This is a genomic window from Thauera aminoaromatica S2 (assembly GCF_000310185.1).
In the GTDB taxonomy this organism is placed as follows: Bacteria; Pseudomonadota; Gammaproteobacteria; order Burkholderiales; family Rhodocyclaceae; genus Thauera; species Thauera aminoaromatica.
The window spans coordinates 1-56,010 of the sequence record NZ_AMXD01000003.1; the positions used below are offsets into that span (position 1 = coordinate 1).

General features: G+C 66.4%; 55 protein-coding genes and 4 tRNA genes (1 of these 59 only partly in view). 51 read left to right on the top strand and 8 right to left on the bottom strand.

Annotation, left to right across the window (positions count from 1 at the left end):
- A partial coding sequence (locus C665_RS01370; RefSeq protein ID WP_004298366.1) for a PAS-domain containing protein occupies nt 1–1,677 on the bottom strand: 1,677 nt, incomplete at its 3' end.
- Between the two features lie 228 nt (nt 1,678–1,905).
- Here C665_RS01370 and C665_RS01375 point away from each other — a divergent pair.
- On the top strand, nt 1,906–2,235 hold the full coding sequence (locus C665_RS01375; RefSeq protein WP_004298368.1) for an antibiotic biosynthesis monooxygenase family protein: 330 nt from the start codon (nt 1,906–1,908) through the stop codon (nt 2,233–2,235).
- Nucleotides 2,236–5,214 carry an NB-ARC domain-containing protein gene (locus tag C665_RS01380; protein ID WP_004298369.1) on the top strand — a complete coding sequence of 993 codons (2,979 nt, stop codon included), beginning with the start codon at nt 2,236–2,238 and terminating at the stop codon, nt 5,212–5,214. It begins immediately after the preceding gene.
- Here the strand turns inward: C665_RS01380 and C665_RS01385 are convergent.
- Nucleotides 5,185–6,264, bottom strand: a complete 1,080-nt coding sequence (locus C665_RS01385; protein ID WP_004298370.1) for an AraC family transcriptional regulator — start codon at nt 6,262–6,264, stop codon at nt 5,185–5,187. The genes C665_RS01380 and C665_RS01385 overlap by 30 nt on opposite strands.
- A gap of 390 nt (nt 6,265–6,654) precedes the next feature.
- On the opposite strand from C665_RS01385, the gene icmF reads away from it, so the two are divergent.
- Both icmF and C665_RS01395 read left to right on the top strand, forming a co-directional pair.
- A complete protein-coding gene (icmF, locus tag C665_RS01390; protein ID WP_004298371.1) occupies nt 6,655–9,921 on the top strand; it encodes a fused isobutyryl-CoA mutase/GTPase IcmF in 3,267 nt (1,088 codons plus the stop codon).
- Between the two features lie 157 nt (nt 9,922–10,078).
- Complete coding sequence (locus C665_RS01395) at nt 10,079–10,489, top strand: DUF2721 domain-containing protein (RefSeq protein WP_004298372.1); 411 nt, start codon at nt 10,079–10,081, stop codon at nt 10,487–10,489.
- Nucleotides 10,490–10,528: 39 nt separating this feature from the next.
- Here the strand turns inward: C665_RS01395 and C665_RS01400 are convergent, their stop codons facing one another.
- Nucleotides 10,529–11,653: a peptidoglycan -binding protein gene (locus C665_RS01400; RefSeq protein ID WP_004298373.1), complete on the bottom strand. Its 1,125-nt coding sequence runs from the start codon at nt 11,651–11,653 to the stop codon at nt 10,529–10,531.
- A gap of 3 nt (nt 11,654–11,656) precedes the next feature.
- Nucleotides 11,657–12,736, bottom strand: a complete 1,080-nt coding sequence (locus C665_RS01405) for a hypothetical protein (RefSeq protein WP_004298374.1) — start codon at nt 12,734–12,736, stop codon at nt 11,657–11,659.
- Nucleotides 12,737–12,966: 230 nt separating this feature from the next.
- Between C665_RS01405 and C665_RS01410 the strand changes: the two genes are divergently transcribed.
- The 11 genes from C665_RS01410 (at nt 12,967) to C665_RS01455 (ending at nt 24,639) form a co-directional block, all read left to right on the top strand.
- Nucleotides 12,967–14,199 (top strand): signal protein, encoded by a 1,233-nt coding sequence (locus C665_RS01410; RefSeq protein WP_245537119.1) that lies wholly within the window; start codon nt 12,967–12,969, stop codon nt 14,197–14,199.
- Nucleotides 14,200–14,266: 67 nt separating this feature from the next.
- A complete protein-coding gene (locus C665_RS01415) occupies nt 14,267–14,632 on the top strand; it encodes a hypothetical protein (protein WP_245537120.1) in 366 nt (121 codons plus the stop codon).
- Nucleotides 14,622–14,765 carry a hypothetical protein gene (locus C665_RS20545; RefSeq protein ID WP_157276999.1) on the top strand — a complete coding sequence of 48 codons (144 nt, stop codon included), beginning with the start codon at nt 14,622–14,624 and terminating at the stop codon, nt 14,763–14,765. Before C665_RS01415 ends, C665_RS20545 begins: the two co-directional genes overlap by 11 nt.
- Before the next feature lie 192 nt (nt 14,766–14,957).
- A complete protein-coding gene (locus tag C665_RS01420; RefSeq protein ID WP_004298377.1) occupies nt 14,958–16,943 on the top strand; it encodes an AMP-dependent synthetase/ligase in 1,986 nt (661 codons plus the stop codon).
- Between the two features lie 11 nt (nt 16,944–16,954).
- Nucleotides 16,955–17,779, top strand: a complete 825-nt coding sequence (locus C665_RS01425; protein WP_211207571.1) for an ABC transporter ATP-binding protein — start codon at nt 16,955–16,957, stop codon at nt 17,777–17,779.
- A 12-nt stretch (nt 17,780–17,791) separates the two neighbouring features.
- Entirely contained in the window at nt 17,792–18,721 is a 930-nt protein-coding gene (locus tag C665_RS01430; protein ID WP_004298379.1) for a branched-chain amino acid ABC transporter permease, read from the top strand.
- 15 nt (nt 18,722–18,736) lie between these two features.
- The gene (locus C665_RS01435) at nt 18,737–19,813 is read left to right on the top strand and encodes a branched-chain amino acid ABC transporter permease (protein ID WP_004298380.1); all 1,077 of its coding nucleotides are present in this window, start codon (nt 18,737–18,739) and stop codon (nt 19,811–19,813) included.
- Between the two features lie 51 nt (nt 19,814–19,864).
- Complete coding sequence (locus C665_RS01440) at nt 19,865–21,196, top strand: ABC transporter substrate-binding protein (RefSeq protein WP_004298381.1); 1,332 nt, start codon at nt 19,865–19,867, stop codon at nt 21,194–21,196.
- Between the two features lie 65 nt (nt 21,197–21,261).
- Nucleotides 21,262–22,077, top strand: a complete 816-nt coding sequence (locus tag C665_RS01445; RefSeq protein ID WP_004298382.1) for an ABC transporter ATP-binding protein — start codon at nt 21,262–21,264, stop codon at nt 22,075–22,077.
- Nucleotides 22,078–22,130: 53 nt separating this feature from the next.
- The gene (locus tag C665_RS01450) at nt 22,131–23,366 is read left to right on the top strand and encodes a phenylacetate--CoA ligase family protein (RefSeq protein WP_004298384.1); all 1,236 of its coding nucleotides are present in this window, start codon (nt 22,131–22,133) and stop codon (nt 23,364–23,366) included.
- 82 nt (nt 23,367–23,448) lie between these two features.
- Nucleotides 23,449–24,639, top strand: a complete 1,191-nt coding sequence (locus C665_RS01455; protein WP_012585922.1) for a CaiB/BaiF CoA transferase family protein — start codon at nt 23,449–23,451, stop codon at nt 24,637–24,639.
- A 15-nt stretch (nt 24,640–24,654) separates the two neighbouring features.
- Here the strand turns inward: C665_RS01455 and C665_RS01460 are convergent, their stop codons facing one another.
- Nucleotides 24,655–25,086: a PhaM family polyhydroxyalkanoate granule multifunctional regulatory protein gene (locus C665_RS01460; RefSeq protein ID WP_004298388.1), complete on the bottom strand. Its 432-nt coding sequence runs from the start codon at nt 25,084–25,086 to the stop codon at nt 24,655–24,657.
- Nucleotides 25,087–25,126: 40 nt separating this feature from the next.
- Nucleotides 25,127–27,028: a hybrid sensor histidine kinase/response regulator gene (locus C665_RS01465; RefSeq protein ID WP_004298390.1), complete on the bottom strand. Its 1,902-nt coding sequence runs from the start codon at nt 27,026–27,028 to the stop codon at nt 25,127–25,129.
- A 259-nt stretch (nt 27,029–27,287) separates the two neighbouring features.
- On the opposite strand from C665_RS01465, the gene C665_RS01470 reads away from it, so the two are divergent.
- On the top strand, nt 27,288–27,914 hold the full coding sequence (locus tag C665_RS01470) for a response regulator transcription factor (RefSeq protein WP_004298392.1): 627 nt from the start codon (nt 27,288–27,290) through the stop codon (nt 27,912–27,914).
- Nucleotides 27,915–27,941: 27 nt separating this feature from the next.
- Here the strand turns inward: C665_RS01470 and C665_RS01475 are convergent, their stop codons facing one another.
- Nucleotides 27,942–28,649: a P-loop NTPase family protein gene (locus tag C665_RS01475; protein WP_004298394.1), complete on the bottom strand. Its 708-nt coding sequence runs from the start codon at nt 28,647–28,649 to the stop codon at nt 27,942–27,944.
- A gap of 99 nt (nt 28,650–28,748) precedes the next feature.
- The gene (locus tag C665_RS01480; protein WP_004298396.1) at nt 28,749–29,504 is read right to left on the bottom strand and encodes a class I SAM-dependent methyltransferase; all 756 of its coding nucleotides are present in this window, start codon (nt 29,502–29,504) and stop codon (nt 28,749–28,751) included.
- Between the two features lie 214 nt (nt 29,505–29,718).
- Between C665_RS01480 and C665_RS01485 the strand changes: the two genes are divergently transcribed.
- The 35 genes from C665_RS01485 to rplR all read left to right on the top strand — a co-directional run.
- Nucleotides 29,719–29,803 (top strand) — tRNA-Tyr (locus tag C665_RS01485).
- A 113-nt stretch (nt 29,804–29,916) separates the two neighbouring features.
- A tRNA-Gly gene (locus C665_RS01490) sits at nt 29,917–29,990 on the top strand.
- A gap of 30 nt (nt 29,991–30,020) precedes the next feature.
- Nucleotides 30,021–30,095, top strand: a tRNA-Thr gene (locus C665_RS01495).
- Between the two features lie 84 nt (nt 30,096–30,179).
- On the top strand, nt 30,180–31,370 hold the full coding sequence (tuf, locus tag C665_RS01500; RefSeq protein ID WP_004298398.1) for an elongation factor Tu: 1,191 nt from the start codon (nt 30,180–30,182) through the stop codon (nt 31,368–31,370).
- 59 nt (nt 31,371–31,429) lie between these two features.
- Nucleotides 31,430–31,505: transfer RNA gene (locus C665_RS01505), tRNA-Trp, on the top strand.
- Between the two features lie 24 nt (nt 31,506–31,529).
- Nucleotides 31,530–31,877 carry a preprotein translocase subunit SecE gene (gene secE, locus C665_RS01510; protein WP_004298399.1) on the top strand — a complete coding sequence of 116 codons (348 nt, stop codon included), beginning with the start codon at nt 31,530–31,532 and terminating at the stop codon, nt 31,875–31,877.
- Between the two features lies 1 nt (nt 31,878).
- Entirely contained in the window at nt 31,879–32,412 is a 534-nt protein-coding gene (nusG, locus tag C665_RS01515) for a transcription termination/antitermination protein NusG (RefSeq protein ID WP_004298401.1), read from the top strand.
- Between the two features lie 117 nt (nt 32,413–32,529).
- Nucleotides 32,530–32,961 carry a 50S ribosomal protein L11 gene (gene rplK / locus C665_RS01520; protein ID WP_004298403.1) on the top strand — a complete coding sequence of 144 codons (432 nt, stop codon included), beginning with the start codon at nt 32,530–32,532 and terminating at the stop codon, nt 32,959–32,961.
- 2 nt (nt 32,962–32,963) lie between these two features.
- A complete protein-coding gene (gene rplA, locus C665_RS01525) occupies nt 32,964–33,662 on the top strand; it encodes a 50S ribosomal protein L1 (protein WP_004298405.1) in 699 nt (232 codons plus the stop codon).
- Nucleotides 33,663–33,913: 251 nt separating this feature from the next.
- Nucleotides 33,914–34,417 (top strand): 50S ribosomal protein L10, encoded by a 504-nt coding sequence (gene rplJ / locus C665_RS01530; RefSeq protein ID WP_004298407.1) that lies wholly within the window; start codon nt 33,914–33,916, stop codon nt 34,415–34,417.
- 57 nt (nt 34,418–34,474) lie between these two features.
- Nucleotides 34,475–34,849 carry a 50S ribosomal protein L7/L12 gene (rplL, locus tag C665_RS01535; RefSeq protein WP_004298409.1) on the top strand — a complete coding sequence of 125 codons (375 nt, stop codon included), beginning with the start codon at nt 34,475–34,477 and terminating at the stop codon, nt 34,847–34,849.
- Nucleotides 34,850–35,059: 210 nt separating this feature from the next.
- Nucleotides 35,060–39,193, top strand: a complete 4,134-nt coding sequence (rpoB, locus tag C665_RS01540; RefSeq protein ID WP_004298411.1) for a DNA-directed RNA polymerase subunit beta — start codon at nt 35,060–35,062, stop codon at nt 39,191–39,193.
- A gap of 85 nt (nt 39,194–39,278) precedes the next feature.
- A complete protein-coding gene (rpoC, locus tag C665_RS01545) occupies nt 39,279–43,553 on the top strand; it encodes a DNA-directed RNA polymerase subunit beta' (protein ID WP_004298413.1) in 4,275 nt (1,424 codons plus the stop codon).
- Between the two features lie 134 nt (nt 43,554–43,687).
- Nucleotides 43,688–44,065: a 30S ribosomal protein S12 gene (gene rpsL, locus C665_RS01550; RefSeq protein ID WP_004298415.1), complete on the top strand. Its 378-nt coding sequence runs from the start codon at nt 43,688–43,690 to the stop codon at nt 44,063–44,065.
- Between the two features lie 33 nt (nt 44,066–44,098).
- Nucleotides 44,099–44,569 (top strand): 30S ribosomal protein S7, encoded by a 471-nt coding sequence (rpsG, locus tag C665_RS01555; RefSeq protein ID WP_004298416.1) that lies wholly within the window; start codon nt 44,099–44,101, stop codon nt 44,567–44,569.
- A gap of 107 nt (nt 44,570–44,676) precedes the next feature.
- The gene (fusA, locus tag C665_RS01560; protein WP_004298418.1) at nt 44,677–46,776 is read left to right on the top strand and encodes an elongation factor G; all 2,100 of its coding nucleotides are present in this window, start codon (nt 44,677–44,679) and stop codon (nt 46,774–46,776) included.
- 48 nt (nt 46,777–46,824) lie between these two features.
- Entirely contained in the window at nt 46,825–48,015 is a 1,191-nt protein-coding gene (tuf, locus tag C665_RS01565; protein WP_004298398.1) for an elongation factor Tu, read from the top strand.
- Nucleotides 48,016–48,102: 87 nt separating this feature from the next.
- Complete coding sequence (gene rpsJ / locus C665_RS01570; protein WP_002931577.1) at nt 48,103–48,414, top strand: 30S ribosomal protein S10; 312 nt, start codon at nt 48,103–48,105, stop codon at nt 48,412–48,414.
- Nucleotides 48,415–48,526: 112 nt separating this feature from the next.
- Complete coding sequence (rplC, locus tag C665_RS01575) at nt 48,527–49,165, top strand: 50S ribosomal protein L3 (RefSeq protein ID WP_004298420.1); 639 nt, start codon at nt 48,527–48,529, stop codon at nt 49,163–49,165.
- Nucleotides 49,166–49,175: 10 nt separating this feature from the next.
- The gene (gene rplD, locus C665_RS01580; RefSeq protein ID WP_004298421.1) at nt 49,176–49,796 is read left to right on the top strand and encodes a 50S ribosomal protein L4; all 621 of its coding nucleotides are present in this window, start codon (nt 49,176–49,178) and stop codon (nt 49,794–49,796) included.
- Complete coding sequence (gene rplW / locus C665_RS01585) at nt 49,793–50,098, top strand: 50S ribosomal protein L23 (RefSeq protein WP_004298423.1); 306 nt, start codon at nt 49,793–49,795, stop codon at nt 50,096–50,098. The genes rplD and rplW overlap by 4 nt, the downstream gene beginning before the upstream one ends.
- Nucleotides 50,099–50,104: 6 nt before the next feature.
- Nucleotides 50,105–50,932 carry a 50S ribosomal protein L2 gene (rplB, locus tag C665_RS01590; protein ID WP_004298425.1) on the top strand — a complete coding sequence of 276 codons (828 nt, stop codon included), beginning with the start codon at nt 50,105–50,107 and terminating at the stop codon, nt 50,930–50,932.
- Between the two features lie 10 nt (nt 50,933–50,942).
- Nucleotides 50,943–51,218 carry a 30S ribosomal protein S19 gene (gene rpsS / locus C665_RS01595; RefSeq protein WP_004258198.1) on the top strand — a complete coding sequence of 92 codons (276 nt, stop codon included), beginning with the start codon at nt 50,943–50,945 and terminating at the stop codon, nt 51,216–51,218.
- A 9-nt stretch (nt 51,219–51,227) separates the two neighbouring features.
- Entirely contained in the window at nt 51,228–51,557 is a 330-nt protein-coding gene (gene rplV, locus C665_RS01600; protein WP_002931589.1) for a 50S ribosomal protein L22, read from the top strand.
- A gap of 9 nt (nt 51,558–51,566) precedes the next feature.
- Nucleotides 51,567–52,337 (top strand): 30S ribosomal protein S3, encoded by a 771-nt coding sequence (gene rpsC / locus C665_RS01605; protein ID WP_004298428.1) that lies wholly within the window; start codon nt 51,567–51,569, stop codon nt 52,335–52,337.
- Nucleotides 52,337–52,753, top strand: coding sequence for a 50S ribosomal protein L16 (gene rplP, locus C665_RS01610; RefSeq protein WP_004298431.1), 417 nt, complete (start codon nt 52,337–52,339; stop codon nt 52,751–52,753). The genes rpsC and rplP overlap by 1 nt, the downstream gene beginning before the upstream one ends.
- Before the next feature lie 2 nt (nt 52,754–52,755).
- Nucleotides 52,756–52,950: a 50S ribosomal protein L29 gene (gene rpmC / locus C665_RS01615; RefSeq protein ID WP_004298433.1), complete on the top strand. Its 195-nt coding sequence runs from the start codon at nt 52,756–52,758 to the stop codon at nt 52,948–52,950.
- Nucleotides 52,947–53,216: a 30S ribosomal protein S17 gene (gene rpsQ, locus C665_RS01620; RefSeq protein ID WP_004298435.1), complete on the top strand. Its 270-nt coding sequence runs from the start codon at nt 52,947–52,949 to the stop codon at nt 53,214–53,216. Before rpmC ends, rpsQ begins: the two co-directional genes overlap by 4 nt.
- Before the next feature lie 156 nt (nt 53,217–53,372).
- Entirely contained in the window at nt 53,373–53,741 is a 369-nt protein-coding gene (gene rplN / locus C665_RS01625; protein WP_004298438.1) for a 50S ribosomal protein L14, read from the top strand.
- A gap of 11 nt (nt 53,742–53,752) precedes the next feature.
- Nucleotides 53,753–54,070 (top strand): 50S ribosomal protein L24, encoded by a 318-nt coding sequence (rplX, locus tag C665_RS01630; RefSeq protein WP_002931597.1) that lies wholly within the window; start codon nt 53,753–53,755, stop codon nt 54,068–54,070.
- 9 nt (nt 54,071–54,079) lie between these two features.
- Nucleotides 54,080–54,619: a 50S ribosomal protein L5 gene (gene rplE / locus C665_RS01635; RefSeq protein ID WP_004298440.1), complete on the top strand. Its 540-nt coding sequence runs from the start codon at nt 54,080–54,082 to the stop codon at nt 54,617–54,619.
- Between the two features lie 7 nt (nt 54,620–54,626).
- Complete coding sequence (gene rpsN, locus C665_RS01640; protein WP_004298442.1) at nt 54,627–54,932, top strand: 30S ribosomal protein S14; 306 nt, start codon at nt 54,627–54,629, stop codon at nt 54,930–54,932.
- 13 nt (nt 54,933–54,945) lie between these two features.
- Nucleotides 54,946–55,341, top strand: a complete 396-nt coding sequence (rpsH, locus tag C665_RS01645) for a 30S ribosomal protein S8 (RefSeq protein ID WP_004298444.1) — start codon at nt 54,946–54,948, stop codon at nt 55,339–55,341.
- A gap of 10 nt (nt 55,342–55,351) precedes the next feature.
- Nucleotides 55,352–55,885 carry a 50S ribosomal protein L6 gene (rplF, locus tag C665_RS01650; protein ID WP_004298446.1) on the top strand — a complete coding sequence of 178 codons (534 nt, stop codon included), beginning with the start codon at nt 55,352–55,354 and terminating at the stop codon, nt 55,883–55,885.
- A gap of 11 nt (nt 55,886–55,896) precedes the next feature.
- Nucleotides 55,897–56,010: the 5' end (the start) of a 50S ribosomal protein L18 gene (rplR, locus tag C665_RS01655; RefSeq protein ID WP_004298448.1), read on the top strand. The gene runs 240 nt beyond the window's last position; 114 of the gene's 354 nt are visible here — the first part of the coding sequence; it begins with the start codon at nt 55,897–55,899; the stop codon falls past the right edge of the window.

Consider the following 56,010-nt stretch of genomic DNA (forward strand, 5'->3'; position numbering starts at 1 on the left):
GTCGAGCGCGCGCGCGCGGGCCGTCGCGGGCGCTGCGCGCTCGGGGGCAGTCACGGCCGCCGCCGCCGTGGGCAGCACGAAGCGCACGTGCGTGCCGCGCCCCGGCGTGCTGAGGATGCGGATGTTGCCGCCCGACTGGCGTACGAAGCCATACACCATCGACAGGCCCAGCCCGCTGCCGCTGCCGAAGTCCTTGGTGGTGAAGAAGGGCTCGAACACGCGCTGCAGCACGGCCGGCTCGATGCCCTTGCCGGTATCGCCGACGTCGATCTGCACGTAGTCGCCGGCCGCCACCTCGACCACCCCTGCGAGGGCCTCGTCGAGCTGGCGGCGACTCACGCCGATGGTCAGCTCGCCGCCCACGGGCATGGCGTCGCGTGCGTTGATCGCGAGGTTGAGGATCGCGTTTTCGAGCTGGTGCGGGTCGACCAGCGCGTGCACCGGCTCGCCGGGCAGGCGCAGATGGATGCGGATGGTTTCGCCCAAGGTGCGCGCGAGCAGGTGCGTCATGTTGTGCACGAGCGCGCCGACCTCGACCGCGGTGGGGGCGAGCGACTGCCGGCGCGAGAAGGTGAGCAGGCGGCGGATCAGCTCGGCGCCGCGCCGTGCCGCCTGCAGCGAGGGATCGACGAACTCCGCCCCCGGCCCGGCGCCGATGCGCTGCTGCAGTGCGGAGAGGTTGCCGATGATGATGGTGAGCAGGTTGTTGAAGTCGTGCGCCAGCCCGCCGGTGAGCTGGCCCACCGCCTCCATCTTCTGCGCCTGCACCAGCGCGGCCTGGTTGGCCTTCTGTTCCGTGATGTCGGTGGTCATGACGAAGAAGCCCACCACCGTGCGCCCGTCGGTGCCGATCTCGGGCACCACCACGCTGCGTGCATGCAGCGTGCGACCGTCGGTCCCGACGCGACTGTATTCGTAGCACACACGCTCGCCGGTGCGCGCGCGCTCGACCTGCGAGCGGATCTGGGCGTAGGCGTCCTCGCCGACCACCTCGCGAATGCTGCGGCCGACGATCTCGTCCTTCGGATAGCCGAACCATTCGGCGTAGCCGCGGTTGGCGAAGCGGTAGATCTCGCCGCCGTCCACATACGCGATCAGCGCGGGGATGGAGTCGATGATCAGTTGCAGGCGGTGTTCGCTGCGACGCAGCGCGCCGGCGATCTGGTCGATCTCGCTGTTGGCCTGCTCCAGCTCCGCCGTGCGCTCGCGCACGCGCGCTTCGAGCTGCGCGTTCTGCTGCTGGATCAGCGCCTCGTAGCGACGCTGCTCGGTGATGTCGGTCCATAGCGACACGAAACCGAGGTTGGGAATCGGCACCCCGCGTACCGCCAGCACCGTGCCGTTGGGCCGTGCGCGTTCGACGTAGTGCGGCAGGAAGGCCCGTGCCGCCGCCATGCGCTTCGCGACCAGGGTTTCGATGTCGCCTTCGCCGTATTCACCGCGTTCGGCGTTGAAGCGCACGAAGGCCTCGAACGGCGTGCCGACGCGCACCAGCGCCTCAGGGAAATCGAGCAGGCGCACCAGGGCCTTGTTCCAGGTGACGAGCTTGGGCGTGGTGTCGAACACCGCGATGGCCTGGTCGAGCAGATCGAGGCCTGCCAGCAGCAGGTCGTGCCGCCGGAGCTGCTCCGGAGTGAAGGCGGCGGGTTCAGCCTGAGGGGAGGGCGATCTTGCCATGCTCGCGGCAGTCTCCGGTGTGGCGAGTTTCGAGGATCATGAGCGCGATGTTTGCACATCTCGCGTCGCGATGCCTGTGGCGTTCACCGCGGTGGGCGACAAGGCTCCGCGACCTTGTGCCGGGCGGCCTCTCCTCGGCGCGGGCGCGAAAGCTTGACTATCATGGGAATGCATCCGATTCGCCGGCGGGCGGGGCGCGGATGCGAACCGGAAGCGCGGGAGGACGTCATGGTCGTGATCGTATTCCGCACGCGCCTGCGCGCGGGCGTCGACGAGGCGGAACTCGAAGGTGTGGGCGCCCGCATGTTCCAGGTGGCCGCATCCATGCCGGGCTACGTCTCGTACAAGGATTTCGCGGCGGACGATGGCGAGTTCGTTTCCATCGTCGAGTTCGACTCGCTGGAGACCCTCGCCGCATGGCGCGACCACCCCGAGCACCGGGAGATCCAGGCGCGGGGCCGCAGTCGGTACTTCAGCGATTACCGGGTACAGGTGTGCACGACCGTGCGCGAGTACGCCTTCACGCTGGACGGCGGGCGGGTCGAAGGGGCTTTGTGAATGCCGGCGCCGCCCGAGAATCTTCGCGTCTTCGTCGCCTCGCCAGGTGATGTCGCGGCCGAGCGCAAGCTGGCGCTCGAGGTCATCAACGGCATGCAGCGGCGCTGGTTCGCGCGCGGAAAGGTGACGCTCGACACCGTCGAATGGGACGACGACCTTGCCCGGGTGCCGATGGCGGCGTCGGCGACGCCGGAGGATTCGGTCATCGACTACCTGGGCCGGCCGCGGGATTGCGAGCTCACGGTGGTCATCCTGTGGTCCCGCATCGGCACGCGCCTGCCGAACTCGTTCCGCCGTGCCGACGGCAGTGCGTTCGAGTCGGGAACCGTCTGGGAACTCGAGGATGCAAGGGATCGCGGTCGCGATGTGTGGGTCTACCGCTGCACCCGTCCGCTCGAGATCACGGGTGATGACCTCAAGGCCCAACGCGTCGACGAAAAGCTCGCGCAGTACAGGGCGGTGGAAGCTTACTTCGTGCGGGCATTCCAGAACCCCGATGGTTCGCTCAAGGGCGGCGTGAACACCTTCGATACGCCGACCAGCTTCGGGAAGGCGCTCGGAGAGCACCTCGAGGCCTTCATCACGCGGCGCATCGATGCCCTGCGGGGCGCGAGTCCGCGTGCGCCCGCGGGCGGGGCGGGCGCAGGGGCGAAGCCCTGGCTGGTGCGCGAGCCCGTGCGCGATTACCACGTGGTGGGGCGCGCGGAGCTCGTCGACCGTGTGTGGCGCAAGCTGCGGGACGGCGTCGACACCAGCCTGCTGTTCCTGCCCGGCGTCGGCAAGACCACGGTCGCGCAGGAACTGCTGCGCGAGCGCGACAAGATCCTCGGGCATTTCGACGGCGTCTTGTGGGCCAATCTCGGCCGGCAACACGTCGACAGCGCGGAGCTGCGTGCATGGGGCGAAGCGCTCGGCATCCCGGCCGAGCGCATGAACAGTTTCGACGACAAGGAGCTTTGGCTGCGTGCGCTGCAGGACGCCATCGGCGACCGCTGCATGCTCGTGGTGCTCGACGACGTGTGGCGCACCGAGGATGCAAGGCGTTTCATGGAGCTGGGTCCGCGCTGTGTCTTCCTGTCCACCACGCGCTCGAAGACGGTGGCGAAGGAGCTCGGCGCCGGCGAGCTGGTCCCGGAGCTGGACCCGCCGCAGGCCTTCGGCCTCCTGTGCGAGGTCGCCCCGGGCGCCGTCGAGGCGGATCCGATGGCCGCCAAGGCCCTGCTCGGAACCCTGCAGGGCCTGCCGCTGGCGATCGTGCTGGTGGGCAAGGTCTTGCGCCGGGCGGCGAGCGAAGCGCATGCCGATCCCGCACGCCTGCGCCGCGCCTACGACGAGGTGGCGCAGGCGGGCCGCCGGCTCGGGCTGCTGCGTCCTGAAGACCAGCGCACGCTGGGGGAGGTGATCGAACTGTCCTTCGGCGCGCTGCGCAGCGACGCGGCGCGCGACGCGGCGACCGCGCTGTCCATATTCCGTCCCAAGCCGAACGCCTTCGGCCGCGACATCGCGCTCGCCGTGGGGGAGGCCGACGAACAGACACTGGAGGACATCGGCGACATCGGGCTGATCGAGCAGGTGGGCAAGGACGTGTTCACGATGCACCGCATCATCGCCGAGTACGCGCGCACCCGCTTGCCCCTGCAGTGCTCGCAGGCGCTGCATCGCAAGGCGCTCGCGTTCTATGCCGAGAAGCTGCGGGGCTCGATCGAGAGCGATCCGGATGCCTATCTGAGCTGGTATCGCCACGAATGGGCGGAGTGGCAGGAGACCAAGGACGCCTGCCTGTACCACACCGCCCACAGCGGCGACTCGGTGGCGGGCGTGCTGGCTTTCCTGCGCGTGTTCTTCGATGCGTTCTGGTGGTGGGGCTACTACCAGCGCTTCCCGTTCTGCGAGCGGCTGGTCGTCGAGTGGAGGCAGCGCGAACTCGACGCGCGGGCGCGTGCCTTGATCGATCAGGTGGCAGCGTTCCAGGATGCCTACCCGGCGGGCCCCGACAAGCGTGCCGGCGGCGACTGGGTGCGCGCCGAGAGCGCGCTGCTCGGGATACGCAAGGCGCTCGGCCTCGATGGCGATGGCCGCCACATCACCGGCGAGGACGCTCGACGGGTGCGTGCCTTCACCGATTTCTTCCTTGCCGAAGCACGGGCCTATGGGCGTGACGAGCGCGACGAGGCCTTGCGCTTCTACGAGGCGGCGCGCTCGCTGTTTCTCGACGACGGCGTGTCCTGGGTCGCGGCCTGGATCGAGTTCTATGTGGCCCAATACCTGCTCGAGCGCGGCGAGTTCGCCGATGCCCGCCCGCATGCCCTGCGTTCCCTGGCCGAGGGCGCCGGCGAGTTTGGCGAGCGGGCGCCGCTCGCGGGGCGCGACTCCGAACTCATCGCCAACGACTATCGCCTGCTCGGCGATCTCGCGCTGGCTGCCGACGAGGTCGACGCGGCTGCCCGTGCCCATGGTCGGGCCACGCTCTACGCCTACGTCTTCCAGGCGATCCCCGAGCCGGTGGACACCTACACGATGGACTTCTATGGCGAGATCGTCGGTCGTGTCGCCGCATCGATCGCGCGCTGCGGATCGGGTGACCAGCGCGGCCGCGCGCTGGCGCTTGCACTCCACGCCTTCTGGCGGCCTTGGCGGACGCATTGCGGCATCGGCGACGAACGCGACGAACTGAATGCAGCGCTGGATGCCGGCGACCCGGGGCGCCTGGCCGCTGCGCTGTTCCCGCCCGCCCCGGCGGTGGACGCGTTCGACTTCATCGACCAGGCGGCATCCTACAGTCGCGCCGTGCTCGCGGTGGTGCCCTCGTTCGTGCACGAGCTGGGCCCGCTCGACGAGTTCATGGCGGAGGTGGTCAGGACCCTGGCGGGCGGAGTGGGAGCGGACGGCACAGCGCTTGCTGGGCATGCGCCCCTGTATCGCATCGACGCCCGCAAGGGGCGACTCCAGCTATGCCTCGGTCGGACCGAATTCGCGTGATCGCTGCCGTCCGGCGGTGACACGGGGGGTTGGGGCAGGGCGCCTGTCCGGACCGGCAGACGCCGCGGGAAGACCGTCGTTGCCCGCCAGCCGGTGCCGGAACTGCTCCGGCGACATGCCGCTCCAGGCGACGAAGGCGCGGTAGAAGGTGGACGGGTCGGCGTAGCCGAGCTCGGCCGCGATGCGGGCGATGGGCTGGCGGGTCTTGGCCAGGCGCGCATAGGCGATGTCGCGGCGGGTGGCCTCCTTGATGTTGCGGAATCCCGAGCCCTCATCCTCCAGCCGCCGGTGCAGGGTGCGCGGCGACACGTGCAGGCGCTCGGCGACCTCTTCGAGCGAAAGGTTCTGCGGCAGCGCGTCGCGCAGGATGTCGCGCACGCGGAAGACCATCTCGCGGTCGCGCCGGTAGAGGGTGGTGATCTTTCCCGGTGCGCCCTCGAGGAAGCCGACCAGCGCCGCCTCGTCGCGGCGCAGCGGCAGCGCCAGCAGGTTGGCCTGCAGGCGGGCGGCCAGCTGCGGCGCGTCGAAGCTCGAATGCTCGGTGTAGACGAGCGCGTAGTCGTCCGCATGGGCCGGGCGTGCGTAAGGGAAGGCGACCGCGTCGAGCGCCAGGCCGCGGCCGACGAACCAGCTCGCCACGCCGTGCAGCAGGCGCAGCAGCCATTCGTAGGCGAACACGCGCGCCGGGGCGTCGAGCCCGGGGCCGAGGCTGCCGCCGTCGTCCAGCAGCAACTCGGCGCGCGCGCCGTCCACCCGCAGCTCAATGCGGAAGGCGGGCAACACGATGCGCAGGAAGCGGATCGCGCGCAGCAGGGCCTCGCCCAGCGTGGGCGCGCCGAGCAGTGCGCGGCAGAGGAACTCGAAGCTGCCCGGGCGCATCGGCTCCGGGAGCAGGCCGAAGGCCTCGTCTTCAAGTGCCTCCACGCACAGGTTGTAGAGCAGGGCGTAGCGCTCGACTGGGATGCGCGTGTCGGTTTCTGCAAGGTCGATCCCGGCGCGTGCGAGCAGCGGCGCCCCATCGAGTCCGCGCCGCTGCAGCCCGGCCAGCATGCCGGTGACGAAGCCGGGCGCGACCGTGGCGCGGCTACGGCGGGGGATCGCTGAAGCGGAAAGGCTGGGAGTCGACAGGGCGGGCTCCTGGCTTGGGTGGAGGGATCGAGCCGGCGCTGCGCAGAGGCTTCGCGACGCTGCGCTGTGCAGGCGCGGCACACGTTGCGATTTCCGCATCCGGTGCCTGCCGTCGTCATCGTCCGCGGTAGCGCTGCAATCGCGACTTGCGTCGCTCCCACGGGAAAGCGGCAACCGGCAAGCCGCCGAGCGCGCCATCGGTTGCTCGATTTGGCGGATTTTGCACGATCCTCGTCGGCAAGCGCAATGGCAAAGGCGTGAAGACCCTTCTAATATTGCAGGGATGTTCACACCCACCTGGAGACGAACGACATGACCGATCTGAGCGTTGCGCACAAGCTGTCGCCCTACAAGCCGAAGAACAAGGTGCGTTTCGTCACCGCTGCCGCGCTGTTCGACGGCCATGACGCGTCCATCAACATCATGCGCCGCATCCTGCAGTCGACCGGCTCCGAGGTCATCCACCTCGGTCACAACCGCTCGGTCGGCGAGATCGTCAATGCGGCGCTGCAGGAGGACGTGCAGGGCATCGCGATCACCTCCTACCAGGGTGGTCACGTCGAGTTCTTCAAGTACATGATCGACCTGCTGCGCGCCAACGGCGGCGAGAACATCAAGGTCTTCGGCGGCGGTGGCGGCGTGATCGTGCCGGCCGAGATCAAGGAACTCCACGAGTACGGCGTCACCCACATCTTCTCGCCCGAAGACGGCGCCAAGATGGGCCTTCAGGGCATGATCAACAGCGTCGTCGAGCGCTGCGACGTCGACGTCGCCAAGGCCGCGCCGCAGAAGGCCGATGCGGTGCTCAAGGCGCTCGCCGCCGGCGATCGCCGCGCGCTCGCGCAGATCATCACCGCGCTGGAGAACGGCGGCTACGGCGACGAGGTCAAGAAGGCGCTGATCGAGGCCGCGGCCAAGACCAAGGTGCCGACGCTCGGCATCACCGGCACCGGCGGCGCGGGCAAGTCCTCGCTGACCGACGAGCTGGTGCGCCGCTTCCGCCTCGACCAGGACGACAAGCTCAAGCTCGCCATCGTCTCCATCGACCCCTCGCGCAAGCGCACCGGCGGCGCGCTGCTCGGCGACCGCATCCGCATGAACGCGATCGAGCACGCCAACATCTACATGCGCTCGCTCGCCACCCGCGACACCGGCTCGGAAGTCTCCGCCGCGCTGCCCGAAGTCATCGCCGCGTGCAAGCTCGCGGGCTTCGACCTCGTCATCGTCGAGACCTCCGGCATCGGCCAGGGCAACGCCGCGATCGTGCCCTTCGTCGATCTGTCGCTGTACGTCATGACCCCGGAGTTCGGTGCCGCCAGCCAGCTCGAGAAGATCGACATGCTCGACTTCGCCGACTTCGTCGCCATCAACAAGTTCGACCGCAAGGGCGCGCTGGACGCGCTGCGCGACGTTGCCAAGCAGTACCAGCGCAACCGCGAGCTGTTCAACCAGCGCCCCGAAGAGATGCCGGTGTTCGGCACCATGGCCGCGCGCTTCAATGACGACGGCGTCACCGCGCTCTATCAGGCCGTGCTGCCGGCGCTCGTCGGCAAGGGCCTCAAGGTCGCCAAGAGCAAGCTGCCGGTGGTCAAGGTGCGCGCCTCGTCCGAAGGTCGCGCCATCGTCCCCGCCGACCGCACGCGCTACCTCGCCGAGATCGCCGACACCGTGCGCGGCTACCACAAGCACATCGAGCAGCAGGCTCGCGTCGCGCGCGAGCGCCAGTCGCTGAAGATCGCCAAGGGCCTCTTCGAGCAGTGCGGCAAGGACGCGGGCTCGTTCGCGGAACTCATCGACTGGAAGGACGGCGAGCTCACCCCGGCCGCGAAGAAGCTGCTCGACATGTGGCCGAAGACGCGCGAGCTCTACGCCGCCGACGAGTACGTGGTGAAGATCCGCGACAAGGAGATCCGCACCCAGCTCACCAGCACCTCGCTGTCGGGCAGCAAGATCCGCAAGGTGGCGCTGCCGAATTTCGAGGACGCGGGCGAGACGCTCAAGTTCCTGATGAAGGAGAACGTCCCCGGCTCCTTCCCCTACACCGCCGGCGTGTTCGCGTTCAAGCGCGAGGGCGAGGACCCCACCCGCATGTTCGCCGGCGAGGGCGATGCCTTCCGCACCAATCGCCGCTTCAAGAAGGTGTCCGAGGGCATGCCGGCGCACCGCCTGTCCACCGCCTTCGACTCGGTCACCCTGTACGGCTGCGATCCCGACCTGCGTCCGGACATCTACGGCAAGATCGGCAACTCCGGCGTGTCGATCGCCACGCTCGACGACATGAAGGTGCTGTACGACGGCTTCGACCTGTGCTGCCCGACCACCTCGGTGTCGATGACGATCAACGGCCCGGCGCCGATCATCCTGGCCTTCTTCTTCAACACCGCGCTCGACCAGCAGGTGACCAAGTTCAAGGCCGACAACGGCCGCGAGCCCACCGAGGACGAGCTGCAGAAGATCAAGGAGTGGACGCTGTCGACCGTGCGCGGCACCGTGCAGGCCGACATCCTGAAGGAAGACCAGGGCCAGAACACCTGCATCTTCAGTACCGAGTTCGCGCTCAAGATGATGGGCGACATCCAGGAGTACTTCGTTCATCACGACGTCAAGAACTTCTATTCGGTATCGATCTCCGGCTATCACATCGCCGAAGCCGGCGCCAACCCGATCAGCCAGCTCGCCTTCACGCTGTCGAACGGCTTCACCTACGTGGAGTCCTACCTCGCGCGCGGCATGCACATCGACGACTTCGCGCCCAACCTGTCCTTCTTCTTCAGCAACGGCATGGACCCGGAGTACTCGGTGATCGGCCGCGTCGCCCGCCGCATCTGGGCGGTGGCGATGAAGAACAAGTACGGCGCCAACGAGCGCAGCCAGAAGCTGAAGTACCACGTGCAGACCTCCGGCCGCTCGCTGCACGCGCAGGAGATGGACTTCAACGACATCCGCACCACGCTGCAGGCGCTGATCGCGATCTACGACAACTGCAACTCGCTGCATACCAACGCCTACGACGAAGCGATCACCACGCCGACCGAGGAGTCCGTGCGGCGTGCGATGGCGATCCAGCTCATCATCAACCGCGAGTGGGGCCTGGCCAAGAACGAGAACCCCAACCAGGGCGCCTTCATCATCGAGGAGCTCACCGACCTCGTCGAGGAAGCCGTGTTGAAGGAGTTCGAGGCCATCGCGTCGCGTGGCGGCGTGCTCGGTGCCATGGAGACCGGCTACCAGCGCGGCAAGATCCAGGAGGAGTCGCTCTACTACGAGCACAAGAAGCACGACGGCTCCTACCCGATCATCGGCGTGAACACCTTCCTCAATCCGAAGGGCCAGGCGCAGCAGGAGATCGAGCTCGCCCGTTCGACCGAGGAGGAGAAGCAGGGCCAGTTGAAGCGCCTTGCCGACTTCCACGCCCGCAACAAGGACCAGGCGCCCAAGTGGCAGGCCAAGCTGCAGCAGGCCGTCATCGACAACACCAACGTGTTCGAGGTGCTGGTCGATGCGGTGCGCTACTGCTCGCTGGGGCAGATCACCGAGGCGCTGTACAAGGTGGGCGGGCAGTACCGCCGCAGCATGTAATCACGCTGCAATCGCGACTCGCGTCGCTCCTACGGAAAACCTCCGCGCTTCGGGAGGTGGCGGAAGGAGCAACGCGAGTCGCGATATGTGGGAGCGACGCAAGTCGCGATCGTGCGGTGTGTGACAATGGCGGCCGTCCCCGAACGCGCCCGCAGCCATGAACCTCACCACCCCCGCCTTGCTCTTCCCGGCGATCTCGCTGCTGCTGCTCGCCTACACCAACCGCTTCCTCACGCTTGCCCAGGTGATCCGCCAGCTCAACGCCTCGCCCGATCGCGGCGCCGCGCTGGTGCAGTGCCAGCTCCCCGGGCTCAAGCGCCGGATCACCCTCACCCAGTACATGCAAGGCTTTGGCGTGCTGAGCTTCCTGCTCTGCGCGCTGTCCATGCTCGCGCTCTTCCTCGAGGCCGAGGTGGCCGGCAAATGGATGTTCGGCACCAGCATCGTGACGCTCGCGGTGTCGTTGGTGCTTTCGCTGGTCGAGGTGTTGTTGTCGACCGAGGCGCTGTCGCTGGTCGTCCGCGACCTGGAGCAGGCGAAGCGGGAAGGGGGGACGCCTTGCTCCTGACGTCGTGCCCCTGTGCGTCGCCTCCTGCGCGGCATCGCCTCACCGGCTTGTCAGCTTGAGCTCGATGCGGCGGTTGCGCGTGTAGGCTTCCTCGGTGCTGCGCGCATCGAGCGGGTGGAACTCCCCGTAGCCGGTCGCGGCCAGGCGCTCGGGCGGGATGCCCTGGCCGCGCAGGAACTTGACGATGGCGAGGGCGCGGGCGGTCGATAGCTCCCAGTTCGACGGGAAGCGGGCGGTGGCGATCGGGCGGCGGTCGGTGTGGCCGTCCACCTGCAGGACCCAGGGCAGGTCCTTGGGCATGTCGGCGGACAGCGTCTTCAGCGTCTCGGCCAGGCGGGTGAGCTGGACCATGCCGTCGGCGCTGACCTCGTCCGAGGCGGAGGCGAACAGCACCTCGCTGGAGAAGACGAAGCGGTCGCCGACGATCTGCACGTCCTTGCGCTTGCCGAGCACCTCCTGCAGGCGGCCGAAGAACTCGGAGCGGTAACGTGCGAGTTCCTTGACGCGGCCGGCAAGCGCCAGGTTGAGCTCGCGGCCGAGCTCCTCGAGCTTCAGATCCTTGTCCTTGGCCGCGAGCTTGGCGGCGTCGAGTGCCGCATTGAGCTGCTCGAGTTGCTCGCGCACCGCGGCGAGCTGGCGATTGAGCAACTCGACCTGGGCGATCGCGGCGGCGGACATCTCCTTGTGTTCCTTCAGGCCGCGCTCCGAGGTGTCGAGTGCGCTCGCCAGGCGGGCGGCCTCGGCCTCGAGCTCGGTCTTCAGGCGCTGCAGGGCCTCGATGTCGGCAACGATGCGGGTGGCCTCCTCGCGGCGGCTGCGCGCCTCGTCCTGGGCGGCGTGGAGCTCGTCGCGCGCGGCGAGCAGCTCGTTGCCGCGCGCTTCGCTCTCGCGCCGGGCGGCGCTCAGCGAGGCCGAGAGCTCGCCGACCTCGGCCTCCGCTCGTTGGCGCGCGCTCTGTTCCAGGCTCAGTGTCCTGGCGAGGGTGGCGAGCTCGGCCTCGAGCTGGGCGAGCGCGCGGTCGCGGCCGCTCACCGCGTCGGCGAGCACGAACTGGCCGATGACGAAGATCAGGATCACGAACACCATCACCATCAGCAGCGAGGCGAGGGCGTCGACGAAGCCGGGCCAGAAATCCAGCGGCCGGCGGCGGGCGAGTCGGGCCATGGCTCAGTCCGCCTTGCTGCCGGCGGCGCCACCGAGCGCGGCGCCGATGGTGCGCGACAGCAGGCGCAGCTCGGCGCGCAGGTCCTCGGTGAATTGCGCGCCCTGTGCGGGCTGCTGGGCGAGCTGGCGCAACAGCGCGCGCAGTTCGTCCTGCGTGGTGGACAGCGTGGACAGGTCGCGTGATTCGCGCCCGATGAGATCGGCCAGGCGGGTGAGCTGGGCGTTGAGCTCGCCGAGGTGCTCGGCGGTGGCGCGGCGCTCGCGCTCGGATTCGGCCGCCGAGCGCTGCATGCGTTCGATGCCCTCGGCGGTCTGCTCGAGCAGGGCCTGGACGTAGGCGGGCACGTTGCCCTCGCCCTCGGCGCCGACGCCGGAGGGCAGCTTGGTCATGTGCGAGAGCCAGTCCTCGAGCTCGTTGTAGAAGCGGTTCTGCGCATGCCCGGACTGCAGATCGAGGAAGCCGACCACGAGCGAGCCGGCCAGGCCGAAGAGCGAGGTCGAGAAGCTGGTGGCCATGCCGCCGAGCGGCGCGTCCAGCTTGGCCTTCAGCGCCTCGAACATGGCGACGGGATCGCTGCCGACGCTCAGGCTGCCGATGATCTCGCCGATGGACCGGATGGTGGCGAGCAGGCCCCAGAAGGTGCCGAGCAGGCCGAGGAAGATCAGCAGGCCGATCAGGTAGCGCGAGAGGTCGCGCTGCTCCTCGAGGCGGATCTGCACGCCGTCGAGGATGGAGCGGGTGGAGGCCGGCGACAGGTGGGCCTGGCCGCGACGGCGGTTGGAGAGCACACGTGCCATCGGGGCGAGCAGCACCGGCTGCAGGCCGGTGGCCGAGCCGCCGCCGGCGCTGTGCTGGAATTCCTCGATCCACAGCACCTCACGCTGCAGCCGCCACACCTGGCGCAGATTGACTGCGATGCCGACCGCGAGGACGAAGAGGATCACGCCGTTGAATGCGGCGTTGGCGATGAAGGCGTGCTTGAGTTGCGGGACCAGGGCGGCGGCGAGCGCGGCGACGAGGGCGAGAAACACGGCCATCCAGGTCGTGACATGGACGGGTCTGGTGAAATCCTTGCGTTCCATCGGGTGTTTTTCCGGAGCTTTGGGTGACGAGTGCCCATTCGGGGTCGCGTGGCGACTGCGAGTCTAGCGCGAACCGCGTTAAATGGCGGAGTCGTGATCCATGTCATGGGATGAGGGGCGGTGGGCTCGCTATCTTCGAGCCTTTTGCTCACTCGGACCCGATCCGCGATCGGGAGAGGTGTTGCCCGGTGTCGACCGTGAGACCCGTTTGCATCGCCGCAATCGCGGCGATGAGCTTATGCCCGACGAGCGCCGCCGCGCTGGCGGCAGGACGGCCTGTGCAGGCCGACGCCCCGCGCTGGAGCGCGAGCGGCTTCGGCACGCTCGGCGCCGCCTGGCACGACGAGGACGATACGCAGTTCCGCCGCAGCGTGGACCAGCATCGTGGCACGCGTGCGAACGAACTCGACTTCGGTGTCGACAGCTCGCTCGGCCTGCAGGTGCACGGTGCGTTGACGCCGCAGTGGTCGGTCATGGCGCAGGCGGTCATGAACCAGGGGCGCCACGGCGAGTGGGGACCGCACCTGGTATGGGGCTTCGTCAAGCACGTGCCCAGCGATTGGCTCGAACTGCGCGCCGGTCGCCTGGTCACCGATATCTACCTCGACGGCGACTCGCGCCACGTCGGCTACGCCTACACGACGGTGAGGCCGTATGCCGACGTGTACGGCCGTCTGACCTATGACAACTTCGACGGCCTGGATGCGACCCTCCAGCACGCGCTCGGCGACGGCCTGCTGCGCTTCAAGCTGTTCGGCGGGCGTACGCGCGGCAGCGTGTTCCTGAACCGGATGGAGCATCCGGTGCCGATCGGCCGCAGCTTCGGCGTCACCCTGGACTGGATCGGGCCGGAACTGAGCCTGAAACTGTCCTGGGGCAACATGGTGTCCACGCGCAACGCCATCTATCGGGAGCTGCCGTTCACGCTGCGTCACCTCGCGAGCCTGGCCCCGGGGACGGAATTCGCAGGGCAGGCCGTGGCCCGCGCATCCGAGATCGCGGGGTCCAACCGGATCGGTTACCTGGGGGCGGCGCTCGGCTGGGAGCGCGGACCGTTCTCGCTGCAGCTCATGGCCACCGACATGTCGATGTCCGTGTACCCGCGCTTCGAAGGTTGGGGGACGGGGGCGACCGCCGCCTATCGGGTCGGGCGCTGGAAGCCTTACCTTACCGGCTCGCGCAGCATCCTCGATCCTGTCGATCGGGCCCTCGACGTGCCGCCGGCGTTGGACCCCGCGGGCCAGCTGCGCGGTTTCTGGCAGACCGTCCACGGCTACACCCGCCACGACCAGACCACCATCGGCGTGGGCGTGCGCTATGACTTCGCCGACAACATGGCCTTGAAGCTGCAGTTCGATCGCATCGACGCGAAGCGTTCCTCCGCGCTGCTCGACGATCGTGGTTTCGTCACCGGCCCGCGCTCGCCGACGGTGTTTTCCGCAACGCTGGATTTCGTCTTCTGAGCGTCCGGCCATGCGAATCCATACGCTCGTCGCTGCGCTCCTCGTGCTGCTGCTCCCGACGCACGACGTGGCGGCCGAGGAACTCGTCCTCATCGTCAATCGCGACAGCGGCATCTCCGCCCTGAGTCGCGAGCAGGCCAGCCATCTCTTCCTCGGGCGCGTGAAGATGCTGCCTTCGGGGGCGCGTGCCAACGTGGTCGAAGTGGAACCGTTGCGCGCAAGCTTCTATCGCCGCCTGCTCGGGCGCGACATCGCCGAGATCAACGCGTACTGGGCGCGATTGCAGTTCTCCGGGCGGACACAACCGCCGCTGCGGGTCGCCGACAGCGCGGCCGCGATTTCGCGGGTCGCCCAGGATCCGGATGCGATCGCGTTCGTCGATCTCGTCCCCGACGATCCCCGCGCGCGGGTGGTGCTGCGCCTTGGTCCCTGAGCCCGCCGTCGGCCGGCCGGTGGGGGGCGGCATCGCCGCGATCGGTAGCGCCAAGCGGGTCGGGCGTGGCGTCACGCGCGGGATCGGCCGACAGGCCGGCAAGTCGCAGTACGGCTTCGCGTTCCCGGTCTGAGGGCCGGCCGCGGATACGCAGGTGGCCTGCAACAATTCAGTACATTCCACAAACAGTTGCGCAAAAGTGGCTTGCCACACTCCAGCCTGAACTGGAACGGACGCGTTCGCGCGTCCCGCCCGGGCCCTGACAAAAAGCACCAGGGGCCCGGGTGCGGAGACAGACAGGACAAGACCAAAGGAGGAGTGTGGCATGGACACACGCACGAGCGCGTCCGAGCCCGGACAGGGCGGAGCAGGGCCGGACACCTTTCCGCGCTGGCTGATGCACCACGCCAAGGCGCGCCCCCAGCAGCCGGCGATGCGCGAGAAGGAATACGGCATCTGGCAGACCTATACCTGGGCGCAAGTGGCCGAGAACGTGCGCGCGATCGCCTGCGGGCTGGCGCAGCTCGGCTTCAAGCGCGGCGACCGCCTCGCGGTGGTGGGCGACAACCGCCCGCGGCTGTACTGGTCGGTGGCGGCCTGCCAGTGCCTGGGCGGCATCCCGGTGATGATGTACCAGGACGCGGTGGCCCAGGAGATGGCCTACGTGCTGCAGGACGCCGAGATCAAGTTCGCCGTGGTCGAGGATCAGGAGCAGGTGGACAAGATGGTCGAGATCCAGCCCGATGCGCCGCTGCTCGCGCATGTGATCTACGACGACCCCCGTGGCATGCGCCATTACACCCAGACCCTGCTGATGGGCCTGGACGAGCTGCAGGAGATGGGGCGCATCCACGACCGCAACCAGCCTGACTTCCTCGACGGCGAGATCGACAAGGGCGCCTCCGACGACATCTCGATCATGCTGTACACGTCGGGCACCACCGGCAAGCCCAAGGGCGTGTGCCAGACCCACGGCGCCTTCATCGCCGCGGCGCGCGGCGCGATCCAGTTCGACAAGCTCACCGACAAGGAGGACATCCTGTCCTACCTGCCGATGGCCTGGGTGGGCGACCACCTGTTCTCGTTCGCGCAGGCCACGGTGGCGGGCTTCACGATCAACTGCCCGGAGTCGGGCGAGACGGTGATGAACGATCTGCGCGAGATCGGACCCACCTATTACTTCGCCCCGCCGCGCGTGTTCGAGAACCTGCTGACCCAGGTGATGATCCGCATGGAAGACGCCGGCAGCCTCAAGCGCAAGATCTTCCATCACTTCATGGACGTGGCGCGGCGCTGCGGCGCCGACATCCTGGATGGCAAGCCGGTGTCGGGTGGCGATCGCTTCCAGTACTGGCTGGGCAACCTGCTGGTGTATGGGCCGCTGAAGAACGTGCTCGGCATGAGCCGCATCCGCGTGGCCTACACGGCCGGCGCGGCGATCGGGCCCGACCTGTTCCGCTTCTACCGCTCGATCGGCATCAACCTCAAGCAGCTCTACGGCCAGACCGAGACCTGCGCCTACGTGTGCCTGCAGCCCGACGGCGAGATCAAGCTGGATTCGGTCGGCAAGCCGGCACCCTTCGTCGAGGTCAAGCTCGCCGACAACGGCGAGATCCTGGTCAAGGGGCCGATGCTGCTCAAGGCCTACTACAAGCGCCCCGACGCGACCGCCGAGTCGATCAACGCCGAGGGCTACTTCATGACCGGCGACGCCGGCTTCTTCGACGCCGACGGCCACCTGAAGATCATCGACCGTGCCAAGGACGTCGGCAAGATGGCCGACGGCACGATGTTCGCGCCCAACTACATCGAGAACAAGCTCAAGTTCTTCCAGCACATCAAGGAGGCGGTGACCTTCGGTGCCGGCAAGGAATTCGCTACCGCCTTCATCAACATCGACCTCGAGGCGGTGGGCAACTGGGCCGAGAAGAAGGGCATGGCCTACTCCGGCTACACCGACCTCGCCCAGCAGGCTGCGGTGTACGAGCTGATCCGCGACTGCGTCGAGAAGGTCAACGCCGACCTCGCCGCCGACCCCAACATGAGCGGCTCGCAGATCAAGCGCTTCCTGATCCTGCACAAGGAGCTCGACGCCGACGACGGCGAGCTCACGCGCACGCGCAAGGTGCGGCGCAATTTCATCGCCGAGAAGTACGGCGTGCTGATCGAGGCGATGTTCGAAGGCCGCAAGACCCAGTTCATCGAGACTCAGGTCAAGTACGAGGACGGCCGCACCGGCAAGGTCTCGGCCGACCTGCGCATCGAGGAGGTGAAGACCTTCGCGCCGCAGGCCGGCAAGCGCGCGGCCTGAGGGGACGAAGAATGGACATGACCGACATGAATTCCGCTGCCACCACCACGCCTTCGGGCCGTCGCCAGGGCGAGGTCATCCTCGACCTGCAGAACATCTCGCTGCGCTTCGGCGGTGTAAAGGCGCTGACCGACATCAGCTTCAACATCCGCGAGCATGAGGTGCGCGCCATCATCGGCCCCAACGGCGCGGGCAAGAGCTCGATGCTCAACGTGATCAACGGCGTGTATCACCCGCAGGAAGGCAGGATCATGTTCCGCGGGCAGCAGCGCCAGAAGATGGAGCCGCACATGGCGGCCCAGCAGGGCATCGCGCGCACCTTCCAGAACATCGCGCTGTTCAAGGGCATGAGCGTGCTCGACAACATCATGACCGGGCGCAATCTCAAGATGAAGTGCAACCTCTTCCAGCAGGCGCTGTGGCTCGGCCCGGCGCTGCGCGAGGAGATCGTCCACCGCGAGAAGGTCGAGGAGATCGTCGACTTCCTCGAGATCCAGCACATCCGCAAGACCCCGGTGGGCGCGCTGCCCTACGGCCTGCAGAAGCGCGTCGACCTCGGCCGCGCGCTGGCGATGGAGCCGCAGATCCTGCTCCTCGACGAGCCGATGGCGGGCATGAACGTCGAGGAAAAGCAGGACATGTGCCGCTTCATCCTCGACATCAGCGACCAGTTCGGCACCACGATCGTGCTCATCGAGCACGACATGGGCGTGGTGATGGACATCTCCGACCGCGTCGTGGTGCTCGATTACGGCAAGAAGATCGGCGACGGCACACCCGACGAGGTGCGCAACAACCAGGATGTCATCAACGCCTATCTCGGCAGCGGGCATTGAGCGGAGCGAGTCATGGCATTTTTCATTGAAACGATGTTGGGCGGGCTGATGACCGGCATGCTGTATTCGCTGGTGGCCCTGGGCTTCGTGCTCATCTTCAAGGCCTCGGGCGTGTTCAACTTCGCCCAGGGCGCGATGGTGCTGGTCGCCGCGCTGGCGATGGCGCGCTTCTCCGAGTGGAGCAACGCCGCACTGGGCGGCGACAGCCTCTTCCTCGCCAACGTGATCGGCATCGTCGGCGCCGGCGCGGTGATGTTTGTGGTGGCCTGGGCGGTGGAGCGCTTCGTGCTGCGCAAGCTGGTGAACCAGGAGGGCGCCACGCTGCTGATGGTCACGCTGGGCATCGCCTACGTGCTCGAGGGCCTCGGCCAGACCTTCTTCGGCAGCGAGATCTACTCGATCGACGTCGGCATGCCCAAGGATCCGGTGATCATGTTCGAAGGCCTCTTCGAGGGCGGCGTGCTGATCAACAAGGAAGACTTCATCGCAGCGGCGCTCGCTGCCGTGCTGGTCGCCGGGCTCACGGTGTTCTTCCAGAAGACCGCGATCGGCCGCGCGCTGCGCGCGGTGGCCGACGACCACCAGGCCGCGCAATCGGTGGGCATCCCGCTCAACAAGACCTGGGTGATCGTGTGGTGCGTGGCCGGCCTGGTGGCCCTGGTGGCCGGCATCATCTGGGGCTCGAAGATGGGCGTGCAGTTCTCGCTCGTCACCGTGGCGCTGCGCGCGCTGCCGGTGGTGATCCTCGGCGGCCTGACCTCGGTGCCGGGCGCGATCGTCGGCGGCCTCATCATCGGCGTCGGCGAGAAGCTCTCCGAGGTCTATCTCGGACCCTACGTCGGCGGCGGCATCGAGATCTGGTTCGCCTACGTGATGGCGTTGATCGTGCTGCTGTTCCGGCCGCAGGGCCTGTTCGGCGAAAAGATCATCAACCGCGTCTGACCGGGAGACAACACAGTGTTCTATCGCGAAAACGGCCAGTTCAAGACGAGCTACGCGGCCGACCAACAGATCTTCACCATCGCCCAGGACAAGTGGTTCGTCTGGGGGCTGATCGCCTTTGCCGCACTCGCCGTGCCGATGCTGGCCGACGAGTACATGTTCCGCGCCATCCTGATCCCCTTCCTGGTGCTGTCGCTCGCCGCGCTCGGGGTCAATCTGCTGGTGGGCTATTGTGGCCAGATCACCCTGGGGGCGGGGGCCTTCATGGCGATCGGGGCATATGCGGCGTACAACTTCATGGTGCGCATCGACGGCATGCCGCTGGTGCTGGCGATGCTGCTGGGCGGCGTGTCGGCTGCAGCCTTCGGCATCCTGTTCGGCATTCCCAGCCTGCGCGTGCGCGGCCTCTACCTCGCGGTGGCGACGCTGGCGGCGCAGTTTCTGTGCGACTGGGCCTTCCTGCGCATCGGCTGGTTCACCAACCATTCGTCGTCCGGCTCGGTGTCGGTCGCCAAGCTGGAGATGCTGGGCTGGGTGATCGACTCGCCGACCGAGAAGTATCTGTTCTGCCTCGCCTTCGTGATCGCGTTCGCGTTCATCGCCAAGAACCTCACCCGCGCCGCGATCGGCCGCCAGTGGATGGCGATCCGCGACATGGACGTGGCGGCCGAGGTGATCGGCATCCGCCCGATGTTCGCCAAGCTGTCGGCGTTCGCGGTGAGCTCCTTCTTCGTCGGCGTGGCCGGCGCGCTGTGGGGCTTCGTGCACCTGGGGTCGTGGGAGCCGGCGGCGTTCTCGGTCGATCGCTCCTTCCAGCTGCTGTTCATGGTGATCATCGGCGGCATGGGCTCGATCATGGGCAGCTTCTTCGGCGCCGCCTTCATCGTGATCCTGCCCATCTTCCTCAACCAGTTCCTGCCCCTGCTCGGAAGCCTGGTCGGTGTCACCGTGTCGACCGCCGGCATCTCGCATGCCGAACTCATCATCTTCGGTTCGCTGATCATCTTCTTCCTGATCGTCGAGCCGCATGGCCTCGCCCGACTGTGGTCGATCGCGAAGCAGAAGCTGCGCCTGTGGCCGTTCCCGCACTGATGCAGCGCCATTTCCCGCAGTGCCCAAGAAGCCTATAAAAGGAGGAGACTCATGAAATTCCGCAACCTGGCCCTCGCGGCCGCCATCGCCTCGGTGGGCCTGTCGTCCGCCGTGTTCTCCACCGCCGCGCAAGCTCAGGCGCAGGATCAGTTCTTCCCGGTGCTGGTGTATCGGACCGGCGCCTATGCCGCCAACGGCAACCCATGGGCGAACGGCTATGTCGATTACCTCAAGCCGATCAATGCCCAGGGCGGCATCAACGGCGTCAAGCTGACCTACGAGGAGTGCGAGTTCGGCTACGCCACCGACCGCGGGGTGGAGTGCTACGAGCGCTTGAAGGGCAAGAACGCCACCCTGTTCCAGAGCCTGTCGACCGGCGTGACCTTTGCGCTCACCGACAAGGCCACCGTGGACAAGATCCCGCTGATCACCGCCGGCTACGGCCGCAGCGAGTCGCAGGACGGCTCGGTGTTCACCTGGAACTTCCCGCTGCTCGGCTCGTACTGGGTGGGCGCCGACGTCGCGATCCAGCATATCGGCAAGCAGGAGGGCGGGCTGGACAAGCTCAAGGGCAAGAAGATCGCGCTGGTCTATCACGACAGCCCCTTCGGCAAGGAGCCGATCCCGCTGCTGCAGGAGCGCGCGAAGATGCATGGCTTCGAGCTGCAGCTGCTGCCGGTAGCCCACCCCGGCGTGGAGCAGAAGGCGACCTGGCTGCAGATCCGCCGCGATCGTCCCGACCATGTGCTGCTGTGGGGCTGGGGCGTGATGAACTCGACCGCGATCAAGGAGGCCCAGGCTACGGGCTACCCGCGCGAGAAGATGCTCGGCATCTGGTGGGCGGGCGCCGAGCCGGACGTCAAGGACGTCGGCGCGGGTGCCAAGGGCTACAGCGCCCTGACGCTTCAGCACGGCGCGGAGCCCAACAGCAAGGTCGTCAAGGACATGCTGGCGATGGTGCATGACAAGGGCCAGGGCACCGGCCCGAAGGAGGAGGTGGGCTCGGTGCTGTACATGCGCGGCCTGATCTCGGCGATGCTGGGTGTCGAAGGGGTGCGGCAGGCGCAGGAGCGCTACGGCAAGGGCAAGGTCATGACCGGCGAGCAGGTGCGCTGGGGCCTGGAGAACCTCAACCTCGACCAGGGCAAGCTCGATGCGATGGGTTTTGCCGGCGTGATGCGCCCGGTGCAGACGTCGTGCACCGACCACATGGGCTCGTCGTGGGTGCGCGTGCATACGTGGGATGGCAGCAAGTGGGCGTTCAGCTCCGACTGGTATCAGGCCGACGACAAGGTGCTGCGGCCGATGGTGCTCGAGGCGGCCTCGAAGTACGCCGCCGAGAAGAATCTGCAGCGCCGTACCGCGGAGCAGTGCGCGCAGTAAATTGAAACTGAGTTGAAACGTGCCTCCGCGCCGCGCGGTGCGGAGGCCTTTTCCTGGAATCGAACATGAACGCTCCCAATCCGGCCTTCCTCAGCGTCAACAACATCGAGGTCATCTACAACCACGTCATCCTGGTGCTGAAGGGTGTGTCGCTGTCGGTGCAGGAGGGCAGCATCGTCGCCCTGCTCGGTGGCAACGGCGCCGGCAAGACCACCACGCTGCGCGCGGTGAGCAGCCTGCTCAAGGGCGAGCGTGGCGAGGTGACCAAGGGCTCGGTGGATTACAACGGCGAACGCGTGGACGCGCTGACGCCGGCGGACCTCGTCAAGCGCGGTGTCGTCCAGGTCATGGAGGGGCGGCATTGCTTCGGCCACCTCACCATCGAAGAAAACCTGCGCACCGGCGCCTACACCCGCAGCGACGGCAAGGCCGCGGTCGAAGAGACGCTGGAGAAGGTCTACAACTATTTCCCGCGCCTGAAGACGCGACGGAACAGCCAGGCCGCCTACACCTCGGGTGGCGAACAGCAGATGTGCGCGATCGGTCGTGCGCTGATGGCCAAGCCCAAGCTGGTGCTGCTCGACGAGCCCTCGATGGGCCTTGCACCGCTGATCGTGGAAGAGGTGTTCGAGATCGTCAAGGATCTCAACACCAAGGAAAGGGTGAGCTTCCTGCTCGCCGAACAGAACACCATGGTCGCGCTGCGCTATGCCGACTTCGGCTACATCATGGAAAACGGCCGCATCGTGATGGAAGGTGCCGCCAAGGATCTGGCCAGCAACGAGGACGTCAAGGAGTTCTACCTCGGTCTGGCGGGCGAGGGCCGCAAGAGCTTCCGCGACATCAAGCACTATCGCCGCCGCAAGCGCTGGCTGAGCTGAGCGCCACCGCCGCCGCGACATCACCCGACAATGCATCGAGCAGGGGAGCCGAGATGAACTTCCACGACACGCGCGAGACCCGCGATCCCGAGGCGCGCGAGCGCGAGCTGCTGAGCCGCCTGCCGGCGCAGATCGCCCATGCGCGCGCCGCCGCGCCCGCCTTCGGCCGCCTGCTGGCCGACGTCGACCCGGATTCGGTCACCAGTCGCGAGGCGCTCGCCACGCTGCCGGTCACACGCAAGTCGGAACTGCTCGAGCTGCAGAAGGCGGCGCGCCCCTTCGGCGGCTTTTCGGCGGTGGGCTGGGGGGCGGCGTGCAGGCGGGTGTTCGCCTCGCCCGGCCCGCTCTACGAACCCGAAGGCGCACGGCCCGACTACTACCGCCTGGCGCGCGCGCTGTTCGCCGCGGGCTTCCGTGCCGGCGACCTGGTGCACAACACCTTCTCGTACCACTTCACGCCCGCCGGCTCGATGATGGAGACGGCCGCGCACGCGCTCGGCTGCACCGTCTTTCCCGCCGGCGTCGGCCAGACCGAGCAGCAGCTCGCGGCGATCGCCGACCTGCAGCCTAACGCCTACGTGGGCACGCCGTCCTTCCTGCGCATCCTGCTCGACAAGGCGGACGAGCTCGGCGTGCGGGTGTCGTTCACCAAGGCCTTCGTCTCCGGCGAGGCCTTTCCGCCCAGCATGCGCGACGCCCTTGCCGCGCGCGGCATCATGGCCTTCCAGGCGTATGCCACTGCAGACATCGGCCTGATCGCCTATGAGACGCCGGCGCGCGAGGGCATGGTGGTGGACGAGGATGTGCTGCTCGAGATCGTCCGCCCCGGCACCGGGGACCCGGTAGCGCCGGGCGAGGTGGGCGAGGTGGTGGTGACCACCCTCAACCCCGATTACCCGCTGATCCGCTTCGGCACCGGCGACCTCTCCGCGGTGCTGCCCGGGGACTCGCCCTGCGGGCGCACCAACGTGCGCATCAAGGGCTGGATGGGGCGCGCCGACCAGACCACCAAGGTCAAGGGCATGTTCGTGCATCCGGGGCAGATCGCGCAGGTTGTGCGACGGCACCCCGAGATCACGCGCGCGCGCTTGGTGGTAGATAATCCCGACCTCGCCGACCGCATGACGCTGATGTGCGAGGCGGCCGGTGGCGGCAGCGAGGCCCTCGCCGCTGCCGTTGCCGCCAGCATCCGCGAGCTCACCAAGCTGCGCGGCGAGGTCGCCTTCCTGCCCGCGGGCGCGCTCGCCAACGACGGCAAGGTCATCGACGACGTGCGCACCTACGAATAGCCCCGAGGAGGCCCTGTCCCTGCGTGTCCCGGTGCCTCCCGCTGGCATACTGCCGTCTTCCCGCAACACGATGGACGCGCACATGAATCCTGCCTCGAACGCTCCCGCACGCGCGCCGCTCGCCGGCGTGCGCATTCTCGACCTCACCCGGCTGCTGCCCGGTCCGCTCGCCACCCAGCACCTGGCCGACTACGGCGCCGAGGTGATCAAGGTGGAAGACACCGGTGCCGGCGACTACGCGCGCACGATGGGCGCGATGGGGGGCGACACCAGCTGGTTCTACCAACTGGTGAACCGCAACAAGCGCAGCCTGCGGCTCGACCTCAAGCAGGAGGCGGGGCGTGCGCTGTTCCTGCGCCTGGTGGAAAGCGCCGATGTGGTGGTCGAGGGCTTCCGCCCGGGGGTGATGGAGCGCCTCGGCCTCGGCTACGCCGTGCTCGCCGAGCGCAATCCGCGCGTAGTGCTTTGCAGCATCAGCGGCTACGGACAGACCGGGCCGTACGCACTGCGCGCCGGCCACGACATCAATTATCTCGGCTACGCCGGCGTGCTCGACCAGATCGGCTGCGCCGGCGGCGCGCCGGCGCTGTCGAACCTGCAGATCGGCGACCTGCTCGGCGGCACCATGGGCGCGGTGATGGGCATCTTGGTGGCGCTGTTCGACGCGCGCCGCAGCGGCCGCGGCCGCGAGGTCGACGTGTCGATGACCGACGCCGCGTTCGCGCACATGATCTTCCCGCTCGCCGAGGTGCTTGCCCACGGTGGCGTGCGGCCGCGCGGCGAGGACCTGCTCACCGGCGGGGTGCCCTGCTACGGCGTGTATGAGACCGCGGACGGCCGCTACATGGCGGTGGGTGCGCTGGAGGAGAAGTTCTGGGGGCTGCTGTGCACTACGCTCGGGCGTGCGGACCTGATCCCGGGGCATCTCGCCACCGGGGCGGACGGAGCACGCGTGCGGGGCGAGCTTGCGACGATCTTCCGCGGACGCAGCCAGCGCGAGTGGGTGGAGGTGTTCGACCCGGTCGATTGCTGCGTGACGCCCGTGTTGCGCCTGGAGGAGAGCCTGCGCGACCCGCAGCTGCGCGCACGCGGCATGGTGGTGGAGACGAACGGCCTGTGCCACGCCGGCGCGGCGGTGCGTCTGGGCGGGATGCCGCCGATACCCGACGCGCCGGCACCGGCGTGTGCGGGGGCGGATACGGATGCGATCCTGGAGGCGCTCGGCGTGGATGCCGAGGAGCTTGCCCGGCTGCGGGGCGCGGGCGTGGTGTAGCCCGCGGCGGGTCGATTACTTGTCGGTGGCCGGCTTGCGGCGGGTGCCACGCGCGCCTTCCTTCGCTTCGGCCGGGGTCGCGGGAGCGGGCGTGGCGGCCGCCTGCGCGCCCATCAGGTTCCACGGCCACATCGCCGCCGCGGCGGCGAAGGGATTGGCTCCAGGCTCGGTCGTGCCGCCGCCTTCGCCTGCCTGCTGGGCCTGTTGGCTCATCGCCTTGACCGCGGCGAGCGCGGCGCGCTGCATCTCGAGTCCCTGGATGCTCATCTGCAGCATGTTCAGGTTCATCTTGAGCCAGCCCTCGACCGCGCGCATGTCGGTGATGCGCTTGTCCAGCTCATCGACATCGAGCGTGGGCGTGACCATGCCGGGCAGGGAGAAACCCATCTGGTTCCACATGCCGCGCACGAACTCGAGCGGATCCTGGGCGTTCTGGTCATTGGACATCGGGCTGCTCCGTTCGGGGGGTTGAGGTGACGGAACAATATTACCCGATGCCGCTGCCCTGCGCTCCATCGCCGTCGCGCGCGCCGAGCAGGCGGTTCATGAGGGCGCGCAGGCGCGAGGGGCGCAGCGGACGGGCGAGCAGATGGGCATTCAGGGTGCGGGCGCGATCGCGCTGCTCGTCGGTGCTGTCGACGACGAGCAGGATCGCGGGCACGTCGGCCAGGTCGGGGCGCATGCGCAGGGCTGCGAGCAGGACAAGGCCGTCGGCCGTGCCGGCGGGCACCGGCGCGAGGATCAGCAGCTCGGTGCCGTGGGGGCGGTCGTCCGCCGGCGCCGTGCGGGTGCCGTCGTCCACCGTGCAGCCCCAGTCGGCGAGCAGCTCGGCGGTCGCCTCGAGGGCGGCGGGATCCGCGCCGGCAAGCTGTACCCGGACCCCTTCGAAGCTGCCCGGCGTATGCGCCCGGGAGGCGCCTTCCGGCTGTGCGGCGGGGACCTCCACCGCGAACACCGTCCCGTGGCCGGGCCGCGAGCGCAGGTCGAGCGGCAGCCGGAGCAGGGTGCTGAGGCGGCGCACGATCGCCAGCCCGAGCCCGAGGCCCTTGTCCTGGCCGCGCTCCGGATTGTCGAGCTGGACGAACTCGTGAAAGATCAGTTCCTGCGATTCCGGCGCGATGCCGGGGCCGTTGTCGCGTACCTCCACGCGCAGCCGGTCGCCGCGACGCCGGCAGGCGACCAGCACGCGGCCGTGCGGGGTGTGGCGGATGGCATTCGACAACAGATTGGCGAGGATGCGGTCGAGGAGCAGCGGATCGGTGTGGGCGCGACAGGGCGCACAGCGCAGGTGCAGGTCGAGCCCGCGCTCGGCGGCGACGGCCGACTGACCGGCGACCAGACGCTCGAGGCGCGCCTGCAGGTCGAAGGATTGCGGCACCGGGGTGAGCGCACCCGAATCGAGTCGCGAGATGTCCAGCAGGCTGCCGAGCAGGCCGTCCATGGTCTCGGCCGCGGCCGTGATGCGCTCGAGGATCTGCCGGCTGCCCGCGTCGAGCTCGTGCTGGGAGAGCTCGGACACGAACAGCCCGAGCGCATGCAGCGGCTGGCGCAGGTCGTGGCTGGCGGCGGCGAGGAAGCGCGACTTGGCGATGCTGGCGCGTTCGGCCTCGTCGCGACGTGCGCGCAGCTCGGCGGTCGCCTCTTCGATCTGGCGCGACATCGATGCGTGCGCGGTGCTCAGGCGCCCGGCCATCTCGTTCACGCCCTCGGCCAGGATGCGCAGCGTGCCACCGCCGACCACCGGGACACGGCGGTCGAGTTCGCCGCGGCCGATGCGGAGCACGGTGTCCGCGATGTTGCGGATCGGGCCGCTGACGCTGTAGCTCATCCCCCTTGCGAGCGCGAGACTGCCGACGGCGACCATCAGCATCCAGCCGGCGGCGATCCACAACAGCTCGGCGCGGCGCTGGTCGAGGCGTTCCAGGGACATCTCGATGATGAGGGTGGCGAGGAGTTCGTCCGCCGGCACGGGATCGGACACGGCGTCGATCGGCAGCGGGCGCGGGCGGATCGGCTCGACGATGCGCAGGCGACCTGCGCTCCGCGTCGTGCCCGCGACGGCCGCCTGTGGCGGCGTGGTGTGCTCGAAGCTGCCCGCCCGGGCGATCAGGCTGCGGTCCGGTGCGATGAGCGCGAGTGCCGCCATGTCCTCCTCGAGCAGCAGGCTGTCGAGCAGCTGCTGCAGGGCGATGTGGTCGCCGATGAACAGCGGGTACTCGCTCGCCACCGCGGTCTGGCGGACGTAGGCCTGAGCGCGTGCGCGCAAGGCGTTGTCGAGTTCGCCCAGGCGCAGCGTGGTGTGGGTCGCCGTCATCAGGCCGGCCAGGACCAGCATCGGGATGAAGGCGACCAGCGTGACGCGGGCGCGGATGCCCCAACGGTGGATCAAGGCCGCCTCCTCGGCACGGCATTGCGGGGTTCGGCAGGGCAGGAAGGGGCGGGCATGGCGAGGGCCTCCGGTGGGGCGGGGCGAGCCGTGGACGGCAAGACCGTTCTGCGAGGCTTGCCGACGGTGGGACTCCGCCCGGGGAGTCGATTTTCCTGCGTTTATCGGCGCCGGCGTAGCGCTTGCGCTCGCATGGAGCGTGAAGCCCGGCGGCCGCCTCATGCTATGTTCGGTGCGGAAAGAGGCACGCGGAGGGGAGGGTATGACGAAGATCCTGATCGTGGAAGATCATGCGCTGGTGCGCGAGGCGATGGCGCAGCGCATCGGGCGCCTGGAGCCCGACCTGGTGTGTCTCGAGTCGGCGCGCGCGGACGAGGCGCTGGCCTTGCTCGAGGCGCATGACGACGTCGATCTGGCGATCGTCGACCTGATGCTGCCGGGGGCGAGCGGGTTCTCGCTGCTCGGCGTGCTGGCGAAGCGCTACCCCGACCTGCCGGCGATCGTGGTGTCGGCGATGGACGACGACGCCGCGGTGCGCCGCGCCCTCGCGGCCGGCGCCTCTGGCTTCGTCTCCAAGGCGAGTTCCGGCGAGGTGCTGGCCCAGGCCGTGCGCGAAGTCCTGGAGGGCGGCATGCCGACGCCGCGTGCCAGCCCGTCCGCGACGAGCGCCCGCACGCGTCGCTCCGCCGAGCGCTACGGGGTGACCCTCGCCCAGGCCAGGGTGATGGAACTCCTCGCCACCGGGGGCAGCAATCGCGAGATTGCCAGTCGGCTGGGCCTCACCGAGGGGACGGTGAAGGTGCACATGACGGCGATCTACCGCGCGCTGGGGGTGAGCAGCCGCAGCCAGGCGCTGGTGCTGCTCTCGCGCAGGAACGAGGAGTCCTGAGAGAATCGTCGTGCCGCGATTCGCGGCTCAGTGCGATCGTCGAGCGCCGCCGACCAGGCGCATCGGCATCTCGGCGGGCGACAGGCGCTCATCCTGCTCTTCGCCGGAGGTGTCCTCGTTGTGGTCGATGAAGTCGATCTCCAGCACTTCCAGCAGTTGGCGCGCGACCGCGCGGCAGGCGTTGGCGAGCGGGGTCGGCAGCTGCTCGGGCAGTTGCTTCTGCAGCAGCAGCTTGGTGGAGGAGAGCGCGTTGACCGGGCGCAGGATGCGATCGCGGTGCGCGCCGAGCAGGCGCGCCACGCTGCGGTCGGCGGCCTCGCGCTGCCAGGGGTTGGTGGGCCACTGCGTGGGGATCGCGTAGGCGCGCGGGAACATCTCGAGGTCGCGCAGCACGGTGCGGATGTCTTCGTGCGACTCGCGGAACGGCAGCAGCACGAGGTCGGAGAGCGCGTAGAGCTTGCGGTCCATCTCGGTGCGGTTGCCGCCGCCGTCGATGACCCCGATCCAGTTCTCCAGCGTGCGCAGCTTGTCGACCACCTTGGTCAGCGAGTCGCGTGTGCGCGCGTCGGCCAGCACGTAGCGCCGTCCGGCGGGTACCAGCGGCTCGCGCGACGTGTCGGTGAGCACGCAGGCAGCACGCTGGCCAAGCAGGCCGAGGCCCTGGCACAGCATGTGCGAGAGGGTGGTCTTGCCGGTACCGCCCTTGTTGCCGATCACGCAGATGATCTCAGCCATGACGCTTCAGTCCTTTGCATGCAGTCCTTGCATGACGGGGATTATCGACGCCGCACGCAAGCGGGCGAGCGCGGAAAAGCGCCGCTTCGCGGGGCCAATTCAGCCGCTTCGGCGCTCTCCGCGTGCGCCCATGCGATAGAGGAAGAGGCGCGTGCCACGGCGGTCGCCGACGTCGATCACCGCGTCCGGCTCGTGGCCGGGCACCTCGAAGCTGTTGCTGACCAGGGTGCTGTCCGGGGGCATCTCGGCGGACGCCTTGGCCCAGACCGCCGCCATCGGCACCGGCGAGAGGAAGGCGTACACCAGATCGTAGCCGCTCCAGTCGGCGGAGAAGAGGTCGCCGCGCAGCCACTCGATGTTGGCGTGACGGCGCAGCAGCAGGCGTCCGATCGCCCACGTCGCCGGCGCCAGCTCGATGCCGGTGAAGCGGCAGTCGGGACGCGCCTGCGCGAGCGGGCGCAGCAGCGCACCGGTGCCGGCGCCGATGTCGAGCATCCGCGCCGGATGGGCCGGCAGCAGCTTCCCTACCGCCGCTGCGGTGGCCGGGTTGCTGAGGTAGAGCGGGACCTGGGTGCGGAAGCTCGTCCAATACACCAGTACGAGGATGACGAAGGCGGCGAGATACCACCCGGGATGGATGCCCGCGCCGTGCGCGACCACCGCCAGCGGCAAGAAGCCGAGATGGATCGGCAGCCACCAGCGCGCGCTGCGCAAGCCGGCCGCGACCGTCGCCGCGATGAGCGCCTGCACGCTCACCAGCGGCCACAGTCCGACGAGCGCGCCGGTGCGCGCGAGCGCGACCGCGGCGGCCAGACCGGCGAGCTGGGCGAGGAGGGCCTTCAGGGCGGGGGGCATGGCGTGTCTGCCGAAAGGATCCGAACCGGGGGATCATACCGCCCCAGTTCGATGATCCGCCGCCGAGCCGCGTGGGTTGTCGACGCCGGATTCGCGCCAGCCGCGCCTCCGGCGAAGCGCAGGCGGCGCAGCTCGCACATCGAGGCTCGAAAGTTTTTTTCAAAAGGCTTTGACTTCTCCGGGGAAGGCCTCTATAGTGCGGGGCTTCCCGGACGGAGGGATACCCAAGCGGTCAACGGGATCAGACTGTAAATCTGACGGCTCAGCCTTCGAAGGTTCGAATCCTTCTCCCTCCACCAAGTTTCAGTCGTGCCGTGCTCGTCACGGTCGGCGTGGCAAATGCAGTGTATGGCTGCGAGTTGTGATAGGCGCGGAGTTGCGCGCAGGCAAGAGAACACAGTTGCAGGCGTGTGCGGGTGTAGCTCAATGGTAGAGCAGAAGCCTTCCAAGCTTATGACGAGGGTTCGATTCCCTTCACCCGCTCCAGGTTCGCTGCGGTTTGCCCGAGGTTTCGGGGCCCATGTAGCTCAGTGGTAGAGCACTCCCTTGGTAAGGGAGAGGCCACGTGTTCAATCCACGTCATGGGCACCATCCATTTTCTGCCTGGCCTGGGCGGCGGCCAACGAGTGTGGTCGCCGCGCCGGTTTTTATGGTTCTGATTTTAAGGATAGCGATATGGCTAAGGGTAAGTTCGAGCGCACCAAGCCTCACGTCAACGTCGGCACCATCGGCCACGTCGACCATGGCAAGACCACGCTGACCGCTGCGATCACCACCATCCTGTCGAAGAAGTTCGGCGGCGAGGCGAAGGCCTACGACCAGATCGACGCGGCGCCCGAAGAGAAGGCGCGCGGCATCACCATCAACACCGCGCACGTCGAGTACGAGACCGCGAGCCGTCACTACGCGCACGTCGATTGCCCGGGCCACGCCGACTACGTCAAGAACATGATCACCGGTGCCGCGCAGATGGACGGCGCGATCCTGGTGTGCTCGGCCGCCGACGGCCCGATGCCGCAGACGCGCGAGCACATCCTGCTGGCCCGTCAGGTCGGCGTGCCGTACATCATCGTCTTCCTGAACAAGTGCGACATGGTCGACGACGAAGAGCTGCTGGAGCTCGTCGAGATGGAAGTGCGCGAGCTGCTGTCGAAGTACGACTTCCCCGGCGACGACATCCCCATCGTCAAGGGTTCGGCGCTGAAGGCGCTCGAGGGCGACCAGTCGGACATCGGCGAACCGGCGATCTTCCGCCTGGCTGACGCGCTGGATAGCTACATCCCGACGCCCGAGCGTGCGATCGACAAGCCTTTCCTGCTGCCGATCGAAGACGTGTTCTCGATTTCGGGTCGCGGCACCGTGGTGACCGGTCGTGTCGAGCGCGGCATCGTGAAGGTCGGCGAGGAAATCGAGATCGTCGGCATCAAGCCGACGGTCAAGACCACCTGCACCGGCGTGGAGATGTTCCGCAAGCTGCTCGACCAGGGCCAGGCCGGCGACAACGTCGGCGTGCTGCTGCGCGGCACCAAGCGTGAAGACGTCGAGCGCGGTCAGGTGCTGTGCAAGCCGGGTTCGATCACCCCGCACACCCACTTCACCGGCGAGATCTACGTGCTGTCGAAGGAAGAGGGTGGTCGTCACACCCCGTTCTTCAACAACTACCGTCCGCAGTTCTACTTCCGCACCACCGACGTGACCGGTTCGATCTCGCTGCCCGAAGGCACCGAGATGGTCATGCCGGGCGACAACGTGTCGATCACCGTCAAGCTGATCGCCCCGATCGCCATGGAAGAAGGCCTGCGCTTCGCGATCCGCGAAGGTGGCCGTACCGTCGGCGCCGGCGTCGTCGCCAAGATCATCGAGTAATTGCTCGATTATTGCCAGACAGGCGCACCCGCTCGGGTGCGCCTTGCAGTGTCCGCTGCAGGGGTATAGCTCAACTGGCAGAGCGTCGGTCTCCAAAACCGAAGGTTGGGGGTTCGATTCCCTCTGCCCCTGCCAACATTTTCCGGGTGTTCATCCGCAATGGCCGATAAGTTGAAATTTGCGCTGGCGCTGGCACTGTTGGCAGCCGGCGTAGTCGGCTTCTACGTGCTGTCCGAGCAGCCTCTCGTGCTGCGCGTGCTTTCCGTGCTTGCGGGCCTGGGTGCCGGCATCGCCGTTGCCGCCCTCTCCGAGCCGGGTCGCCGCTTCATCGGTTTCGCCCGCGAATCGATCACCGAAACGAAGAAGGTCGTCTGGCCGAGCCGCAAGGAAACCACGCAGACCACCGGTCTGGTGTTCGCGTTCGCGGTGGTGATGGCGCTCTTCCTGTGGCTGACGGACAAGAGCCTGGAGTGGGTCCTGTACGATCTGGTCCTGGGTTGGAAGTGATATGAGCAAGCGTTGGTATGTGGTTCACGCCTATTCGGGCTTCGAGAAGTCCGTTCAGCGCGCGCTGATCGACCGCGTCAATCGGTCGGGCATGCAGGATAGTTTCGGTCAGATCCTGGTGCCCGTCGAAGAGGTCATCGAGATGCGCGGCGGCCAGAAGACCGTCACCGAGCGCAAGTTCTTCCCCGGCTATGTTCTCGTCGAAATGGAAATGAACGACGAGTCCTGGCACTTGGTGAAGTCGACGCCCAAGGTCACCGGCTTCGTCGGCGGTACGGCGAACAAGCCCGCCCCGATCTCCGAAAAGGAGGTCGAGAAGATCATGCAGCAGATGCAGGAAGGCGTCGACAAGCCGCGTCCCAAGGTGCTGTTCGAGATCGGCGAGGTGGTTCGCGTCAAGGAAGGGCCGTTCACCGACTTCCATGGCAGCGTCGAGGATGCAAACTACGAAAAGAACAAGCTGCGCGTGTCGGTGACCATCTTCGGTCGCGCCACGCCGGTGGAACTCGATTTCGCCCAGGTCGAGAAGACCTGAGCAAGACGGCAGGCCGCGAGGCCTGCCGAAGCCCGTGCACTCGGCCGACGAGCGCGGGCACTGCGAGGAGCGCCGGGTTCTCCGGTGCGCTAGCACTCATCACAGGAGCAAGCCTAGATGGCAAAGAAAATCACTGGCTACATCAAGCTGCAGGTTCCGGCCGGCAAGGCCAACCCCAGCCCCCCGATCGGTCCGGCGCTCGGTCAGCGCGGCCTGAACATCATGGAATTCTGCAAGGCGTTCAACGCCAAGACCCAGGGCATGGAGCCCGGTCTGCCGATTCCGGTGGTGATCACCGCCTTCGCCGACAAGTCCTTCACGTTCATCATGAAGACTCCGCCGGCCACGATCCTGATCAAGAAGGCCGCCGGGATCCAGAAGGGTTCGGCCAAGCCGCACACCGACAAGGTCGGGAAGATCACTCGTGCCCAGGTCGAGGACATCGCCAAGGCCAAGCAGCCTGACCTCACCGCTGCCGACCTCGAAGCCGCCGTGCGCACCATCGCCGGTTCCGCCCGCAGCATGGGCATCACCGTGGAGGGCCTGTAATCATGGCGAAGCTGTCCAAGCGAGTTCAGGCGCTGCGCGCCAAGGTCGACCGTAACCAGGCCTACCCGGTTGCCGACGCCCTGCGTCTGGTCAAGGAGTGCGCCACTGCCAAGTTCGACGAGTCGATCGACATCGCGGTCAACCTTGGTGTCGATGCGCGCAAGTCCGACCAGGTCGTACGCGGTTCGGTCGTGCTGCCCGCGGGTACCGGCAAGTCGGTTCGCGTCGCCGTGTTCGCCCAGGGCGACAAGGCCGAGGCCGCGCGCGCCGCCGGTGCCGAGGTCGTCGGCTTCGACGACCTCGCCGAGCAGGTCAAGGCCGGCAATCTCGATTTCGACGTCTGCATCGCGACCCCTGACGCCATGCGCGTGGTCGGCCAGCTCGGCCAGATTCTCGGTCCGCGCGGCCTCATGCCGAACCCCAAGGTCGGCACCGTGACCATGGACGTCGCCACCGCGGTGAAGAACGCCAAGGCCGGCCAGGTGCAGTACCGCACCGACAAGGCGGGCCTGGTGCACGCCACCATCGGCCGCGCCTCGTTCGAGGTCGATGCGCTGCAGCAGAACTTGACCGCCTTCGTCGATGCCCTCGTCAAGGCCAAGCCGGCCGCGGCGAAGGGGATCTACCTGCGCCGCATCGCCGTCTCCAGCACCATGGGTGCCGGCGTGCGCGTGGAGCCGGGCAGCCTCAACCCTGCCTGATTGCCGGGACGTCCGCCCAGGGCGGACGCTCCGCCGAACTTTGAGCCGTAGCCGCCAGTCCGGGGCTGCGGATCGTCAAAGACCGCAGGTGTGGCCCCGGCAAGGTGCCGCTTAAGCATGTGAATGGCCTGCGTAGACGGTGTGCTCAGAACAGGATTTGGCTGGTTCGCCGGCCGCGCTCCTGATCCAGGTCGCCGTAGGTGCGAGCCGCGCGAGCGGTTCGCGTGTTGACTTGAAAGGAGGAAAGACCTGTGGGTCTCAATCTCGATGACAAGAAAGCCGTAGTGGCTGAGGTGTCGGCACAAGTGGCCAATGCCCAGACGATCGCGGTGGCCGAGTATCGCGGCATTGCGGTGGGCGACCTCACCGCGCTGCGTGCCAAGGCCCGCGAGTCTGGCGTGTACCTGCGCGTGCTGAAGAACACCCTGGTCCGTCGTGCGATCGCCGGCACCCCGTTCGAGGGGCTGGCGGGCGATCTGACCGGTCCGCTGATCTATGGCATTTCGGCCGATCCGGTCGCTGCAGCCAAGGTGCTGAACGACTTCGCCAAGGGCAACGACAAGATCGTGCTGCGCGCCGGTTCCTACGCGGGCAAGACGCTCGACAAGGCCGCCGTGCAGGCGCTCGCCTCGATCCCGAGCCGCGAAGAGCTGCTCGCCAAGCTGCTGGGCGTCATGCAGGCGCCGGTGTCCGGTTTTGCCGGTGCGCTCGCCGCCCTCGCCAAGAAGCGCGAGGAAGAAGGCGCTGCCGCCTGACCGCAGCCTTCCGCTACGAAAATTTTCGCAAGATTATCGATTCTGGAGTGATTTGAAATGGCAATCAGCAAAGAAGACATCCTGGAAGCCGTCGCCGGCATGACCGTGATGGAACTGAACGACCTGGTCAAGGCGTTCGAAGAGAAGTTCGGCGTGTCCGCGGCCTCGCTGGCCGTGGCCGCTCCGGGCGCCGGTGCCGCCGCCGCCCCGGTGGAAGAGAAGACCGAATTCGACGTCGTGCTGCTCGAAGCCGGCGCCAAGAAGGTCGAGGTCATCAAGGTCGTCCGTGCCGCCACCGGCCTGGGCCTGAAGGAAGCCAAGGACGTGGTCGACGGCGCGCCGAAGACCGTCAAGGAAGGCGCTCCGAAGGCCGACGCCGAGGCGCTCAAGAAGCAGCTGGAAGAAGCTGGCGCGAAGGTCGAAATCAAGTAATATTCGGCTTCCCAGCGGGGCTGGCACTCTTCGGAGTGCCGGCCCTTTCGTGCTTTGTAATCGAGATTGCGGGTCGAGCCGCACTTCTCGATGGCAGGCCAGAGCGTTTGCCGATCGTCCGGCCGGGCTTGCAGTCAGGCTGCAGGCTGCCGGAGCCGCCCGAACGTTGTGTCCTGTCTTTCCGATGTTAGCCCTCTAGCCGGAGCATCCATGGCGTATTCCTACACCGAAAAGAAACGTATCCGCAAGAGCTTCGCCAAGCGCGCGGCCGTGCTCGATGCGCCTTTCCTGCTCGCCACCCAGATCGAGTCCTTCGCCGAATTCCTGCAGGCCGACACCCCGCCGGACGTCCGGCGCAACCAGGGGCTGCAGGCCGCGTTCACCTCGATCTTCCCGATCTCGAGCCACAGCGGCAACGCGCGGCTCGAGTACGTCCAGTACATGCTGGGCGAGCCCGCCTTCGACGTGAAGGAATGCCAGCAACGCGGCCTGACCTTCGCCTCGCCGCTGCGCGCGCGCGTGCGTCTGGTCATCATGGATCGCGAGGCGCCGAAGGAGACCATCAAGGAGGTCAAGGAGCAGGAGGTCTACATGGGCGAGATCCCGCTCATGACCACCACCGGCTCCTTCGTGATCAACGGCACCGAGCGCGTCATCGTTTCGCAGCTGCACCGTTCGCCGGGCGTGTTCTTCGAGCACGACCGCGGCAAGACCCACTCCTCGGGCAAGCTGCTGTTCTCGGCGCGCATCATTCCCTACCGCGGCTCCTGGCTGGACTTCGAGTTCGATCCCAAGGACTACCTGTATTTCCGCGTCGACCGTCGGCGCAAGATGCCGGTCACCATCCTGCTGCGCGCGATCGGGATGACGCCGGAGGAGATCCTCGCGACCTTCCACGACACCGACACCTTCCACCTGCAGGGCGAGGGTGCGCAGTTCGAGCTCGTTCCCGAGCGCCTGCGCGGCGAAGTCGCGCGCTTCGACATCACCACGCCCGACGGCAAGATCATCGTCGCGCGCGAGAAGCGCATCACCTCCAAGCACATCCGCGAGATCGACCAGGCCGGCGTGAAGACCATGGCGGTGCCGGACGACTTCCTGCTCGGCCGGGTGATCGCGACCAACGTCGTCGATCCGGCCACCGGCGAGCTGCTGGCGCGCGCCAACGACGAGATCACCGAGGACCTGCTCGACAAGCTGCGCCTGGCCGGCGTCACCGGCCTGAGCACGCTGTACATCAACGATCTCGATCGCGGTGGCTACATCTCGCAGACGCTGCGCATCGACGAGACCGCCGACCAGTGGGCGGCCAAGGTTGCGATCTACCGCATGATGCGTCCGGGCGAGCCGCCCACCGAGGATGCCGTAGAGGGGCTTTTCCAGGGGCTGTTCTACGCCGAGGAGCGCTACGACCTGTCCTCGGTCGGCCGCATGAAGTTCAATCGCCGCGCCTACCCCGAGAAGATCGACGACAAGGCGCCGGGCTGGCTCAAGCGCTTCTACCAGCGCGTCGGCGCGCAGGGCGAGGACGGCCCGGGCGTGCTGGTCAATGACGACATCCTCGCGGTGGTGGGCGTGCTGGTCGAGCTGCGCAATGGCCGCGGCGAGATCGACGACATCGACCACCTCGGCAACCGCCGCGTGCGTTCGGTGGGCGAGCTCGCCGAGAACCAGTTCCGTGCGGGCCTGGTGCGCGTCGAGCGCGCGGTCAAGGAGCGCCTGTCGCAGGCCGAGTCCGACAACCTGATGCCGCACGACCTGATCAACGCCAAGCCGATCTCGGCGGCGATCAAGGAGTTCTTCGGCTCCAGCCAGCTCTCGCAGTTCATGGATCAGACCAACCCGCTGTCCGAGATCACGCACAAGCGTCGGGTCTCGGCACTGGGCCCGGGCGGCCTGACGCGTGAGCGCGCCGGCTTCGAGGTGCGCGACGTGCACCCGACGCACTACGGCCGCGTGTGCCCGATCGAGACCCCGGAAGGTCCGAACATCGGCCTGATCAACTCGCTCGCGGTGTATGCGCGCACCAACCGCCACGGCTTCCTCGAGACGCCGTACCGCAAGGTCAATGACGGCAAGGTCACCGACCAGATCGACTTCCTGTCGGCGATCGAGGAGGGGCAGTATGTGATCGCGCAGGCGAACGCCGAGATCGACGAGGCGGGCATGCTCGCCGGCGACCTGGTGTCGTGCCGCCACAAGGGCGAGTTCCTGCTCGCCACCTCGGACATGGTGCAGTACATGGACGTGGCCCCGGGCCAGATCGTGTCGGTCGCGGCTTCGCTGATTCCCTTCCTGGAGCACGACGACGCCAACCGCGCGCTGATGGGCGCCAACATGCAGCGCCAGGCGGTGCCCTGCCTGCGCCCGGAAAAGCCCCTGGTCGGCACCGGCATCGAGCGCCGCGTGGCGGTCGACTCGGGCACTGCGGTGCAGGCCACCCGTGGCGGCATCGTGGACTACGTGGATGCGAACCGGGTGGTGATCCGGGTGAACGACGACGAGACCCTGCCGGGTGAAGTCGGCGTCGACATCTACAACATGATCAAGTACACCCGTTCCAACCAGAACACCAACATCAACCAGCGCCCGGTGGTGAAGGTGGGCGACCTGATCGCCCGCGGTGACGTGGTGGCCGACGGCGCTTCCACCGACCTCGGCGAGCTCGCGCTCGGCCAGAACATGCTGGTCGGCTTCATGCCCTGGAACGGCTACAACTTCGAGGACTCGATCCTCATCTCCGAGCGCGTGGTCGCCGACGACCGCTTCACCTCGATCCACATCGAGGAACTCACCGTCGTCGCCCGCGACACCAAGCTCGGACCCGAGGAGATCACCCGCGACATCGCCTCGCTCGGCGAGGCGCAGCTGTCGCGCCTGGACGAGTCGGGCATCGTGTATATCGGTGCCGAGGTCGAGGCCGGCGACGTGCTGGTCGGCAAGGTCACGCCCAAGGGCGAGACCCAGCTCACCCCCGAGGAAAAGCTGCTGCGCGCGATCTTCGGCGAGAAGGCCTCCGACGTGAAGGACACCTCGCTGCGCGTGCCCTCGGGCATGGTCGGCACCGTCATCGACGTGCAGGTGTTCACCCGGGAGGGCATCGAGCGCGACAAGCGCGCGCAGTCGATCATCGACGAGCAGCTGCGCAGCTTCAAGACCGACCTCGCCGACCAGATGCGCATCGTCGAGCGCGACGCCTTCGCGCGTATCCGCCGCATGATCGTGGGCCAGCTTGCCAACGGTGGTCCGAAGAAGCTCGCCAAGGGTGCGGCGCTCACCGATCCCTACCTCGACAGCCTGGAGCACTACCACTGGTTCGACATCCGCCTCGCCGACGAGACCCTCGCGGTGCAGCTCGAGGCCGTGCGTGAAGGTCTGGAGAACACCCGCAAGGACTTCGAGCAGGCCTTCGAGATCAAGAAGAAGAAGCTCACCCAGGGCGACGAGCTCCCCCCGGGCGTGCAGAAGATGGTCAAGGTGTATCTGGCGGTGAAGCGCCGCCTGCAGCCGGGCGACAAGATGGCCGGCCGTCACGGCAACAAGGGCGTGGTTTCCAAGATCGTCCCGGTCGAGGACATGCCGTACATGGAAGACGGCACCCCGCTCGACATCGTGCTCAACCCGCTTGGCGTGCCGTCGCGGATGAACATCGGCCAGATCCTCGAGACCCACCTCGGCTGGGCAGCGAAGGGACTCGGTCAGAAGATCGACAAGATGCTGCAGGCGCAGGCCTCGGCGCTGGAGCTGCGCGGCTTCCTCGAGCAGATCTACAACGGCAGCGGCCACCCCGAGGACATCGCCAACCTCGGCGACTCGGACGTTCGCGAGCTCGCGGGCAACCTCAAGAAGGGCGTGCCCTTCGCGACCCCGGTGTTCGACGGTGCCAAGGAAGAGGAAATCCAGCAGATGCTCGAGCTGGCCGGCCTGCCCACCGGCGGCCAGGTCACCCTCTACGACGGCCGCACCGGCGAGGCCTTCGAGCGCAAGGTCACCGTGGGCTACAAGCATGTGCTGAAGCTGCACCACCTGGTCGACGACAAGATGCACGCGCGTTCGACCGGCCCGTACTCGCTCGTCACACAGCAACCGCTGGGCGGCAAGGCGCAGTTCGGCGGCCAGCGCTTCGGCGAGATGGAAGTGTGGGCGCTGGAAGCCTACGGCGCCGCCTACACGCTGCAGGAGATGCTGACGGTCAAGTCCGACGACGTGACCGGCCGGACCAAGGTGTACGAAAACATCGTCAAGGGCGAGCACAAGATCGATTCCGGCATGCCGGAATCCTTCAACGTGCTGGTGAAGGAAATCCGTTCGCTGGCGATCGACATCGACCTCGACCGCGAGTGAGCGTCGCGATTTCCTTCCCGTCCCCTGCCTGCGATTGAATCCCGGGGCCGCCGCCCACGACGCGGCGGCCCGGATGGAGTGAACCATGAAAAGCCTGCTTGCTGACCTGTTCAAGCAAACCCTGCCGAACGAGGAAGAGTTCGACGCGATCACGATCGGCCTCGCCTCGCCGGACAAGATCCGCTCGTGGTCCTATGGCGAAGTCAAGAAGCCCGAGACGATCAACTACCGCACGTTCAAACCCGAGCGTGACGGCCTGTTCTGCGCCAAGATCTTCGGGCCGGTCAAGGACTACGAGTGCCTGTGCGGCAAGTACAAGCGCCTCAAGCACCGTGGCGTGATCTGCGAGAAGTGCGGCGTCGAGGTGACGCTGTCGAAGGTGCGGCGCGAGCGCATGGGCCACATCGAGCTGGCCTCGCCGGTCGCCCACATCTGGTTCCTGAAGAGCTTGCCGAGCCGTCTCGGCATGGTTCTCGACATGACCCTGCGCGATATCGAGCGCGTGCTCTACTTCGAAGCCTTCGTCGTCGTCGAGCCGGGCATGACGCCGCTCAACCGCGGCCAGCTGCTGACCGAGGACGACTATCTCGCCAAGGTCGAGGAGTACGGTGACGAGTTCGACGCGGTCATGGGTGCCGAGGGTATCGGTTCCCTGCTGCGCACGCTCGACATCAACCTCGAGGCCGAGAAGCTGCGTGGCGACCTCGAGACCACCAACTCCGAAGCCAAGATCAAGAAGTTCTCCAAGCGCCTGAAGGTGCTCGAGGCCTTCCAGCAGTCGGGCATCAAGCCCGAGTGGATGGTGCTCGAGGTGCTGCCGGTGCTCCCGCCCGACCTGCGCCCGCTGGTGCCGCTGGACGGTGGCCGCTTCGCGACCTCGGATCTGAACGACCTCTACCGTCGCGTCATCAACCGCAACAACCGCCTCAAGCGTCTGCTCGAGCTCAAGGCGCCCGACATCATCGTGCGCAACGAAAAGCGCATGCTGCAGGAGGCTGTCGACTCGCTGCTCGACAACGGTCGCCGCGGCAAGGCCATGACCGGCGCCAACAAGCGTCCGCTGAAGTCGCTGGCCGACATGATCAAGGGCAAGGGCGGCCGCTTCCGCCAGAACCTGCTCGGCAAGCGCGTCGACTACTCCGGACGCTCGGTCATCACCGTGGGCCCGCAACTCAAGCTGCACCAGTGCGGCCTGCCCAAGCTGATGGCGCTCGAGCTGTTCAAGCCCTTCATCTTCAACAAGCTCGAGCTGATGGGGCTGGCCACGACCATCAAGCAGGCCAAGAAGATGGTGGAGTCGCAGGAGCCGGTGGTGTGGGACATCCTCGAGGAGGTGATCCGCGAGCATCCTGTGCTGCTGAACCGCGCCCCGACGCTGCACCGCCTCGGCATCCAGGCCTTCGAGCCGGTGCTGATCGAAGGCAAGGCGATCCAGCTCCACCCGCTGGTTTGCGTGGCCTTCAACGCCGACTTCGACGGCGACCAGATGGCTGTGCACGTCCCGTTGTCGCTCGAGGCACAGATGGAAGCCCGCACCCTGATGCTGGCCTCCAACAACGTGCTGTCGCCCGCCAACGGCGAGCCGATCATCGTGCCCTCGCAGGACATCGTGCTCGGCCTCTACTACGCCACCCGCGAAGGGGTGAACGTGCCGGGCGAAGGCATGATCTTCGCCGACGTCTCCGAAGTGAAGCGCGCCTACGAATCCGGCCAGATCGCCTTGCATGCGCGCGTCACCGTGCGCCTGAAGGAGGCCGACCTGGGCCCCAATGGCGAGCGCATCGAGAAGATCGTGCGCCACGACACCACCGCCGGACGTGCGATCCTGTCCGAGATCCTGCCTGCCGGGCTGCCCTTCAGCGTCATCGACAAGCCGCTGAAGAAGAAGGAGATCTCCAAGCTGATCAACGCCTCGTACCGGCGCTGCGGCCTGCGCGCGACGGTCATCTTCGCCGACAAGCTGATGCAGTTCGGCTATGGTCTGGCGACCCGCGCCGGCCTTTCGATCGCGGTCAAGGACATGCTCGTCCCCAATGCCAAGCACGAGCTGATCCGCGCGGCGGAAGCCGAGGTCAAGGAGATCGCCCAGCAATACACCTCGGGTCTGGTGACCGACGGCGAGCGCTACAACAAGGTCGTGGACATCTGGGGCCGCTGCGGCGACCAGGTGGCCAAGGCGATGATGGAGCAGCTCGGCAAGGAGAAGGCGCAGGACCGCTTCAAGGGCCTGCCGCGCGAGCAGTTCTGGAAGCAGGTGTACGCGAGCGGCGAGAAGGCGGTCGCGCAGGACGTCGACCAGGAGTCCTTCAACGCGATCTACATGATGGCCGACTCGGGCGCGCGTGGTTCCGCGGCTCAGATCCGGCAGCTCGCCGGCATGCGCGGCCTGATGGCGAAACCGGACGGTTCCATCATCGAGACCCCGATCACGACCAACTTCCGTGAAGGCCTCAACGTCCTGCAGTACTTCATCTCGACGCACGGCGCCCGTAAGGGCCTGGCCGACACCGCGCTGAAGACCGCGAACTCGGGCTACCTGACTCGCCGTCTCGTCGACGTGACCCAGGATCTCGTGGTCATCGAGGACGACTGCGGCACGCGCGAAGGCTTCAACATGAAGGCCCTCATCGAGGGCGGCGAGGTCGTGGAGCCGCTGCGCGAGCGCATCCTGGGCCGCGTCTGCGTCGAGGACATCGTCAATCCGGAAAGCCAGGAAACCATGATCGAGGCGGGAAGCCTGCTCGACGAGGACGCGGTGGACCTGATCGAGAGCCTGGGCGTGGACGAGGTCAAGGTGCGCACGCCGCTCACCTGCGAAACCCGCTACGGCCTGTGCGCGCAGTGCTACGGCCGCGATCTGGGTCGTGGTTCCCGGGTCAACGTCGGCGAGGCCGTCGGCGTCATCGCGGCGCAGTCGATCGGCGAGCCGGGCACGCAGCTGACCATGCGGACCTTCCACGTCGGGGGGGCGGCTTCGCGAGCCGCCGCCGCGAGTGGCGTCGAGGCCAAGTCGGCAGGTTCGATCCGCTTTGCCGGCAACATGCGCTACGTCTCGAACGCCAAGGGCGAAAAGATCGTCATCGCGCGCTCGGCCGAGCTCGTGGTGGCCGACGACATGGGCCGCGAGCGCGAGCGCCACAAGCTGCCCTACGGGGCCATGCTGCTGGTCGATGACGCTGCTCCCGTCAAGGCTGGCACGCAGCTCGCCTCGTGGGATCCGCACACCCGCCCGATCGTGACCGAATACACCGGTACGGTGAAGTTCGAGAACGTGGAGGAGGGCGTCACCGTCGCCAAGCAGATCGACGAAGTTACCGGTCTGTCCACGCTGGTGGTCATCGATGCCAAGCGTCGCTCGTCCACCGGCAGCCCCAAGGGCGTCCGCCCGCAGGTCAAGCTGCTGGACGAGAACGGCGAGGAGGTCAAGATCGCCGGCACCGAGCACTCGGTTGCGATCACCTTCCAGGTCGGCTCCCTGATCACCGTGAAGGACGGCCAGCAGATCAACGTCGGCGACATCCTCGCGCGCATCCCGCAGGAGTCGGCGAAGACCCGCGACATCACCGGCGGCCTGCCGCGCGTGGCTGAGCTCTTCGAGGCGCGTGCGCCCAAGGATGCCGGCATGCTCGCCGAGTACACCGGCACGGTGTCCTTCGGCAAGGAGACCAAGGGCAAGCAGCGTCTGGTGATCACCGAGCCGGACGGGACCTCGCACGAGTTCCTGATCCCCAAGGACAAGCACCTGATGGTGCACGACGGCCAGGTGGTTAACAAGGGCGAACTGATCGTGGATGGTCCGTCCGATCCGCACGACATCCTACGCCTGCAGGGCATCAGCGAACTCGCGCGCTACATCATCGACGAGGTGCAGGACGTGTATCGCCTGCAGGGCGTGAAGATCAACGACAAGCACATCGAGGTGATCGTCCGCCAGATGCTGCGTCGCGTGGTCATCACCGATCCGGGCGATACCCGGTTCATCCGCGAGGAGCAGGTCGAGCGCTCCGAGGTGCTGGACGAGAACGACCGCGTCGAAGCCGAAGGCAAGCTGCCGGCGCAGTACGAGAACGTGCTGCTGGGCATCACCAAGGCCTCGCTGTCGACCGACTCCTTCATCTCCGCGGCCTCCTTCCAGGAGACCACCCGCGTGCTGACCGAGGCGGCGATCATGGGCAAGCGCGACGAACTGCGCGGCCTGAAGGAGAACGTCATCGTCGGTCGCCTGATCCCGGCCGGTACCGGTCTGGCCTACCACCGCAGCCGCAAGGCGCAGGAAGAGGGGCGCGATCTCGGTGCGGGGCATGCCTGGGCGCCGGCGGAAGAGGTTGTGGAAACACAGCAGGACATCGAGGCGAGTTGACTTTTCGGACAGTCTCGGACTAAACTCCGGCCTCTTTTTTGTGGGCTGACCAATCGTAGTCAGTCTCAGCCGGAATAATCCGCCCGCGGCGGCCCATGGTGGGCTGCCGCGGTCTTATGGGAAATTCTTAAGCTATGCCAACAATCAATCAGCTTGTTCGCAAGCCGCGCCAACTGGAAGTTGCCAAGAGCAAGGTTCCGGCACTCGAGGCTTGTCCGCAGAAGCGCGGCGTTTGCACCCGCGTCTACACCACGACCCCGAAGAAGCCGAACTCGGCGCTGCGTAAGGTCGCCAAGGTGCGCCTGACCAACGGTTTCGAGGTCATCTCGTACATCGGCGGTGAAGGTCACAACCTGCAGGAGCACTCGGTCGTGCTGATCCGCGGCGGTCGTGTGAAGGACCTTCCGGGTGTGCGCTACCACATCGTCCGCGGTTCGCTCGACCTTCAGGGCGTCAAGGATCGCAAGCAGTCGCGCTCGAAGTACGGTGCCAAGCGCCCGAAGAAAGCCTGATTGTTGGTCAAAGAAATTTAGCGAGAGGTTGCCATGCCGCGTCGTCGTGAAGTACCCAAGCGCGAAGTCCTGCCGGATCCCAAGTTCGGTAACCAGGACGTTTCCAAGTTCATCAACGTGATCATGCAGTCGGGCAAGAAGTCCGTCGCAGAGCGCATCGTCTATGGTGCGTTCGATCACATCTCGTCCAAGTCCGGCAAGGATCCGCTCGAGGTCTTCTCGGTCGCGGTTGCAAACGTCAAGCCGGTGGTCGAGGTCAAGAGTCGCCGCGTCGGCGGTGCGAACTACCAGGTCCCGGTGGAGGTCCGCCCGTCCCGCCGCATGGCGCTGTCCATGCGCTGGCTGCGTGAGGCGGCCCGCAAGCGCGCCGAGAAGTCGATGGCCCAGCGCCTCGCCGGCGAGCTGCTCGAGGCCTCCGAGGGGCGTGGTTCCGCCATGAAGAAGCGTGAAGAAGTTCACCGCATGGCCGAAGCCAACAAGGCGTTCTCGCACTACCGCTTCTGATCTTCCTTGGTGGCGGTATCTCGGGCCCTGTGAAGGGCTCGATTGTTTTCTAACGCAAGAATTCGTTCAGCGTGCCAAAAGCGCGCACAACAGAAGGCAGGTATAACGTGGCTCGCAAGACACCCATCGAGCGTTACCGCAATATCGGTATCTCCGCTCACATCGACGCAGGCAAGACGACTACGACCGAGCGTATCCTCTTCTACACCGGCGTGAGCCATAAGCTGGGTGAGGTGCACGACGGCGCGGCCACGACCGACTGGATGGTTCAGGAGCAGGAGCGCGGCATCACCATTACCTCGGCGGCGGTGACCTGCTTCTGGAAGGGTATGGACAGCTCCTATCCGGAGCATCGCTTCAACATCATCGACACTCCGGGACACGTGGACTTCACGATCGAGGTGGAGCGGTCGATGCGCGTGCTCGACGGTGCCTGCATGGTGTATTGCGCCGTGGGTGGTGTGCAGCCGCAGTCCGAGACCGTGTGGCGTCAGGCCACCAAGTACAAGGTGCCGCGTCTCGCCTTCGTGAACAAGATGGACCGCTCGGGTGCGAACTTCTTCAAGGTCGTCGACCAGATGAAGACCCGCCTGAAGGCCAACCCCGTCCCGGTGGTGATCCCCATCGGTGCCGAAGACACCTTCAAGGGCGTCGTCGATCTGCTCAAGATGAAGGCGATCATCTGGGACGAGGCCTCCCAGGGCATGAAGTTCGACTACCACGAGATCCCCGCCGATCTCGTCGCGACCGCCGAGGAGTGGCGTGCCAGCATGGTCGAGGCGGCTGCCGAGGCCAACGAAGACCTGATGAACAAGTACCTCGAGGAAGGCGAGCTTTCCGAAGAAGAGGTCATCGCCGGCCTGCGTGCGCGCACTCTCGCCTGCGAGATCCAGCCGATGCTGTGCGGCACCGCGTTCAAGAACAAGGGCGTGCAGCGCATGCTCGACGCGGTCATCCAGTACCTGCCCTCGCCGATCGACATCCCGCCGGTCGCTGGCGTGGATGACGACGAGAAGGAAGTGGTCCGTTACGCCAAGGACGACGAGAAGTTCTCGGCGCTGGCGTTCAAGCTGATGACCGACCCCTTCGTCGGCCAGCTCACCTTCATCCGTGTCTATTCGGGCGTGCTCGAGTCCGGCTCCACCGTGCTGAACTCGGTGAAGGGCAAGAAGGAGCGCATCGGCCGCATCCTGCAGATGCATGCCAATGATCGCGAGGAGATCAAGGAAGTGCTCGCGGGCGACATCGCCGCCGTGGTCGGCCTGAAGGACGTCACGACCGGCGAGACCCTGTGCGACACCAGCGCACCGGTGATCCTCGAGCGCATGGTCTTCCCGGATCCGGTGATTCACGTCGCCGTGGAGCCCAAGACCAAGGGCGACCAGGAGAAGATGGGCCTCGCGCTGTCGCGTCTCGCTGCCGAAGACCCGTCCTTCCGCGTCCGTACCGACGAGGAGTCGGGTCAGACCATCATCTCGGGCATGGGCGAGCTGCATCTCGAGATCATCGTCGACCGCATGAAGCGCGAGTTCAACGTCGAAGCCAACGTCGGCGCGCCGCAGGTGGCCTACCGCGAAACCATCCGCAAGGCCGCGATGGATGTCGAAGGCAAGTTCGTCAAGCAGTCCGGCGGTCGCGGCCAGTACGGTCACGTCGTCATCAACCTCGAGCCGGCCGAGCAGGGCAAGGGCTACGAGTTCGTCGATGCGGTCAAGGGCGGTGTGGTTCCGCGCGAATACATCCCGGCGGTCGACAAGGGCATCCAGGAAACCATCCCGAACGGCGTGCTCGCCGGCTTCCCGGTGGTCGATGTCAAGGTCACGCTGCATTTCGGTTCGTACCACGATGTGGACTCGAACGAAAACGCGTTCAAGATGGCTGGCTCCATGGCCTTCAAGGAAGCCATGCGGCGCGCCAGCCCGGCGCTGCTCGAGCCGATGATGGCGGTGGTCGTCGAGACCCCGGAAGACTACATGGGCAACGTGATGGGCGACCTCTCCGGTCGTCGCGGCATCGTTCAGGGCATGGACGACATCCCGGGTGGCATGAAGGAGATCAAGGCCGAGGTGCCGCTGGCCGAGATGTTCGGTTACGCTACCCAGCTGCGCTCGCTGACCCAGGGTCGCGCGACCTACTCGATGGAGTTCAAGCATTACTCCGAGGCGCCGAAGAGCGTGGCCGAGGCCGTGATCAGCAGCCGCAAGTAACCCAGACCGCAACCTTATTCAGCAACCTCAACTCAAGGACCCGAGAACATGGCGAAGGGTAAGTTCGAACGTACCAAACCGCACGTCAACGTCGGCACCATCGGCCACGTCGACCATGGCAAGACCACGCTGACCGCTGCGATCACCACCATCCTGTCGAAGAAGTTCGGCGGCGAGGCGAAGGCCTACGACCAGATCGACGCGGCGCCCGAAGAGAAGGCGCGCGGCATCACCATCAACACCGCGCACGTCGAGTACGAGACCGCGAGCCGTCACTACGCGCACGTCGATTGCCCGGGCCACGCCGACTACGTCAAGAACATGATCACCGGTGCCGCGCAGATGGACGGCGCGATCCTGGTGTGCTCGGCCGCCGACGGCCCGATGCCGCAGACGCGCGAGCACATCCTGCTGGCCCGTCAGGTCGGCGTGCCGTACATCATCGTCTTCCTGAACAAGTGCGACATGGTCGACGACGAAGAGCTGCTGGAGCTCGTCGAGATGGAAGTGCGCGAGCTGCTGTCGAAGTACGACTTCCCCGGCGACGACATCCCCATCGTCAAGGGTTCGGCGCTGAAGGCGCTCGAGGGCGACCAGTCGGACATCGGCGAACCGGCGATCTTCCGCCTGGCTGACGCGCTGGATAGCTACATCCCGACGCCCGAGCGTGCGATCGACAAGCCTTTCCTGCTGCCGATCGAAGACGTGTTCTCGATTTCGGGTCGCGGCACCGTGGTGACCGGTCGTGTCGAGCGCGGCATCGTGAAGGTCGGCGAGGAAATCGAGATCGTCGGCATCAAGCCGACGGTCAAGACCACCTGCACCGGCGTGGAGATGTTCCGCAAGCTGCTCGACCAGGGCCAGGCCGGCGACAACGTCGGCGTGCTGCTGCGCGGCACCAAGCGTGAAGACGTCGAGCGCGGTCAGGTGCTGTGCAAGCCGGGTTCGATCACCCCGCACACCCACTTCACCGGCGAGATCTACGTGCTGTCGAAGGAAGAGGGTGGTCGTCACACCCCGTTCTTCAACAACTACCGTCCGCAGTTCTACTTCCGCACCACCGACGTGACCGGTTCGATCTCGCTGCCCGAAGGCACCGAGATGGTCATGCCGGGCGACAACGTGTCGATCACCGTCAAGCTGATCGCCCCGATCGCCATGGAAGAAGGCCTGCGCTTCGCGATCCGCGAAGGTGGCCGTACCGTCGGCGCCGGCGTCGTCGCCAAGATCATCGAGTAATCGCTCGATCCGGGGCGGCTCTCGCGGAGCCGCCCCATCGCTCTTTGCGCTCTTTTTTCGCAGTATCAGCTCTTTAGGAAATACATCATGCAGAACCAGAAGATCCGCATCCGCCTGAAAGCCTTCGACTATCGCCTGATCGATCAGTCGGCCCTCGAGATCGTCGATACCGCCAAGCGCACCGGCGCCGTGGTCCGTGGTCCCGTGCCGCTGCCGACCCGCATCGAGCGTTTCGACCTGTTGCGTTCGCCGCACGTCAACAAGGCGTCGCGCGACCAGATGGAGATCCGCACTCACCAGCGTCTGATGGACATCATCGATCCGACCGACAAGACGGTCGACGCGCTGATGAAGCTGGATCTGCCCGCGGGCGTGGATGTCGAGATCAAGCTCCAGTAAGCAAGCCCTGCTTGCGGAAGTTTGGAACAGGCCGGTATAATCCGGCCTTTGTGCCTTCTGGCGCATTAATTGTGACCCCCGGTCAATCGCAACCGGGATTCAGGAGAAGAAAATGAGTCTAGGCCTTGTTGGACGCAAGGTCGGCATGACTCGCATCTTCGCCGAGGATGGCAAGACCATCCCGGTGACGGTGCTTGACGTGTCGGATAATCGTGTGTCCCAGATCAAGACGATCGACACCGACGGCTACGCCGCGGTGCAGATTGCGTATGGCAAGCGCCGCGCCAGCCGGATCACCAAGCCGGTCGCGGGTCATCTTGCAAAGGCGGGCGTCGAGCCCTGCCGCGGCATCAAGGAATTCCGCGTCGAGGCCGAGCAGGCCGGCAGCATGAATGCCGGCGATGCGGTCGGTGCGGATCTCTTTCAGGTCGGTCAAAAGGTTGACGTTACGGGTGTGACGATCGGCAAGGGCTTCTCGGGTCCGATCAAGCGTCACAACTTCTCGTCGAACCGCGCCTCGCACGGTAACTCGATCTCGCACAACTCCCCCGGCTCCATCGGCATGGCCCAGGATCCGGGTCGTGTGTTCCCCGGCAAGCGCATGGCGGGCCAGTACGGCAACGTCCAGCGCACCACGCAGGGGCTGGAGATCGTTCGTGTGGACGTCGAGCGCCAGCTCCTTCTCGTGAAGGGTGCGGTGCCGGGTGCCAAGGGTGGCGACGTCGTCGTCCGTCCGGCGGTCAAGGCCTGAGGAGCGCGCAATGGAATTGAAACTCTTGAATGATCAGGGTCAGGCTGCGTCGACGCTCGAAGCGTCGGACGTGCTGTTCGGCCGTGACTACAACGAAGCCCTGGTGCACCAGGTCGTGACCGCCTACCTTGCGAACGCCCGTTCCGGCAACCGCAAGCAGAAGGGTCGCTCCGAGATCGCCAAGTCGACCCGCAAGCCGTTCCGTCAGAAGGGCACGGGCAACGCCCGTGCAGGCATGGCGTCGAGCCCGCTGTGGCGTGGTGGCGGCAAGATCTTCCCGAGCTCTCCCGACGAGAACTTCAGCCAGAAGGTCAACCGCAAGATGTACCGCGCCGGTGTGGCCGCGATCCTGTCGCAGCTCGCTCGCGAGGACCGTCTTGCGGTGGTCGAGAACTTCAGCGTCGAAGCGCCGAAGACCCGCCTGCTGTCGCAGAAGCTCAAGGGGATGGGCCTGGATTCGGTCCTGGTCATCACCGACGAAATCGACGAGAACCTGTTCCTGTCCTCGCGCAACCTTCACCAGGTCCTGGTGCTGGAAGTGAGCGAGGCGGATCCGGTGTCGCTCGTGCGTTTCCCCAAGGTGCTGGTCACCAAGGGCGCGCTGGCGAAGATGGAGGAAGCGTGGCAATGAGCGCGATCAGTCAGGAACGTCTGCTGCAGGTGCTGCTCGCCCCGCAGATCTCCGAAAAGGCGACTTTCGTCGCCGACAAGAACGAGCAAGTGGTGTTCAAGGTTGCGTCCGATGCGACCAAACCCGAAGTGAAGGCGGCGGTCGAGTCGCTCTTCAAGGTCGAGGTGAAGTCGGTGCAGATCCTGAACGTGAAGGGCAAGTCCAAGCGCTTTGGCAAGACCATGGGTCGCCGCAAGGACTGGAAGAAGGCCTTCGTGTGCCTGAAGCCCGGCCAGGAAATCAACTTTGCGGCCGGGGAGTGATAGATCATGGCAATCGTTAAACTGAAGCCTACGTCTGCCGGCCGCCGTGCCCAAGTCAAGGTGGTCAACCCCGATCTGTACAAGGGTCGTCCGGTCGATGCGCTGATCGAGAAGCAGACCAAGAACGCCGGCCGTAACAACTACGGTCGCGTGACGATGCGCCACCAGGGTGGCGGCCATAAGCAGCACTACCGCCTGGTGGATTTCCGTCGCAACAAGGACGGCATTCCGGCCAAGGTCGAGCGCATCGAGTACGACCCGAACCGCTCCGCGCACATCGCGCTGCTGTGCTATGCCGATGGCGAGCGCCGCTACATCATCGCGCCGCGCGGCGTAGAGGTCGGCCAGCAACTGATCAGTGGCGCGGAAGCGCCGATAAAGGCGGGCAACGCCCTGCCGATCCGCAACATCCCGGTCGGCTCGACGATCCACTGCATCGAGATGGTTCCCGGCAAGGGTGCGCAACTCGCGCGCGCCGCCGGCACTTCGGTGCAGCTGCTCGCCCGCGAAGGCTCGTACGCCCAGCTCCGCCTGCGCTCCGGCGAGATCCGCCGTGTGCACGTCGAGTGCCGCGCCACCATCGGTGAAGTCGGTAACGGCGAGCATGGCCTGCGCAAGATCGGCAAGGCTGGCGCGAACCGCTGGCGCGGTATCCGTCCGACCGTTCGCGGTGTGGCGATGAACCCGGTGGATCACCCGCATGGTGGTGGCGAAGGCCGCACCGGCGAGGCGCGCGAACCGGTCAGTCCGTGGGGCACGCCGGCCAAGGGCTATCGGACGCGTTCGAACAAGCGCACCGACGGCATGATCGTGCAGCGTCGTCACAAGCGTTAAGGGGTAAGAGATGGCACGTTCTATCAAGAAAGGCCCGTTCATCGACGCGCACCTGCTCAAGAAGGTCGACGCGGCTCGGACGAGCAACGACAAGCGCCCGATCAAGACCTGGTCGCGCCGCTCCACGATCCTCCCCGATTTCATCGGCCTGACGATCGCGGTGCATAACGGCAAGCAGCACATTCCTGTATTCGTGACCGAGAACATGGTCGGGCACAAGCTGGGCGAATTCGCGCTGACGCGGACCTTCAAGGGTCACGCCGCCAGCAAGAAGGCCAAGCGTTAAGGGGACGACATGGAAACCAAAGCTATTCTCCGTGGCGTTCGGCTGTCGGCCCAGAAGGGCCGTCTGGTGGCCGACCTGGTCCGCGGCATGCCCGTCGGCCGCGCGCTCGACACCCTGGCCTTCTCTCCCAAGAAGGGCGCGAAGATCATCCGCAAGGTGCTCGAGTCGGCGATCGCCAACGCCGAGCACAACGACGGTGCCGATATCGACGCGCTGAAGGTCAAGACCATTCACGTGGAAGAGGGTATGACGCTCAAGCGCTTCACCGCGCGTGCGAAGGGTCGTGGCAACCGCATCCTGAAGCCCACCTGCCACGTCTACCTGACCGTTGGCGAGTAAGGAGTAAACATGGGTCAGAAAATCCATCCTACCGGGTTCCGCCTCGCCGTCACGCGTGACTGGGGCTCGCGCTGGTTCGCCAACAGCAAGGACTACGCCGGCATGCTGCACGAGGACCTCAAGGTCCGCGATTACCTGAAGAAGCGCCTCGCGCACGCTTCGGTGGGTCGCGTGGTCATCGAGCGTCCCGCCAAGAACGCCCGCGTAACCCTGTACAGCGCCCGCCCGGGCGTCGTCATTGGCAAGAAGGGCGAGGACATCGAGGCGCTCAAGCGTGATCTGCAGAAGATCGTTGGCGTTCCGGTCCACGTCAATATCGAGGAAGTGCGCAAGCCCGAACTCGATGCCAAGCTGATCGCCGACTCGATCGCCCAGCAGCTCGAGAAGCGCATCATGTTCCGTCGCGCCATGAAGCGTGCGATGCAGAACGCCATGCGTCTCGGTGCCCAGGGCATCAAGATCATGAGCTCCGGCCGCCTCAACGGCGCAGAGATCGCCCGCACCGAGTGGTATCGCGAAGGGCGTGTGCCGCTGCATACCCTGCGCGCCAACATCGACTACGGTGTCTCCGAGGCCAAGACGACCTATGGTGTCATCGGGATCAAGGTCTGGGTGTTCAAGGGCGAGATGCTGGGGCGCAACGAGCAGCCCGTGGCTGCGGAGCCCGAAGCCGACAACCGTCGCGGTCGTCGTGGCGCCCCGCGTGACGGCGAGGGCCGTCCGGGTCGTCGTCCCGCCCGTCGTGGCGAAGGCCGGCAAGAAGAAAGCAGGAGCGAATGATGCTGCAGCCGACTAGAAGGAAGTATCGGAAGGAGCAGAAGGGCCGCAACACCGGCGTCGCCACGCGCGGCGCCAAGGTGTCGTTCGGCGAGTATGGTCTGAAGGCCATTGGTCGCGGTCGGCTGACTGCCCGCCAGATCGAGTCCGCCCGTCGTGCGATGACCCGTCATATCAAGCGTGGCGGCCGCATCTGGATCCGGATTTTCCCGGACAAGCCGATTTCGAAGAAGCCGGCCGAGGTCCGCATGGGTAACGGCAAGGGCAACCCGGAATATTGGGTTGCCGAGATCCAGCCGGGCAAGGTGCTGTACGAGATGGACGGGGTTGACGAGGCCCTGGCGCGCGAGGCGTTCCGCCTTGCGGCTGCCAAGCTGCCGATCGAGACCGTGTTCGTCACCCGACTGATTGGGGGTTGAACATGAAGGCAACGGAACTCCGCGCCAAGAGCGCCGACGAGTTGAACAAGGAACTGATCGAGCTGCTGAAGGCCCAGTTTTCGCTGCGCATGCAGCACGCCACGCAGCAACTCGGCAACACGAGTCAGATCGGGAAGGTCCGCCGCGACATCGCGCGCGTGCGCACCATCCTGCGTGAGAAGGCGGGTCAGCAATGAGCGAGAACGTCGAGAAGGTTCGCCGCGCGCTGGTTGGGCGTGTGGTGAGTGACAAAATGCAGAAGACGGTGACCGTTCTGGTCGAGCGCCGGGTCAAGCACCCGCTCTACGGCAAGATCATCACCCGTTCGGCGAAGTACCACGCGCACGTCGAGGACGGCGTCGCGGCCCAGGGCGACCTGGTCGAGATCGAGGAGTGCCGTCCGATCTCGCGCACCAAGACCTGGCGTGTGGCCAAGGTGCTCGAGAAGGCGACGATCATCTGATCGGAGTTGGAAGCAGCGAGCAGTAAACAAACAGCTTGGCACCCAGGTGCCAGGCTGTTATAATTTTGCCTCTTTGCTCCGGGGCTCGCTCGGGGCATCCTACCCTGACGGGTTCCAAGACTGTCCGCAAATGCGGGATAAGTTGGAGATACTTTCATGATTCAAATGCAGTCCAAGCTGGACGTGGCCGATAACTCCGGCGCGCGCTCGGTGATGTGCATCAAGGTCCTGGGTGGTTCTAAGCGTCGCTATGCCGGCGTTGGCGACATCATCAAGGTGACCGTGAAGGATGCCGCTCCGCGTGGTCGTGCCAAGAAAGGCGACGTCTACAACGCGGTCGTCGTTCGCACCGCCAAGGGCGTTCGTCGTCCCGACGGTTCGCTGATCAAGTTCGACAGCAATGCGGCCGTGCTTCTGAACAACAAGCTCGAGCCGATCGGCACCCGTATCTTCGGGCCGGTCACGCGAGAGCTGCGCACCGAGCGGTTCATGAAGATCGTCTCGCTGGCGCCCGAAGTGCTCTGAGGAGTCCAGAGATGAACAAGATCCGCAAGGGTGACGAAGTTTTGGTGCTGACGGGCAAGGATCGTGGTCGTCGCGGCACCGTGCTGCGCCGCGTCGATGACGAGCGCGTCGTGGTCGAAGGCGTGAACCGGGTTAAGAAGCACGTGCGCCCGAATCCGCTGAAGGGTGAAGTGGGTGGCATCGTCGAGAAGGAGATGCCGATCCATGTGTCGAACGTCGCGCTGTTCAATCCCGCCACCCAGAAGGGTGATCGTGTCGGGATCAAGACGCTTGAAGACGGCCGCAAGGTCCGTTTCTTCAAGTCGAACGGCGAGCTGGTGAACGCCTAAGGAGTGACGATGGCTCGCTTGCAACAGGTTTACAAGGACGAAGTTGCGCCGGCGCTGCAGCAGCAGTTCGGCTACAAGTCCGTCATGGAAGTGCCGCGCATCACCAAGATCACCCTCAACATGGGTGTCGGTGAGGCTGTCGGCGACAAGAAGATTCTCGAGCACGCCATTGGCGACATGACCAAGATCGCGGGTCAGAAGCCGGTTTCGACCAAGGCGCGCAAGTCGATCGCGGGTTTCAAGATCCGTGACGGCTATCCGATCGGCTGCATGGTGACCCTGCGTGGTCCGCGCATGTTCGAATTCCTCGATCGCCTCATCACGATCGCGCTGCCGCGCGTTCGCGACTTCCGCGGTATCGCTGCCAAGGGTTTCGACGGTCGTGGCAACTACAACCTCGGCGTGAAAGAGCAGATCATCTTCCCCGAGATCGAGTACGACAAGATCGACGCGCTGCGCGGGATGAACATCAGCATCACGACGACGGCCAAGACCGACGAGGAAGCCCGTGCTCTCCTCGGTGCGTTCAAGTTCCCGTTCAAGAATTGAGGGTGATATGGCGAAACTCGCTCTGATCAACCGCGAAGCGAAGCGTGCGATGCTGGTGGAGAAGTATGCCTCCAAGCGCGCGGCTCTGATCGCGAAGGTCAAGGACACCAGTCTGTCCGAAGAAGAACGCATGGCTGCCCGCCTGGCCCTGCAGCAACTGCCGCGCAATGCTAACCCGACTCGCCAGCGCAACCGCTGCGCGCTGACCGGTCGCCCGCGTGGTGTCTTCCGCAAGTTCGGTCTGTGCCGCAACAAGCTGCGCGAGATCGCTTTCCGCGGCGAAGTGCCTGGCATGACCAAGGCGAGCTGGTAAGGAGAATTCGAAGATGAGTATGTCCGATCCGATCGCCGACATGCTGACGCGCATCCGCAACGGCCAGCAGGCCCAGAAGGCTTCGGTGTCGATGCCTTCGTCCAAGCTGAAGGTTGCGATCGCCAAGGTGTTGCAGGACGAGGGTTACATCGACGGCTTCGCCGTCCGTGACGAGGCTGGCAAGGCTTCGCTCGACGTCACCCTCAAGTATTACGCCGGTCGTCCGGTCATCGAGCGCCTGGAGCGCGTGAGCCGTCCCGGCCTGCGCATCTACAAGGGTAGCGACGATCTGCCGCGCGTGATGAACGGCCTCGGCGTGGCTATCGTTTCCACGCCGCGTGGCGTGATGACCGACCGCTCGGCGCGTGCGAACCGCGTCGGTGGCGAAGTCATCTGCCTCGTCGCCTAAGGGGGATACGATGTCTCGTGTAGCCAAGAATCCGGTGGCGATCCCGCAGGGCGTGGAAGTGATGATTTCCGACGCCGAGATCGCAGTGAAGGGGCCTCTGGGTACCCTGCGCCAGCCGCTGAGCGGCGAGGTCAGCGTGGTCCGCGAAGGTGACGCGGTGGTGTGCAAGGCGCGTGAGGGCGCCGAGAACGCCCGTGCCATGTCCGGCACCGTGCGCGCTCTGGTGAATAACATGGTGACGGGCGTGACCAAGGGCTTCGAGCGCAAGCTCACCCTGGTCGGCGTGGGTTATCGCGCGCAGGCTCAGGGCGACAAGCTCAACCTGTCGCTCGGTTTCTCTCACCCGGTGGTTCACCAGATGCCGGAAGGCGTGAAGGTCGAGACGCCGACCCAGACCGAGATCGTGATCAGGGGTTCCGACAAGCAGAAGGTCGGCCAGGTCGCTGCCGAGGTGCGTGCCTACCGCGCTCCCGAGCCCTATAAGGGCAAGGGCGTCCGTTACTCGGACGAGGTGGTGGTGCTCAAGGAAACCAAGAAGAAGTAAGGCGGTTCGTCATGAACAAGAAAGAAACTCGTCTTCGCCGTGCGCGCAAAACTCGCGCCAAGATTGCGGAGCTCAAGGCGGTTCGCCTGACGGTGTTCCGGTCCAACTGCCACATCTACGCCCAG

Bases quoted from the DNA above. Each gene is read 5' to 3' on its own strand.
- rpsC (WP_004298428.1), top strand. From the start codon at position 51,567: ATGGGTCAGAAAATCCATCCTACCGGGTTCCGCCTCGCCGTCACGCGT.
- rpsN (WP_004298442.1), top strand. From the start codon at position 54,627: ATGGCGAAACTCGCTCTGATCAACCGCGAAGCGAAGCGTGCGATGCTG.
- C665_RS01430 (WP_004298379.1), top strand. From the start codon at position 17,792: ATGGCATTTTTCATTGAAACGATGTTGGGCGGGCTGATGACCGGCATG.
- C665_RS01405 (WP_004298374.1), bottom strand. From the start codon at position 12,736: ATGGAACGCAAGGATTTCACCAGACCCGTCCATGTCACGACCTGGATG.
- rplV (WP_002931589.1), top strand. From the start codon at position 51,228: ATGGAAACCAAAGCTATTCTCCGTGGCGTTCGGCTGTCGGCCCAGAAG.
- rplL (WP_004298409.1), top strand. From the start codon at position 34,475: ATGGCAATCAGCAAAGAAGACATCCTGGAAGCCGTCGCCGGCATGACC.
- C665_RS01375 (WP_004298368.1), top strand. From the start codon at position 1,906: ATGGTCGTGATCGTATTCCGCACGCGCCTGCGCGCGGGCGTCGACGAG.
- rpoC (WP_004298413.1), top strand. From the start codon at position 39,279: ATGAAAAGCCTGCTTGCTGACCTGTTCAAGCAAACCCTGCCGAACGAG.
- rpsH (WP_004298444.1), top strand. From the start codon at position 54,946: ATGAGTATGTCCGATCCGATCGCCGACATGCTGACGCGCATCCGCAAC.
- rplK (WP_004298403.1), top strand. From the start codon at position 32,530: ATGGCAAAGAAAATCACTGGCTACATCAAGCTGCAGGTTCCGGCCGGC.
- rpsL (WP_004298415.1), top strand. From the start codon at position 43,688: ATGCCAACAATCAATCAGCTTGTTCGCAAGCCGCGCCAACTGGAAGTT.
- tuf (WP_004298398.1), top strand. From the start codon at position 46,825: ATGGCGAAGGGTAAGTTCGAACGTACCAAACCGCACGTCAACGTCGGC.
- C665_RS01470 (WP_004298392.1), top strand. From the start codon at position 27,288: ATGACGAAGATCCTGATCGTGGAAGATCATGCGCTGGTGCGCGAGGCG.
- nusG (WP_004298401.1), top strand. From the start codon at position 31,879: ATGAGCAAGCGTTGGTATGTGGTTCACGCCTATTCGGGCTTCGAGAAG.
- rplW (WP_004298423.1), top strand. From the start codon at position 49,793: ATGAGCGCGATCAGTCAGGAACGTCTGCTGCAGGTGCTGCTCGCCCCG.
- rplD (WP_004298421.1), top strand. From the start codon at position 49,176: ATGGAATTGAAACTCTTGAATGATCAGGGTCAGGCTGCGTCGACGCTC.
- icmF (WP_004298371.1), top strand. From the start codon at position 6,655: ATGACCGATCTGAGCGTTGCGCACAAGCTGTCGCCCTACAAGCCGAAG.
- tuf (WP_004298398.1), top strand. From the start codon at position 30,180: ATGGCTAAGGGTAAGTTCGAGCGCACCAAGCCTCACGTCAACGTCGGC.
- rplF (WP_004298446.1), top strand. From the start codon at position 55,352: ATGTCTCGTGTAGCCAAGAATCCGGTGGCGATCCCGCAGGGCGTGGAA.
- C665_RS01450 (WP_004298384.1), top strand. From the start codon at position 22,131: ATGAACTTCCACGACACGCGCGAGACCCGCGATCCCGAGGCGCGCGAG.
- secE (WP_004298399.1), top strand. From the start codon at position 31,530: ATGGCCGATAAGTTGAAATTTGCGCTGGCGCTGGCACTGTTGGCAGCC.
- C665_RS01440 (WP_004298381.1), top strand. From the start codon at position 19,865: ATGAAATTCCGCAACCTGGCCCTCGCGGCCGCCATCGCCTCGGTGGGC.
- rplB (WP_004298425.1), top strand. From the start codon at position 50,105: ATGGCAATCGTTAAACTGAAGCCTACGTCTGCCGGCCGCCGTGCCCAA.
- C665_RS01420 (WP_004298377.1), top strand. From the start codon at position 14,958: ATGGACACACGCACGAGCGCGTCCGAGCCCGGACAGGGCGGAGCAGGG.
- rplN (WP_004298438.1), top strand. From the start codon at position 53,373: ATGATTCAAATGCAGTCCAAGCTGGACGTGGCCGATAACTCCGGCGCG.
- C665_RS01455 (WP_012585922.1), top strand. From the start codon at position 23,449: ATGAATCCTGCCTCGAACGCTCCCGCACGCGCGCCGCTCGCCGGCGTG.
- C665_RS01460 (WP_004298388.1), bottom strand. From the start codon at position 25,086: ATGTCCAATGACCAGAACGCCCAGGATCCGCTCGAGTTCGTGCGCGGC.
- C665_RS01385 (WP_004298370.1), bottom strand. From the start codon at position 6,264: ATGCTGGCCGGGCTGCAGCGGCGCGGACTCGATGGGGCGCCGCTGCTC.
- C665_RS01395 (WP_004298372.1), top strand. From the start codon at position 10,079: ATGAACCTCACCACCCCCGCCTTGCTCTTCCCGGCGATCTCGCTGCTG.
- C665_RS01480 (WP_004298396.1), bottom strand. From the start codon at position 29,504: ATGCCCCCCGCCCTGAAGGCCCTCCTCGCCCAGCTCGCCGGTCTGGCC.
- rpoB (WP_004298411.1), top strand. From the start codon at position 35,060: ATGGCGTATTCCTACACCGAAAAGAAACGTATCCGCAAGAGCTTCGCC.
- C665_RS01425 (WP_211207571.1), top strand. From the start codon at position 16,955: ATGGACATGACCGACATGAATTCCGCTGCCACCACCACGCCTTCGGGC.
- rpsG (WP_004298416.1), top strand. From the start codon at position 44,099: ATGCCGCGTCGTCGTGAAGTACCCAAGCGCGAAGTCCTGCCGGATCCC.
- rpsQ (WP_004298435.1), top strand. From the start codon at position 52,947: ATGAGCGAGAACGTCGAGAAGGTTCGCCGCGCGCTGGTTGGGCGTGTG.
- rpsS (WP_004258198.1), top strand. From the start codon at position 50,943: ATGGCACGTTCTATCAAGAAAGGCCCGTTCATCGACGCGCACCTGCTC.
- rplX (WP_002931597.1), top strand. From the start codon at position 53,753: ATGAACAAGATCCGCAAGGGTGACGAAGTTTTGGTGCTGACGGGCAAG.
- rplE (WP_004298440.1), top strand. From the start codon at position 54,080: ATGGCTCGCTTGCAACAGGTTTACAAGGACGAAGTTGCGCCGGCGCTG.
- rpsJ (WP_002931577.1), top strand. From the start codon at position 48,103: ATGCAGAACCAGAAGATCCGCATCCGCCTGAAAGCCTTCGACTATCGC.
- C665_RS01445 (WP_004298382.1), top strand. From the start codon at position 21,262: ATGAACGCTCCCAATCCGGCCTTCCTCAGCGTCAACAACATCGAGGTC.
- rplC (WP_004298420.1), top strand. From the start codon at position 48,527: ATGAGTCTAGGCCTTGTTGGACGCAAGGTCGGCATGACTCGCATCTTC.
- rplP (WP_004298431.1), top strand. From the start codon at position 52,337: ATGCTGCAGCCGACTAGAAGGAAGTATCGGAAGGAGCAGAAGGGCCGC.
- rpmC (WP_004298433.1), top strand. From the start codon at position 52,756: ATGAAGGCAACGGAACTCCGCGCCAAGAGCGCCGACGAGTTGAACAAG.
- rplA (WP_004298405.1), top strand. From the start codon at position 32,964: ATGGCGAAGCTGTCCAAGCGAGTTCAGGCGCTGCGCGCCAAGGTCGAC.
- C665_RS01380 (WP_004298369.1), top strand. From the start codon at position 2,236: ATGCCGGCGCCGCCCGAGAATCTTCGCGTCTTCGTCGCCTCGCCAGGT.
- C665_RS01410 (WP_245537119.1), top strand. From the start codon at position 12,967: ATGAGCTTATGCCCGACGAGCGCCGCCGCGCTGGCGGCAGGACGGCCT.
- C665_RS01400 (WP_004298373.1), bottom strand. From the start codon at position 11,653: ATGGCCCGACTCGCCCGCCGCCGGCCGCTGGATTTCTGGCCCGGCTTC.
- C665_RS01475 (WP_004298394.1), bottom strand. From the start codon at position 28,649: ATGGCTGAGATCATCTGCGTGATCGGCAACAAGGGCGGTACCGGCAAG.